Origin of the sequence: Oerskovia rustica, assembly GCF_014836555.1 — a bacterium.
GTDB classification, from domain to species: Bacteria; Actinomycetota; Actinomycetes; order Actinomycetales; family Cellulomonadaceae; genus Oerskovia; species Oerskovia rustica.
Window position 1 is genome coordinate 48,970 of record NZ_JACSQQ010000001.1, and the last position, 57,671, is coordinate 106,640.

Sequence of the window (57,671 nt, forward strand, 5' to 3'; positions counted from 1 at the left end):
GGGGCCACGGTGCCCCGAGCGACCGGGAGGCGGCAGCCCCCGCCCTTCCCGCCCGGCCACGCAGGGCCCGAGCGGGAGCGGGAGCCGGGACCTCAGGCCTTCGGCGTGACGTACGGGATGCGGCCGCGGTCGACCGCACGGTAGTCGAGCAGCGCAGAGCCGATGACCCCGACGAGGAGCACCACGGCGAAGACGACGCGGTCGTAGAACTCGTAGTTGCGCAGGACGGCCAGGACGATCCCGAGCAGGACGATCTTGACGAGCCAGCTGCCCAGCACGACGGCCGCCGTCGTCGTCGGGGTCGAGCGCGCGGTACGCGCCATCGCCACGATCGTCGTGCCGGAGAACACCAGCGCGATCGCGACGCCCATGAGCGCACCCCAGACACCTGCGGTGCCGGCCAGGAGCGCCCCCAGCCCCACGCCCAGGACCAGGAGCCCTCCGAGCAGCAGCAGGGTGTCGCGCAGCGCGGTCCGGAACACGGCGCTGACCGCGTCCCCCACGGCGTCCGCCGAGACCTGCGCGGTGCTCGCGCCCGTGGGCTCCACCCCGCTCTGGCCCTGGTCGCTCGTCGGCTCGTCGGGAGTCTGCGGTGCGGGGGTCGTCATCGGGAGTGTCCTTCGGGGTGGGCGCGGAACGGATCGGTCGGGGGTTCAGTGGTGGTCGGCGTCGACGCAGGCGCGACCGGCGAGGCCCCGCTCGCCGCCGCGACGCGTCGGGGCGGGGGCGCGGACGGGATGCCCTCGGGCGCGGTGACCGCGTCGTCGTCGAGGAACCGACCACGGGTGCGCAGCGGGCCGAGGGTGAGGATCGCCGCCACGACGACGGCAACGACCAGCCCGATCGCGACGTTCTCCGCGGGCCAGCGCACGAGCGCGACCGCGCCGAACGCGAAGACGGCGGTCCACACGTACATGATGATGACCGCACGCCGGTGCGAGTGGCCGAGCGCCAGGAGCCGGTGGTGCAGGTGGAGCCGGTCCGGGTGGAAGGGCGACTTGCCCGTCCCGACCCGGCGCACCACGGCGAGGACCATGTCGAGCAGCGGGAGCAGGATGACCGCGAGCGGCAGCAGGATGGGGATGAGCTCGCGCTGTCGGCTCGGGTCCGAGGCCATGCCGGTGTCGATGCTCCCGGTGACCACGATCACCGCGGACGCGAGCACGAGCCCGAGCACCATGGAGCCGGAGTCGCCCATGAAGATCCGGGCGGGATGGAAGTTGTGGGGCAGGAACCCGAGACAGATGCCGACGAGGGCCGCCATGACCAGGGTCGCGAGGTTGGAGTAGTCGGTGGGGCTCGCGGCGACGGTCAGGCTGTAGGTGTAGACGAAGTAGGCGCTGCCGCCGATCGCGATGAGTCCTGCGGCCAGGCCGTCGAGCCCGTCCACGAAGTTCACGGCGTTCATCGCGACCACGATGACGAGCACCGTGACGATGAGCGAGAGCCGGGACGAGCCGATGACGAGCCCGTTGATGGGGAACGTCACGAGCTGCACGCCCTGCCACGCGACGAACAGCGCCGCGAGGACCTGACCGGCGAGCTTGGTCATCCAGTCCAGGTCCCAGATGTCGTCGGCGACGCCGAGGAGACAGACGATGAGCGCCCCGCCGACGATCGCCCACGCCCGGTCGTCGATCGCGAAGACCCCGTCGAGGAAGGGCATCTGCGAGGCGAACGTCACCGCCACGACGAGCCCCGCGGTCATCGCGAGCCCGCCGAGGCGGGCCGTGGGGATGGTGTGCACGTCGCGGTCACGGACCGCGGTGATGGCCCCGGTCCTCGCGGCGACCCAGTACGCGAGCGGCGTGAGGAGGTAGGTGACCGCCGCTGCGATCAGCAGGACGAGCAGATAGACCCTCACCCGCCGTTCGCCTCCGGGCCGCTCGCCGGCACGGTCTCGTCGGAGGGCGCGTCCTCGTCCGTCGGCAGGTCGCCGGTCCCGGCGACCTCGTCGGCGGGCTCCTCGCCGACCCCCAGGACCGGCGCGACCTCGCGGAGGCGCTCGAGCGACACCGCGCCCTCTCGCACGACCCGCAGGTGCGGCCCCGTCGCGTCGACGATGGTCGAGGCCACTCCCCCGGGCGCGGCGCCGCCGTCGAGGTAGACCGCGACCGAGTCCCTGAGCTGCACCTGGGCGTCGGCGACCTCGAGCGCGGCGGGCAGGCCCGTGGAGTTGGCGCTCGAGACCGCGAGCGGTCCCGTGCGGCGCAGCAGGGCGAGTGCGGCCGGGTGGTCGGGCATGCGCAGCGCGACGGTCCCGTGCGTCTCGCCGAGGTCCCACGCGAGCGAGGGCTGCGCGGTCAGGATGATGGTGAAGCCGCCGGGCCAGAACGCCTCGACGAGGGCGCGCGCGTCGTCGGGCACGTCGGTCGCGAGCCCGTCGAGTGTCCGCAGGTCGGGGACGAGGACGGGCGGCGGCATCTGCCGCCCGCGTCCCTTCGCGGCCAGGAGGGCCGTGACGGCCTCGGCGTCGAACGCGTCGGCCCCGATCCCGTAGACCGTGTCGGTCGGCAGGACCACGAGGCCGCCTCGCGAGACGGCGTTCACCGCCTCGTCGATCGACGGTCCCCAGGTGTTCGGGTCGGTGACGGGGTGCACAGAGCTCACGCTTCTCAGTCTTCCATGTCCGAAGGGTCCCCTGGTGCGGGGTCAGGCTCGCTCGTCGGGCGCGCGCGCCGGGCCACGACCATACGCGGTCTGCCCGTGAGGTCGTCGGCCGTCCGGATGTCCTCGAAGCCGCCGACCGCGGCGACCATGTCGCGCGCCGACCGCGCCTGCACCTCGGCGTGCTCCATGACGTAGAGGCCGCCGGGGGCCAGGAGGCGGGCGGCGGCGCGGGTCACTCCGCGAGGCACCTCGAGGCCGTCCTCGCCGAGCCCGTAGAGCGCGACCTGGGGGTCGTGCAGCGCGACCTCGGGGTCGCGCGGGACCGCGTCGGGCGGCACGTACGGCGGGTTCGAGACGACGACGTCGCACGACCCGTCGAGCTCGGCGAGCGCGGTCCGCGCGTCCCCGCGCACCAGGTGCACGACGGCGCCGCTCGCCTCGCGCGTCCGGGTGACGTTGCGTTCTGCCCACGCGTGCGCGTCGCGGTCGAGCTCGACCGCGTGCACCCGGGCACCCGGGACCTCGGTCGCGACGGCCAGGGCGATCGCGCCAGACCCCGTGCACAGGTCCACGACGACCGGCCCCTCGGAGCCCCGGGCGACGCCGAGAGCCTCGTCGATCGCGACCTGCGCGACCTGCTCGGTCTCGGGACGCGGCACGAAGACGCCGGGTCCCACGACGAGGTCGAGGTGCCGGAAGGGGGCGGTCCCGACGAGGTGCTGGAGCGGCACGCGCTCGGCACGGGCGTCGAGCAGACGAGCGAGCTCGTCGAGCACGGCGCGCACGGTGCGGGCGGGCAGCAACGAGGACACGGGACGTCCCATGACCGCCGCCGAGACGACGCGCTCGCGCGGGACGCCCGCGGCGTGCGCGAGCAGCAGCTCGGCATCCACGCGGGGCGTGTCGATCCCGGCGCGACCCAGGCGGGCCGCCGCTTCGCGCACGAGGCGCGAGACGTCGTCGGGCAGGGCGTGGGTGGGGCCGTCACCGGACGACGACGGCGGGACCACGGGAGAGGTCACGACGCCGCGGCGGCGAGGCGGGCCGCCTCGTCGGCGTCGATGGCCGAACGGATCACGGGCTCCAGGTCGCCGTCGAGCACCTGGTCCAGGTTGTACGCCTTGTACCCGGTGCGGTGGTCCGCGATCCGGTTCTCCGGGTAGTTGTACGTCCGGATGCGCTCGGAGCGGTCGACCGTGCGCACCTGGGAGCGGCGCAGGTCGTTCGCAGCGGCGGCCTCCTCCTCCTGGCGTGCGGCCAGGAGCCGGGCACGCAGCACGCGCATGGCCTGCTCGCGGTTCTGGAGCTGGGACTTCTCGTTCTGCATCGAGACCGTGATGCCCGTGGGCAGGTGCGTGATGCGCACCGCGGAGTCTGTCGTGTTGACGGACTGGCCGCCCGGGCCCGAGGACCGGTACACGTCGATGCGGAGCTCGTTCTGGTCGATCTCGATCTCGCCGGCGTCCTCGACCTCGGGGAACACGAGCACGCCCGCGGCCGAGGTGTGGATGCGGCCCTGCGACTCGGTCACGGGTACGCGCTGGACGCGGTGCACGCCACCCTCGTACTTGAGGTTGGCCCACACCCCATCGGCAGGGTCCGAGGAGCCTGCTCGAGCCTTGACCGCGACCTGGACGTCCTTGTAGCCGCCGAGGTCGGAGTCCGTGGCCTCGATGACCTCGGTCTTCCAGCCCCGGCGCTCGGCGTAGCGCAGGTACATGCGCAGCAGGTCGCCCGCGAACAGGGCTGACTCCTCGCCGCCCTCGCCCGCCTTGATCTCGAGGATCACGTCGCGTCCGTCGTCGGGGTCGCGCGGCACGAGGACCCGGCGCAGCTTCTCGGTCGCGGCCGCGGCCGCCTCCTGGAGCGCGGGGAGCTCGGCGGCGAATTCTGCGGTGTCTTCCCCTGAGCCTTCGATCAGCTCGGCCGCGGCCTCGGCGTCGTCGGTCGCGTCCCGCCACGCGCGGTAGGCCGCGACGACCTGGCCCAGCTCGGCGTAGCGGCGCCCGAGCGTGCGCGCCCGACCGGCGTCCGCGTGGACCGCGGGGTCGGCGAGCAGCGTCTCGATCTCGGCGTGCTCGGCGAGCAGGTGTTCGACGGCGGCGAAGGACTCGGTCACGAGGGTGTCCTGACGAGAGGGGTGGGTGGCGGGGGCTGTGCGGCTGATGACGGCTGGTCGCGGCTCGGCGCAGTGCCGCACGATGCGGCGCGCTCTCGCCGGAAAAGACGACAGCGCCGGTGGAGCGGGCACGCCGCCTGCCCCTGGAGAGGTTGACGGACGCCCGGACCACCGGCGCTGGAGAGTCGCTACTTGTCGGCGGCCTTCTTGCCGTAACGAGCCTCGAAGCGGGCCACGCGGCCACCGGTGTCGAGGATCTTCTGCTTGCCCGTGTAGAACGGGTGGCAGGCCGAGCAGACGTCGGACGAGATGCGCCCGGACTTCTCGGTGCTGCGCGTGACGAACGTGGAACCGCAGGTGCAGGTCACCTCGGTCACGACGTACTCGGGGTGGATATCAGCCTTCACAGGACTCTCCTCAATGGGGTGCCCCCGGGTCGTCTGCGGACAGCAGCCGTGAACCGGGAACGGGGAAACCAACAGGACATTGTGCCAGACGGGTCCGGCACACGGAAAATCCGTGGGCCGCTCTCTCGGGGCGAGCGGCCCACGGGGGATCAGACGGCGCGTCCGACCTCTTCGTCGTTGTTGATGCCGCCAGGTGTGGTCTTCTGCACCTGGAGCAGGAACTCGACGTTGGACTTCGTCTCCTTGAGCTTGCCGAGCAGCAGCTCGATGGCCTGCTGCTGGTCGAGCGCACCCATCACGCGGCGCAGCTTGTAGACGATGCGGAGCTCGTCCTGCGGCATGAGGATCTCCTCGCGGCGCGTACCGGACGCGTTGACGTCCACGGCCGGGAAGATGCGCTTGTCCGCGAGCGAGCGGGAGAGCCGGAGCTCCATGTTCCCGGTGCCCTTGAACTCCTCGAAGATGACCTCGTCCATCTTGGAGCCGGTCTCGACGAGCGCCGAGGCGAGGATCGTGAGCGACCCGCCGTTCTCGATGTTGCGCGCCGCGCCGAAGAAGCGCTTGGGCGGGTAGAGCGCCGAGGCGTCGACACCACCGGACAGGATGCGCCCGGACGCCGGGGCCGCGAGGTTGTACGCACGCGACAGTCGCGTGAGCGAGTCGAGCAGCACGACGACGTCCTGGCCCAGCTCCACGAGACGCTTGGCGCGCTCGATCGCGAGCTCGGCGACGATCGTGTGGTCGGAGGCCGGACGGTCGAACGTCGAGGCGATGACCTCGCCCTTGACGGTGCGCTCCATGTCCGTGACCTCTTCAGGTCGCTCGTCCACGAGCACGACCATGAGGTGGACCTCAGGGTTGTTCGTCGTGATCGCGTTCGCGATCTGCTGCATGATGATCGTCTTGCCCGCCTTGGGCGGGGCGACGATCAGACCACGCTGGCCCTTGCCGATCGGGGCGACGATGTCGATCACGCGCGGCGTGAGACGACCGACCTCGCCCGTCTCCAGGCGCAGACGCTCCTGCGGGTAGAGCGGGGTCAGCTTGTTGAACTCGGCACGGTTGCGGGCGGCCTCGGGAGACATGCCGTTGACCGAGTCGAGCCGGACCAGCGCGTTGAACTTCTGGTTGCGCGGTCCGGTCTGCTGGAACGACTCCCCGTCGCGGGGCTGACGCACCGCGCCGACGATCGCGTCACCGCGACGCAGGCCCGACTTCTTGACCTGGCCGAGCGAGACGTAGACGTCGTTCGGACCGGGCAGGTAACCGCTGGTCCGCACGAACGCGTACTGGTCGAGCACGTCGAGGATGCCGGCCACGGGCAGCAGCACGTCGTCCTCGGACACCTCGATCTCGTCGAGGCCCACGACGTCGATGTTCCCGCCACGGGTGCGGCCGCGCTTGCGGTCCCGGTCGCGGTTGCGGTCGCGCCCACGACGGCGGCGTCCGCCGCGCTCGTCGTACTCGTCCGCCTGACGGTTGCCCTGACCCTGCTGGTCGCGCTGGCCGCCCTGCTGGTTGCCCTGGCCCTGCTGGCGCTGGCCGCCCTGGCGCTCCTGCTGGCCGTTCTGGCGCTCGCCCTGGCCCTGCTGGTCGCGCTGCTCGCGCTGGCGCTCCTGGCGTCCGGTGCCCGCTCCGGCGGCCTCGGGAGCCGACTCACGAGCGGTCTCGCCCTCGCCGCCGCGCGGGGCGCCGGCGCCCCGTCCGGCGCGACGCGAACCGCGCTCGGGAGCCGTGCCCGTCACCAGGCCCACGGCGGCGGCCGCACGAGCGGCACGCTCGTCCGGGGTCTCTCCCCCGGCAGCACGGTCGGCGTCGACGCGCGCGACGCGGCTGCCCTGCTCCAGGAGCGGGGCGACGATGTCGGCGGCCTGGTCGGCGCGCGCGGCACGCTGGCCCCGCTCGCGGCGGGGGCGCTCGGTGCGCTCGACGTTCTCGGTCGCCGTGCGCACGGGGACCTCGACGGCCGGCTGCACGACGACCTTCTCGGTCTGGGTGTCCTTCTCCGGCGCGCGACGCGCGGCGGCGGACGCCCCGGCGGTGCGCTCGGGAGCGCTCTTCTCGCCGGAGGTGGAACGGATGACGTCGACAAGATCGCTCTTGCGCATCTTGGACGTGCCCTTCACACCGAGCTGCGAGGCGAGTGCCTGCAGCTCGGGGAGGCGCAGCGTCGAGAGTGCGCCTGCACGGGCGGTGTCGGTGGTGTCTGTCACGAAGGACCCTTCCCCTCGTTTGCGCCCACTTGCTCTGTGCGAGGGGTGGGCCGCGGGTGATCGACGCTCGGCACGTGACGGCCGGAACGCAGTGGAACCACGCGTCAGTGGTACGACGACGTCAGCTGACGTGGGCTGGATTGCCTTCTCGCGGGGTATGAGGCGCAGTCAGTGGTTGCTCTGCCGATGCCCGGGGACTCGGCGGAGATTCGTCGAGGAATCACCGAGGCATCATCACGAACCTGCGAAGGCTCAATGGATTCTACCATCCGTAGCCCCCCGCAGGACCAGTCCCCCCAGGGGCTGCGCCAGGGGGCGACGTCCGGTCAGCGCACCTGTCGCGGGGACGGTTCCGGGAGGCCCGTCGAGCCCAGGACGCGCTCCGAACGCACGCCTCCCTGGTCGATGCCCGGACGGTACGCGCGCCACTGGTCCGAACCGTGCAGCAGGTCGCGCAGCACGGCGTCGGCCTGGTCACGTTCGTCGACGCTCCCCAGCAGCAGGACCGTGGGGCCCGCACCCGAGATCGTCGCTGCCAGACCGTCGGCACGCAGCGCGCGCACGAGCTCCCACGACGCGGACATGACCCCCGCGCGATACTCCTGGTGGAGCCGGTCCTCGGTCGCGTCGAACAGGTGCTGCGGCGAACGGGTCAGCGCCTCGACGAGCAGCGCTGCACGCCCCGCGTTGAGCGCGGCGTCGGCGTGCGGCACGGTCTCCGGCAGGACGCCGCGAGCACGGCTCGTCGCGAGCCGGACGGTGGGGACCAGCACGGTCGCCTCGATGTCCGGGTGGACCTCGAGGCGCACCGCGTGCGCCCCCTCGTCACCCTCGACCGTGCTCGTCCACGCGATCGTCGCGCCCCCGTAGATCGCGGGAGCGGCGTTGTCGGGGTGCCCCTCGAACTCGGTCGCGAGCTGCAGGACCGTCGCGTCGTCCAGGGCCGCGGGGTCCGCGACCAGGGCGCGCGCGGCGACGATCCCCGCCACCACCGCAGCGGCCGAGGATCCGAGACCCCGGCCGTGCGGGATCGCGTTGGTCGCCGTCAGGTGCAGCCCCGTCTGGGGCGCGCCGACCAGGTCGAGGGCCGCGCGCAGGGCGCGCACGACCAGGTGCCGCTCGTCGCCGGGGACCTCACCGGCCCCCTCCCCCTCGACGTCGACGACCACGTCGCCGTTGCCGAGCGCGCGCACCTCGAGCACGTCGTAGCGCGCGAGGGCCAGCCCCATGGCGTCGAAGCCCGGGCCGAGGTTCGCGCTCGTCGCGGGCACACGCACGCGCACATGGTCGGCTCCGAGCTGCATCTCGCGGGACCTCTCTTCGGGGAGCTACGGGGAGTTCGGGGACGGACGGCGAGCGCTCAGCCGAGCTGGAGCGCGTCGGCGATCGAGACGACGTCGGCGCTGACCCGGATCGGCGTCACGTCGGCTCCGTCGAGCGTCTTGAGAGCCCACTGCGGGTCCTTGAGCCCGTGGCCCGTGACCGTGACGACGATGCGCGCGCCCGCGGGCACGAGACCGCGCTCGGCCCGCGAGAGGATTCCCGCGACACCGGCCGCCGAGCCGGGCTCGACGAACACCCCGGCCTCGGCCGACAGGATGCGGTGCGCCGCGAGGATCTGCTCGTCGGTCACGGCCTCGATGACGCCGCCCGACTCGTCGCGCGCGGCCTCGGCCTGCGCCCAGGACGCGGGGTTGCCGATGCGGATCGCGGTCGCGATGGTCTCGGGGTGCGTGATGGGGTGGCCCGCGACGATCGGGGCGGCACCGGCAGCCTGGAAGCCCCACATGATCGGGGTCCGCGTCGAGACCGCGGGCAGGTGCGCGCCCGGGGCGTCGGGGTCGCCGAGGCCCGCGTACTCGCGGAAGCCCTTCCAGTACGCGGTGATGTTGCCCGCGTTGCCCACGGGCAGAGCGTGGATGTCCGGGGCGTCGCCCAGCGCGTCGACGATCTCGAACGCACCGGTCTTCTGACCCTCGATGCGGTCAGGGTTGACCGAGTTCACGAGCTCGACCGGGTACGCCTCGGCGAGCTTGCGGGCCGCGACCAGGCAGTCGTCGAAGTTGCCGTCGACCTGGAGCAGCTTGGCGCCGTGCGCGATCGCCTGGCTCAGCTTGCCCATCGCGATCTTGCCGTCCGGGACCAGGACGGCGCACACCATGCCGGCCTTGGTCGCGTACGCGGCGGCCGAGGCCGACGTGTTGCCCGTCGAGGCGCACACCACGGCCTTCGACCCGCGGCCCGCGGCCGAGGAGATCGCGGCGGTCATGCCGCGGTCCTTGAAGGACGCGGTCGGGTTCATGCCCTCGACCTTGAGGAAGACCTGCGCCCCGGTCCGGGCCGAGAGCGCGGGCGCCTCGACGAGCGGCGTGCCGCCCTCGCCGAGCGTCACGATGCGCTCGGTGACGTGGGCGGGCATGCGGTCGGCGTACTCGGCGATGATGCCTCGCCACTGGTGGGCCATCAGGCTCCCTCGACTCTCAGGACGGACGTGATCTCTCGGACGGGTTCGAGCACCGCGATCGCGTCGACCGTCGCGGCGAGCGCGGCCTCCGCTGCGGCGTGGGTCGTGATGACGAGGTGCGCGACGCCGGTCGACCCGCCGTCGGCGCCGTGCGTGTCGTCGGCCCCGGGCGCGGCGGCTTCCGAGGGCTGGCGCACGGCCTCGATCGAGACGCCCTTCGACGCCAGGACCTGGGCGACCTGGGCCAGGACGCCGGGGCGGTCGTCGACCGCGAGACGGACCTGGTAGCGCGTGACCGCGGTGCTGGCCGGCAGGATCGGCAGGGCCGCGTAGGTGGACTCCTCGGGGCCCTTGCCGCCGAGCACGCGGTGACGCGCGGCGGACACGACGTCGCCGAGCACGGCGGACGCCGTCGGCGCTCCGCCCGCACCGCGGCCGTAGAACATGAGCTCGCCCGCCGCGTCGGCCTCGACGAAGACCGCGTTGAAGGCCCCGCGCACACCGGCGAGCGGGTGCGCGACGGGCACGAGCGCCGGGTGCACGCGCACCGAGACGCCGTGCGAGCCGTCGTCGTCCGTCACGGACTCCGCGATGGCGAGCAGCTTGATGACGTGACCGGTCTGCGCGGCCCACGCGACGTCGTCGGCGGTGATCCTCGTGATGCCCTCGCGCGCGACGTCCTCGAGCGAGACGCGCGTGTGGAACGCGAGGCTCGCGAGGATCGCAGCCTTGGCCGCGGCGTCGAAGCCCTCGACGTCGGCGGTCGGGTCGGCCTCGGCGTAGCCGAGGTCCTGGGCCTGTCGCACGGCGTCGTCGAACGACATGCCCGTGCTCGCCATCTGGTCCAGCACGTAGTTCGTGGTGCCGTTGACGATGCCCAGGATGCGGCGCACGCTGTCGCCCGCGAGGGACTCGCGGACGGGGCGGACGATCGGGATCGCGCCCGCGACCGCGGCCTCGAAGTAGATGTCGACGCCCGCGGTGTCCGCGGCCTTGTAGAGCGTGGGGCCGTCCTCGGCGAGGAGCGCCTTGTTCGCGGTCACGACGGCGGCGCCCGCCTCGATCGCCCGCAGCAGCAGCGCGCGGGCCGGCTCGATGCCGCCCATGACCTCGATGACGATGTCGGCGCGCGCGACGAGCCCCTCGGCGTCCTCCGTCAGGAGCGAGCGGTCGACCGACTCGGCGAGCGGCCGCGGGGCCGACGCGTCACGCACCGCGATGCCCACGAGCTCGAGCGGTGCCCCGACGCGCGAGGCCAGGTCGGCGCTCTGCTGCGTCAGCAGCCGAGCCACCTCGGACCCGACGACGCCGCACCCGAGCAGCGCGACGCGCAGCGGACCTTGCTCCTGCTGGCTGGCTCCCACGAAGCTCCTCCTCCATCACCCGGCCCGCACGGTCAGCGGTGCCGTCGTTCTCCTGGCCCTGTCGGACGCGATCACGTCGCAGGGCCCCTCGGTCCCGGTGGGCACGGCACCCTGTGCCGCACGTCCCCACCGGTCGATCCCGAGCATGTCGATCCTCGCCCGGTTGCCCGGATCCTGGGCGCTCGTCTCAGGATACGGGTGCGCGGTCACCGGGCCGCGAGGCGCCGCGCCCGGGCCCGGCGGGCGTCAGCCCAGGTCGAGCGCGAGCAGGTCGTCCTCGGTCTCACGACGGATCAGGACCCTGGTCCCGCCGTCGGTCACGGCCACGACCGGGGGCCGGGGCACATGGTTGTAGTTCGAGGCCATCGAGCGCCCGTAGGCGCCCGTCGCCGCGACGGCCAGCAGGTCGCCGGCCCGCACGTCGCCCGGGAGCAGCACGTCGTGGACCACGATGTCGCCGCTCTCGCAGTGCTTGCCGACCACGCGTGCGAGCACGGGCGCGGCGTCCGAGAGCCGGTTCGCGAGCTCGGCGTGGTAGTTCGCGCCGTACAGCGCCGGGCGGATGTTGTCGCTCATGCCGCCGTCGATCGAGACGTACGTGCGCACGGTCGTGCTCTCGGCCTCGCCGTCCCCGGCCGCCCCGCCGACCCGCACGGGCTTGACCGTTCCGACCGTGTAGAGCGTCAGGCCAGCGGGCCCGACGATCGCCCGGCCCGGCTCGATCGAGAAGCGCGGCAGGGGCGTGCCGAGGTCCGCCGACGAGGCCGCGACCGACGCGGCGACGTCCTTCGCGATGCGGTCCGGGTCGAGCGCGACCTCGCCCGGCAGGTACGCGATGCCGTACCCACCGCCCAGGTCCACCTCCGGGACCAGGAAACCCGTGCGCTCCGCGAGCGCGGCCCGCAGCTCGAGGACCTTGCGCGCCGCGACCTCGAAGCCCGACGGGTCGAGGATCTGCGAACCGATGTGCGAGTGGATGCCCAGCAGCTCCAGCTCGGGGTGCGCGAGCACCGCGAGGAGCGCGGTCATGGCCGGGCTGTCCTCGGCCTGCGCGTCCGGCGCGGTCGCGAGGGACAGCCCGAACTTCTGGTCCTCGTGCGCGGTCGAGATGTACTCGTGGCCACCCGCGTGCACACCCGTGGTCACCCGGATCATGACCGGGGCCGGAACCCCGCCCCGCGCCCGGGACGCGGCGGCCACGCGCTCGACCTCGGCGAGCGAGTCGACGATGATCCGGCCCACGCCCGCCTCGAGGGCGCGCACGATCTCCGCGTCCGACTTGTTGTTCCCGTGCAGCCCGATGTGCTCACCCGGAACGTCCGCGCGCAGCGCGACCGCGAGCTCGCCGCCCGTCGCGGTGTCGACCCGCAGGCCCTCGGCACGGACCCAGCGGGCCACGGCGACCGACAGGAACGCCTTGCCCGCGTAGTACACGTCGACTCCCGCACCGACCTCGGCGAACGCGGCCTCGAACGCGCGACGGTACGACCGTGCCCGCTCGCGCAGGTCCGCCTCGTCGAGCACGTACGCCGGGGTGCCCTGGGCGGCCGCGAGCTCGCGCACGTCGACCCCCGCGACCGTCAGCGCGCCGTCGGGACCGCGGCGCACGCCGCTCGACCACGGCTCGCCCGGCACGAAGGTGCCGGTCGGCGAGAAGGCGGGCGGCGTCGTCGGGCCTGCCGACGCGCTCACATGCGCTCCGGCGCGGACACGCCCAGCAGGCCGAGGCCGTTGGCGAGCACCTGACGCGTCGCGTCGTTGAGCCACAGGCGCGTGCGGTGCACGTCCGTGACCTCCTCGTCGCCCAGCGGCGTCACGCGGCACTCGTGGTACCAGGAGTGGTAGTCGCCCGCGAGCGCCTCGAGGTAGCGCGCGACGCGGTGCGGCTCGCGCAGCTCCGCGGCCTGGCCCACGACGCGGGGGAACTCGGTGAGCGCACCGAGCAGGATCGACTCGGTCTCGTGCGTCAGGAGCGACGGGTCGAACGCCTCGCTCCCGTCCTCACGGAACCGCGAGACCCCGTGCGCCTCGGCGTTGCGCGCGACGTTGGCGGTGCGGGCGTGCGCGTACTGCACGTAGAAGACCGGGTTCTCGTTGGTCGCCCTGGACAGCAGGTCGAGGTCCAGGTCGATGCTCGAGTCGGTCGAGGAGCGCGCGAGCGAGTAGCGCGCGGCGTCCACGCCCACGGCGTCGACCAGGTCCTCGAGCGTCACGACGGTCCCGGCGCGCTTGGACATGCGGACCGGCTGGCCGTCCTTGACCAGGTTGACCATCTGCCCGATGAGGATCTGCAGGTTCTTGCCCGGCTCGTCGCCGAACGCCGCGCACACCGCCATCATGCGGCTCACGTACCCGTGGTGGTCCGCGCCGAGCATGATGATGACGTCGTCGAACCCGCGCTCGCGCTTGTCGAGGTAGTACGCGATGTCGCCCGCGATGTACGCGGCCTCGCCGTCCGACTTGATGATGACGCGGTCCTTGTCGTCACCGAAGTCGGTCGTGCGCAACCACGTCGCGCCGTCGGCCTCGAAGACGTGGCCGCCCTCGCGCAGGCGCTGGACCGCGCGCTCGACCGCACCCGACTCGTGCAGAGAGTCCTCGTGGAAGTACACGTCGAAGTCGACGCCGAAGTCGTGCAGCGCGCTGCGGATCTCGTCGAACATGCGCTCGACGCCGCGCGCCCGGAAGACCTCCTGGGCCTCGTCGTCGGGCAGCGTGCGCGGGTCCGGGTCGCCCGCGGCGATCGCGTCGGCGATGACGGCCTCGGCGATGTCCGAGATGTACTGGCCGCCGTACCCGTCCTCGGGAGCGTCCTGGCCCTTGGCGCGCGCGAGCAGCGAGCGAGCGAAGCGGTCGATCTGCGCACCGTGGTCGTTGAAGTAGTACTCGCGCTCGACCACGGCACCCGAGGCCTGCAGCACGCGGGCCAGCGAGTCGCCGACCGCGGCCCAGCGCACGCCGCCGATGTGGATGGGACCCGTGGGGTTCGCCGAGACGAACTCCAGGTTGATGCGCGTGCCGGCCTCGGAGTCGTTGTTCCCGTAGGCCGCACCCTGGACGAGGATCGTGCGCGCGAGCTCGCCCGCGGCCGCCGCGTCGAGCGTGATGTTCAGGAAGCCCGGCCCGGCGATGTCCACCGACTTGATGCCCGGGTGCGCGGCGAGGCGCTGCGCGAGGTCCTCGGCCAGGACGCGCGGGGCCACGCCGGCCTTCTTCGCGAGCTGCAGGGCGACGTTGGTGGCCCAGTCGCCGTGCTCGCGCTGGCGGGGTCGCTCGACGTGGACCGGCGCGGGGACCGCGTCGGCGGGCAGGGCGAGGGTGCCGTCGGCGACGGCGGAGGCCAGGGCAGCGCTGAGCGCTTCGGAGAGCTCGTTCGGGGTCACCCGACGATTCTAGCGAGGGACGCTAGCGCTTTGTGTCGTCGCCCGCGGGCGACGACGTGGGCCCACCCCGCCGTGCACGCGGAACCCACGTGTCCTCGATCATGACGGGACGGCACCCCGCGACCGCGGCGACGAGGATCACGGCGAGGGTGCCGAACAGGAAGACGAACGTGCTGTCCCACGTCCCGCTGCGGCCGTAGAGGATGCCCGCGGTCAGGGGCCCGGCCCCTGCGATGAGGTACCCGACGCCCTGCACGAACCCGGACAGCGCCACGGCCCCGGCCGAGGTGCGGCTGCGCAGGTTGATGAGCGCGAGCCCCAGCGGGAACGTCGAGGCCCCGAGCCCTGCGAGCACGACCCACACCCACGTCGCAGGACCTGCCTGACCACCCATGAGCCCGCCGTACCCGACCGCGAGCATCGCGACGAAGACCACCACGAGGGGGTACGGGTTGCGCATCCGGGCTGCGAGCAGCGGCGTGACGATCGACATCGGCATGCCGACGAACGCGTACAGCGCGAGCGCGCTCGCCGCCGTGGGCTCCGACATCCCCGCGTCGATCAGGACGTGCGGCAGCCACGCGAACATGACGTAGGTGTTGAGCGAGTTGAGACCGAACATCCCCGCGACGCCCCACGCGAGCGGGCTGCGCCAGGCGCGCCCCTCGTGACGGTGCCGCCCGTCGAGCCCCACCGTGTGCTCGGGCGAGTGCTCGAGCACCGACGCGAGCTCGGCGCGGGCACGGGCCGAGCGGGCGATGACCACGGTCCACGGCACGGCCGCGAGCAGGCCCACGAGCGCCCAGCCGCCCAGGGCCGGACGCCAGCCCAGCGACGAGGCGATACCCACCACGAGCAGCGGCGGGATCGCGGTGCTCAGCGAGAGCGTCACGGTGTACGCCGCGGTCACGGCCCCGATCCGGTCGGGGAAGTACCGCTTGACCAGGGGCGGGAGCAGCACGTTGCCCATGCCCATGCCCGCGAGCGCCACCGCGGTCCACAGCAGGAAGGACGGGGCCGTGCTCGACAGCGACCGCAGGATCTCCCCGACCGAGCTCACGACCAGCGCGGCGACGAGCGTCGGCTCGAGCCCGAACCTGCGCGACAGGACCGGGACGAGCGAGCCGAAGACCGCGAACGCGATGACCGGGACAGTGCCCAGCAGACCCGCGACCTGGTCGCTCAGGTCGATGTCGGCCCGGACCACCTCCAGGATCGGGGAGACCGAGGCGACCGCGATCCGCAGGTTGAAGGCCGCGAGGACGATCCCGGCAAGGACGACGAACCGCCCTCTCCACGGGCGGCGGGCGTTGTCGGGGGTGCTGTCGGGGGTCGAGCTCGAGTCCTGGCGATCCACTCCAGGAGGGTACGCATCCGTTTCCCGGGGCACCCGTCCCGGAGGCCGTTCCGGGCTGGTGAGTCCGGTCACCCCGCCACCACGAGGCCAGGCGTCCCGGACGACTCTCGGCAGGTGGGAGCACGAACCCGCCGGAGACTGGTAGTCTCGTGCACCGTGCCGGATGCTCGTCAGAGCGAACGCATGCTGCCCTCGTAGCTCAGTGGATAGAGCGTCTGCCTCCGGAGCAGAAGGTCGTAGGTTCGAGTCCTATCGAGGGCACCACGGACCAAGCCCCTGGACCTCTCGGTCCAGGGGCTTCGTCGTGCCCGGGACCCGTCACGGTGGTCCGGGACTCCCCCGCACCCGTGTAGCGTCCGCACTACTGGGCCACCGTGGTCTCGTTGACGGGACAAGCGTGACAACAGCATCGAACGACACCATCCTCGGCCTCCTCGGGAGGTCGCGGAAGCCCGACGAGCGCCGGCTCCCCCTCCACCCCGACCACCTCGAGCGCATCGCCCCCGAGCTCCGGTCGCGGATCGTCGTCGAGCACGGGTACGGCGAGCGCTTCGGGGTGAGCGACGAGCAGATCGCGCCCTGGGTCCGCTCCCTGGGCACCCGCGCCGAGGTCATCGCGGCAGCCGACGTGATCCTGCTGCCCAAGCCCCAGCTCGAGGACCTGCGCGACCTGCGCCCCGGCCAGACCCTGTGGGGCTGGCCGCACTGCGTCCAGGACCGCGACCTGACCCAGCTCGCGATCGACAAGCGGCTCACGCTCGTCGCGTTCGAGGCCATGCACCACTGGGCGGCGGACGGCGGGTTCGGCCTGCACGTCTTCCACAAGAACAACGAGATGGCCGGCTACTGCTCGGTGCTGCACGCGCTCGAGCTGTGCGGCTCGACGGGCGACTACGGCAGGCGCCTGACCGCCGTGGTCATCGGCTTCGGCGCCACCGCTCGCGGAGCCGTCACCGCCCTCAACGCGCACGGCGTGCACGACGTCCGCGTGCTCACCAACCGCCGGGTCGCCGCGGTCGCGGCACCGATCCACTCGGCGCAGATCGTGCAGTTCGACCACGACGACGCGCCGTACCTCAGCGAGGTCATCACCGACGAGGGCCGCCTCCCGCTCGCCCCGTTCCTCGCCGAGAGCGACATCGTCGTCAACTGCACCCTCCAGGACCCGAACGCGCCCCTGCTCTACCTGCGCACGTCGGACCTGGGAGCGTTCCGTCCGGGCAGCCTGATCGTCGACGTGTCGTGCGACGACGGCATGGCGTTCGACTGGGCGCGCTCGACCACGTTCGCCGACCCTCTGGTCACGGTCGGCAAGAGCATCAACTACTACGCGGTGGACCACAGCCCGTCGTACCTGTGGAACTCGGCGACGTGGGAGATCAGCTCGGCGGTCCTGCCCTTCCTCCCGGCGGTCATGGCAGGCCCGGCGGGCTGGGAGGCGAACGAGACGGTCCGCCGTGCGATCGAGGTGCGCGACGGGGTCGTCCTCAACCCCGCCGTCCTCGATTTCCAGCACCGCGAGGCCGCGTACCCGCACCACCCGGTCCCGGCCCTGCCGTGAGCGACCGCGTACGGTATGTCCTATGACGGACGGTGGTAACGGAGACTTCGAGTTCGAGCGTCGCTTCCTCGTGAAGGACGTCCCGGTCGACCTGCTCGACGCGCCCGCGCTCATCGTGCAGAGCTACTTCCTGGCGGAGGACGGCTACGCGCTGCGCCTGCGCGCCCAGGCGAGCGCGACGGCCGGCGAGCTCGGCGCCGCCACCTCTCCCCTGAGCGTCCTGGACCGGTACGCGTTCGACTTCTGCGCCCTGACGGTCAAGGGGCCGCAGGTGGGCGGCACCCGGTACGAGGCCGAGCGTGAGATCGACGTCAACGTCGGGGTCGAGATGATCCGCCGTGGTGGCGGCCGCATCGTCAAGACCCGCTACTCGGCGTGGCTCGGGGCGGACGGCTGGGTCATCGACGTGTTCGGGGGCGCGAACCACCCGCTCGTGATCGCGGAGTGCGAGCGGTCCGGCCCGGTCGTGGACCTCCAGATCCCGGCGTTCTGCGTCACCGAGATCACCGACGACCGTCGCTTCTCGAACGACTCGCTCTCGCACACCCCGTACTCGGCGTGGGCCGGGTCGTTCGCCGCGGAGCTCGCGGTCTCCGGGCCGCGGTTCCGCCAGGACTTCGGGCACAACGCCCACCTGCCCGGGGAGTAGCCCGGGCAGTTCAGGCCCCGTCGCCCACGAGGCGCGGCCCGTCCACGACGCCACGGTCTCCCCCGACGGGGGCGACCCCCAGGCTGCGCGCGTAGTAGACCCACGGGAACCACGACCCGATCCGTTCCCACCCGTCGGCCTCGAGCCCGAACCGGCTCGCTCCCAGGACGTAGACGCGCTTGTGCTCCCACTGCGTCGTGGTGCGCACGAGCCGGTGGAAGCCCGCCCCGAAGCCCGTCGAGCGCCAACCCTTGCGCCCGTAGGCCTCGAGCGCGGGCATCTCGGTCACGGCCGTGACGGGAGAGAGGATCCGGGTGTCGCCGACCTCCGCGCCCCCGACGAGGTCCTGGACCGTGCCCGGCGCCCCCGGCCCGACCGGACGACCGAAGCGCTGCTGCGCGGCCTGCCGCGAGATCCCGAGGGTCGTGCCGATCGCCTCCCAGCTGTGCCCTGCCGAACGCCCCGACGACACGGCCGTCGCGAGCAGCGACTCGGCCGAGGTGGCGGCCCGCGCGGTGAGCGCGACGAGCTCGAGGTGCGCGCCGGGGTCGGTCGCGATGCGGTCGCCGATGCCGGGGTCGGCAGCGGTCACGGCTTCCGCGAGCAGGTCGTCGAGCGTCCGGTCGTCGTCGCGCGGCTCGAGGCTTCCCCAGGCGGGTGCGTCGCTCACGGTTCGCGCCTCTCCTCGATGCCCGACGCCGGAGCACCGGTCGCGAGGGCGGCGGACAGGTCGGCGACGGGAGAACTTCGGGTAGCCATGCGTCAACCTTGGCTTGACAACCCGTGACTGTCAAGAACCTGTTGACACTTGCAGCGCGGCCGCACCCGGTCGGGAACACGCCGTCGGGCACGCCTCCCGCGCCGTCCCGGCCGACCCGACGGAGAATGCAGGGCATGGACGAGGCCGTCGTACTTCTGGTCATCACCGGCGCGCTGGCCGTCACGGCCGCCGCCCGGCACTGGGACCTGCCCGCTCCCCTCGTGCTCGTGACCGTGGGCCTCGGCGTCTCGCTGATCCCCGCCGTCCCCCACATCGAGCTCGAACCCGAGGTGCTCCTCGGCGTCATCCTGCCGCCGCTGCTCTTCTCGGCGGCCAACGGCAGCTCCTACCAGGACTTCCGGTCGTCCCTCCACGCGATCGTGCGCCTCGGGGTCGGGCTCGTGATCGTCACTGCGCTGGCCGTCGCGTGGGTCGCGACCCTCCTGCTGCCCGACCTGCCGTTCGCCGCCGCTCTCGTCCTGGGCGCCGTCGTCGCCCCGCCCGACGCGGTCTCGGCCGCCGCGGTCGGACGCCGACTCGGACTGCCACGACGCGTCATGACGCTCCTCGGCGGCGAGAGCCTGATCAACGACGCGACGTCGCTCACGCTCTACAAGGTCGCCCTCGCGGGCGTCGCCACGGGCGCGTGGGTGTGGACCGAGGGCATCGGCGTCTTCACGCTCGCCGTCGTCGTCGGCGTGGGCGTCGGCCTCGTCATGGGCATCGGGATGCACGCCGCACGGCTGCGGCTCGCCGACCCCCTCCTGACGAGCGTCGCCGGGATCATCCTCCCGTTCGCGGCCTACTGGATCGCGGAGGAGCTCAGCGGCTCGGGCGTGCTGGCCGTCGTCGCCGCGGGCCTCTACCTGGGGCACACCGCCCCGACCGCGGGCTACGAGACCCGCCTCGTCGAGGAACCCCTGTGGGACAGCCTCGACCTGCTGCTCGAGGCCATCACGTTCGCGATCATCGGTCTCCAGCTCAAGTTCGTCGTCGAGACCGTCGTGGACTCCGACGAAGGGCTGCGGACCGCGATCTGGGTGTCCCTCGCGGCCCTCGTCGTGACCATGGCCGTCCGTCCGCTGTACGTCTTCGCCACGGCGTGGCTCGACCGCGTCCACCTGCCGGGCTCGAAACGCTCGCGAGCCGACCAGCTCGACTGGCGCGAGTCCCTCGTGGTCTCCTCGGCCGGCATGCGAGGTGTCGTGACGCTCGCCGCCGCGGCCGCCATCCCCGCGACGCTCGGCGGGGCCGAGTTCCCCGGCCGCGCGACCATCCAGCTCGCGGCCTTCACGGTCGCGATCGGGACGCTCCTGCTGCAGGGCGTGACGCTGCCGTGGGTCATCCGGACGCTCGGGGGCGGGGGCGAGGACGAGGCCGCGAGCGACGCCGCCGAGGAGGCCCGGGTCCGTCGGCTCATGGCCGACGCCCAGGCCGAGACCATCGCCCACGCCACGCGGGAGTGGGCGCCCGTGATCGGCGAGGAGAAGGCCGAGGCGACACGGGCCGCCATGTCCGCCGCGATCGTCGGACGCGCACAGGCCGCGGCGCGCCTGCTCTCGCCCGAGTCGGCGGCCGAGGAACCCGTCGAGCAGGCTCCCGTCCGCGCGCGACCCACGGGCGGCCGGGCGTTTCCCGTGGCCAGGCCCGGCGACCGGTCGGAGGACCTGCGCCGGCTCAACGCCCTGCGCGCCGACATGAACAGGGCCCAGCGCCAGGTGCTGGTCGACGAGCGCGACGCCGGACGCCTCAACGAGGCCGTGATGCGCAGGATCCTGCGCGAGCTGGACATCGAGGCCGAGGCGCTGGCCGAGTCCTGGGTCAACCGGATCTGACGGGCTCCGTCAGGTGGGGCCGCCGAGCTCCACGACACCCTCGGTGAACTCGAAGTGCCACGGCTCGTAGGCGCCGCCGCCGCCCCGCTTGGCCCACGACGGGTTGGCCCAGCCGTACACGCCGCCGTTCTTGTTGATCCACGAGTAGACCTCGCGGTTGCCCGTCTCGCTCGAGCACAGGTCGATCGCCAGGCCCCACCCGTGGAACGACGTCCCCGGCTTGGCCGCGAACGCCCCGCGCGAACCCTTGAGGGAGACCTGCGACGCGATCGTGCGGTAGCTCGAGACCAGGCACATGTCCCGCCCGAACGTCGACCGGAAGGCCTCGTTCATGGCCGACAGCGCGACCGCCGCATCCGGACGCAACGACTCCCCCGGCTGCCACAGGTCGCACAGCTCGTGGCCCGTGAGCCTGCCGTTGGCGCTCGTCGGCTTGACGGTCGGGTCGCAGTCCGGCAGCGGGGCACGCTCGACCGATCGGCTCGCGGCCTGCGCCCGGCCGTCGATCTTCGGGGCCGCGGCCACGTACTCGGACGTGGGCTCGGCCGAGGCCGGGTTGTTGACGAGGTCCAGGGCGCTGGGTCCGGTCGGTCTGCCGTCCGGGCCGAAGGGTGCAGCCGGGCCGTCCTGGGCTCCGGCCGACAGCGGCATCGCGATGGTCGCGACGGCGAGCGTCCCGAGGACCGCCATGCGGGGGGCCCAGCGCTGGTGGGAAGGGATCTCCGCCCGACGGCGCCCCTTGTGCCCGCTCTCCGCCTCGCGGCGAGCGCGACGGGAGTCGGAGGACTGGGACGTCGACACCGACTCCACCGGACCTCCGCTCGAAGAACCGTCCGGACACCTCACAGTGGACGGAGCGGCACAGACGACAAGAAACGCGCTGCACCTCGCAGAAAGGACGACCCTCCGGTACAGGAGGAACCGTGCGAGACGAGCATCGGACACGATATCCGGGGGCGCCGGGGAAGCCAAGTCCCCTGTTCAACGGGCCGGCCGTGGGCCGCCCCGCGCCGGACAGTGCCGCCCCCGACGGCCGGCCCCGGGAGCGGAGGCGGCGCACCCGGACCCCGGGCGCGCCACCCCTTCCCGCCCAGCCTCAGCGCACCCGCCGCTGCATCGCGTCCCGCACCTCGCCCACGAGCTCCTCCAGGATGTCCTCGAGGAAGACGACGCCCAGCGCACCGGGAGCGCCGACCGGTGCGACGTCGTCGGGCAGCGCGGTGGACGAGGCGTCGGGGATGCCGCCCTCACGCTCCAGCACCCCGGGGTCGACACGCGCCAGGTGCGCGCCGGAGCGCTGCATTGCCCGCAGCGCGTCCTCGATCTCGTCGCCCGGCTCGGCCGTCGCGAGCGCGCGCACACGCCACGAGGGCACCGGCCGGAACCGGTCCTCGCCGCTCGCGTACAGCACGTCCTTGAGGTGCAGGTAGCCGACGAGCTCGCCGTGCACGTCGGCGACCGGGAAGCGGCTGAAGCCCGTCTTGGCGACCAGACGCTCGATCTCGTCGGGCGTGCACCCCTCGACCACGGTCACGAGGCGGTCGACCGGCACCATGACCTCGGCCGCCGTGCGCTCCGAGAACTCGATGGCCCCCGACAGCAGGCCCTGCTCGTCCTGGAGGATGCCCTCGGCCTGCGAGTGCTCGACGATCGACTGCACCTGCTCGGCCGTGAAGACCGACGCGACCTCGTCCTTGGGCTCCACCCCGGTCCAGCGCACCACGTGGTTCGCGAGCCAGTTGAGCGAGACGATGATCGGCTTGAGGATGCGCCCCAGCACGACGAGCGGCGGACCGAACCACATGACGGCCTTCTCGGGACCGGACACCGCGAGGTTCTTCGGGACCATCTCGCCGAGGACCACGTGCAGGTAGACCACGATCGCCAGCGCGATCACGAAGGCGATCGGGTGCGTGAGCGACGGGCTCACGCCCAGGGCGTGCAGGGGCACCTCGATGAGGTGCGCGACGGCCGGCTCCGCGACGACACCCAGCCCCACCGAGCACACCGTGACGCCGAGCTGGGCGCACGCGAGCATGAGCGAGACGTGCTCCATGGCCCACAGGACCGTCTGCGCCCGGCGGTTGCCCTGCGCCGCGAGCGGCTCGATCGCGCTGCGCCGGGCCGAGATGATCGCGAACTCCGCACCCACGAAGAACGCGTTCGCGGCCAGGAGGAACAGGCCCAGCAGAAGGGCTGCGGTCGAGCTCATCGGGCACCTCCTTGCGAGCCGTCACCCGGGTGCCGGTCGGCGCTCGACCTGCCCGGCGACCCGGCTCGGCGGCCGTCCGTGTCGCCATGCTCCTGCGGGGCGAGCACACGGACCCGGAGCCGCTCGACGCGGCGCCCTTCCATGGCCTCGACACGCAGCACGACGTCGCCGGCCCGGACCTCGTCCCCGACCTCCGGCACCCGGCCCAGGTCGGCCATGACGAGCCCCCCGAGGGTCTCGTAGGCGCCGTCCTCGGGCACCACCAGCCCCGTCGACTCCACGAGCTCGTCCGGGCGGACGACCCCTGGCACGATCCACGAGCCGTCGGCCCCACGGGCCGTGCCGGCCCGGCGCGGGTCGTGCTCGTCGGCGACGTCGCCCACGAGCTCCTCGACCACGTCCTCCAGGGTCACGACCCCCGAGGTTCCGCCGTACTCGTCCACGACCACGGCCATCTGCAGACCGAAGCCGCGCAGCTCGACGAGCAGCGGCCCCAGCGCGACCGTCTCCGGGACGCGCGGGGCGTCGACCATGAGCGCGGCGGCCGGCACCTCGCCACGACGCTCGTGGGGCACCCCCACGGCGCGGCGCAGGTGCACGAGACCGAGCACGTCGTCGCGATCCTCGCCGATCACGGGGAAGCGCGAGTGTCCCGACGTGCGGGCGAGCGCCACGACGTCCTCGGCCGTGTCGTCACGGCGCAGCACCACCATGCGCATGCGGTCCGTCATGACGTCGACCGCGCTGAGCTCGTCGAGCTCGATCGAGTTGGTCAGGAGCGTCGCGACCGAGGTGTCCAGGGTGCCCTCCTGGGCCGACCGCTTGACGAGCGCCGCGAGCTCGGACGCCGAGCGCGCGCCCGACAGCTCCTCGCGCGGCTCGACGCCCATGCGGCGCAGGATCGCGTTCGCCGAGCCGTTGAGCACCGAGATGACCGGTCGGAAGAGCTTGGTGAACTGCCGCTGGACCGGGACGACCTGGCGGGCGGTGGCGTACGGGGTCGAGAGCGCGAAGTTCTTGGGGATGAGCTCACCGAAGAGCATCGAGAACAGGTTCACGACGACGAGCGCCAGGATCACCGCGAGGACCGTGGCCGCGCTCGCCCCGAGGGCCGTGCTGCCGAGCGCGTCGCCGATGAGGCTCTGGAGGGCCGGCTGGGCCGTGTACCCGAGCAGGATGGTCGTGATCGTGATGCCGACCTGCGCCGACGAGAGCTCTGTCGACAGGTGCTTGAGTCCGGCCCGGACGCTGCGGTCGCGGCGGCTGCTGCGCGCCTCGGCCCCGGGGGCGTCGGCCCTGGGCGTCCCACCCGGTGCGCCGTCGCGGCCCCCCTGCTCGACGCCGTGGGCCTCGTCGCTGCCCGGCTTGGCCAGGACGGCGGGGTCGAGGGTGACGAGCGAGAACTCGCTCGCCACGAAGACTGCTGTGCCTGCGGTCAGGAGCACCCCCAGCGCGACCATCAACCAGTCGCCTACCACGGGGTGCTCCACGGATATCGGGGTGTGCTCTTCATCGTGCCAACGATGTTATCGGCCGAGGGCCCGCCGTCCATCCGTGGCGCGGGCCGTCCCGGCCTCCCGTCCGTCGGCGACGGCCTCACACGACCCACGCCGGACACGCACCGGAACACCACAGACATCGACGGAACTTTCGTCCGTCCTGCGGCCATCGACGCCCCGGTTGTGCCACGCTGGTGCCATGACAGCCAGCGCATTCCCCACCGGTACCGGCGCGACGAGCGCTGGTGGACCCGCAGGCACACCCGCGCAGTCCGCGAACATCCTCGTCGTCGAGGACGAGCCGGCCATCGCCACGGCCATCGCCCAGCGCCTGAGCGCCGAGGGCTGGCGTGTCGAGGTCGCACGCGACGGGCTCTCGGGCGTCGAGGCGGCAACCCGCCTGCGACCCGACGTGATCGTGCTCGACGTCATGCTGCCGGGCATCGACGGGCTCGAGGTCACGCGCCGCATCCAGGCCGAGCAGCCCGTGCCGATCCTCATGCTGACCGCGCGCGACGACGAGACCGACATGCTCATCGGGCTCGGCGTCGGCGCCGACGACTACATGACCAAGCCCTTCTCGATGCGCGAGCTGGTCGCCCGGGTCAAGGCGCTACTCCGGCGCGTCGACCGCGCGGCCCAGGCGGCGACGTCGACCCCCACGGACCCGCCCATGGTCGTGGGCGACGTCGTGATCGACCGCGCCCAGCGACGCGTACACCGCGCGGGCGAAGAGGTCCACCTGACCCCGACCGAGTTCGAGCTGCTCGTCATGCTGGCCAGCTCGCCCAAGACCGTGCTCACGCGCGAACGCCTCCTCGCCGAGGTCTGGGACTGGGCCGACGCGAGCGGGACCCGCACGGTCGACTCCCACATCAAGGCGCTGCGCCGAAAGCTCGGGCCCGACCTGATCCGCACGGTCCACGGGGTCGGATACGCGTTCGAGCCCCCGGTCGCGTGACCTCCGGCCCCCGGACCATCCGCCCCCACCTCCCGGACGTCCGGCCCCTCGACTCGTTCCGGTCGCTCAAGATCAAGCTCGGCGTGCTGGTCTTCGCGACCGTCACGCTCGCGGTCCTCATCACCTGGCTCGGTCAGCAGAACAAGCTCGGCCCCACCCGCACGTTCCCGCTGGCGATCGTGCTCTCGCTCCTGCTCACGCAGATCCTCGCGCGCGGCATGACCTCGCCCCTGCGCGAGATGACGGCTGCCGCGCAGTCCATGGCCGACGGGGACTACACCCGGCGGGTGCGCGCGACGAGCCGTGACGAGGTGGGCCAGCTCGCGGTCGCCTTCAACATCATGGCCGAGGACCTGGCGTCGTCCGACCAGATGCGACGAGAGCTCATCGCGAACGTGTCGCACGAGCTCCGTACACCGATCGCGGCGCTCCAGGCCCAGCTCGAGAACGTCGTCGACGGCGTGAGCGAGGCGAACCCGGCGACCATGGAGATGGCCCTCGCCCAGACCGAGCGCCTGACCCGCCTCGTGACGTACCTCCTGGACCTGTCCCGGATCGAGGCGGGCGCCGCGGCCCTCAACTTCCAGGACATCCCGCTCGGCGACTTCCTGGAGGAGAACGCCGACGCCGTCTCGATGGTCGAGGCCGGCAAGCAGCTCCAGTACGTGGTCGACGTGACCCCGGAGGACCTCACGCTGCCGGCGGACCCCGAGCGTCTGCGGCAGATCGTCACGAACCTGCTCCAGAACGCGATCCGGCACTCGCCCCAGAACGGCGAGATCCGGCTCGAGGCCTACCCCGTCGACGACGACGTCGTGATCGAGGTCATCGACGAGGGACCCGGCATCGCGAAGAAGGACCGCGAACGGATCTTCGAGCGCTTCGCCCGGGGCAACGCCCCGTCGCAGGGCCACTCGTCGACGGGCGGGACGGGGATCGGGCTCGCGATCGTGCGCTGGGCGGTCGACCTGCACGGCGGGCGGATCGAGGTCGCGGACTCCCTCCAGGGCGCCACGATGCGCCTGACCTTCCCGGCTCGTCCCCAGCCGCACACGACCGGCCTCCCGGACGACCTGCCGGAGATCCTGGGTCACCCCGGCGCGCCTCGTCCGAGCGACCAGGAGCGACGCCCGTCCGACCCGACGGAGTGAGACCTTCGTCACACTCGGTGGCGGGCATACCCGGCGATGGTCTAAACGACCTGACCTTTGGTCAGCGAACAGGTCGCTGTTGCCCCCCTGTTTGCCTCTGGCAGACGTCCCGTGAAGAACCGGCCGACACCCTGCACATTTCCGCCGGACGAGGCTCGGGCGAGCGGACCGGAGGGCCTAGGCTTGACGGGTCCGGTTCCGGACTAGGTACCCGATATCCAGTGACGATCAGTGGTGAAAGTGGGCGATCCTCGCGTGTCCCCGAAGGCTGAGTCAGAGTCGATCAGCGCAGCAAGTTCTGTGTTCGGCGCCAACGAATGGCTCGTCGACGAGCTCTACGAGCAATACCTCAAGGACAAGAACGCGGTGGACCCCGCGTGGTGGGAGTTCTTCGCGGACTACCGTCCCGGGGACAAGGCGAGCGAGGTGAACGGGAGCAGCGCCACCGCCGCTCCCTCCGCCCCTGCCGCAGGGACTGCGACGCCCGCCGTCGCGACCCCGGCCCCCGCGGTCCAGATCCCGGCGAACGCACCGGCAACGCCGCCGGCCCACGCCACGAGCGCCGTACCGGCGACCGACGGCTCTGCCGCCGGTGAGTCCGCGCAGCGCCCCAAGTCCCCCGTGGTCCCCGCCGACCCGACCGTCAACGCCGCGATCGCGGCCGTGAAGGCCAACCGTCCGGTCGCGACCGCGCAGCCGGCGACGGCCCCGTACGCCGCGGTCGCCGCCGCGAAGTCGAAGTCCGACACGCCCGACGCCGCGGACGACGTGCAGAAGCTGCGCGGCCCCGCCGCGCGCGTCGTCGTGAACATGGAGGCGAGCCTCGAGGTCCCCACGGCGACCTCCGTGCGCGCCGTGCCGGCCAAGCTCATGGTCGACAACCGCATCGTGATCAACAACCACCTCGCCCGCGGGCGCGGCGGCAAGATCTCGTTCACGCACCTCATCGGGTACGCGCTCGTCGAGGCCCTCGGCGAGATGCCGGCCATGAACGCGAGCTACACGCAGCTCGACGGCAAGCCCGCGGTGAACAACCCGGCGCACGTCAACTTCGGGCTCGCGATCGACCTCGCCAAGCCGGACGGCACCCGCCAGCTCCTCGTGCCGAGCGTCAAGAAGGCCGAGCAGATGGACTTCGCCCAGTTCTGGGCGGCCTACGAGGACCTGGTCCGCCGGGCCCGCGGCAACAAGCTCACGGTCGACGACTTCGCCGGCACGACGATCTCGCTCACCAACCCGGGCGGCATCGGCACCGTGCACTCGGTCCCGCGCCTCATGCAGGGCCAGGGCACGATCATCGGCGTCGGCGCCATGGACTACCCCGCGGAGTTCGCGGGTGCCTCGGTCGAGCAGCTCGCGCGCCTCGGCGTCTCGAAGGTCCTGACGATCACGTCGACCTACGACCACCGCATCATCCAGGGCGCCCAGTCCGGCGAGTTCCTGCGCATCCTCGGGACCAAGCTGATCGGTGAGGACGGGTTCTACGACCGCGTCTTCGCCGCGCTGCGCATCCCCTACGAGCCGGTCCGCTGGACCCGCGACAACACGACGGACGCCGAGATCGAGGCGGCCAAGCCCGCCAAGATCGCCGAGCTCATCCACTCGTTCCGCTCGCGCGGCCACCTGATGGCCGACACGGACCCGCTCGCCTACCGCCAGCGCAAGCACCCCGACCTGGACGTCCAGACCCACGACCTCACGCTGTGGGACCTGGACCGCACCTTCCCCACGGGCGGGTTCGGCGGCAAGACCAAGTCGACGCTGCGCGACATCCTCGGCCTGCTGCGCGACTCGTACTGCCGCTCGATCGGCATCGAGTACATGCACCTCGCGGACCGCGCCCAGCGTCGCTGGCTCCAGGAGCGCCTCGAGTCCGGGTACGCCCGCACCCCGCGCGAGGACCAGCTGCGCATCCTGCGCCGCCTGAACTCCGCAGAGGCGTTCGAGACCTTCCTGCAGACCAAGTTCGTCGGCCAGAAGCGCTTCTCGCTCGAGGGTGGCGAGTCCGTCATCCCGCTGCTCGACGCCGTCCTGTCCAAGGCGGCCGACGGCGGCCTCGACGAGGTCTGCATCGGCATGGCCCACCGCGGCCGCCTCAACGTCCTCGCGAACATCGCCGGCAAGAGCTACGCGCAGATCTTCGCCGAGTTCGAGGGCAACCAGGACCCCAAGAGCGTCCAGGGCTCGGGAGACGTCAAGTACCACCTCGGCACCGAGGGCACGTTCTCGGCCGAGTCGGGTGCGCAGACGCGCGTCTACCTCGCGGCCAACCCCTCGCACCTCGAGGCGGTCGACCCGGTGCTCGAGGGCATCGTGCGCGCCAAGCAGGACCGCATCGACCTGGGCGGCGACGGGTTCTCCGTCCTGCCGATCCTCATCCACGGCGACGCGGCCTTCGCGGGCCAGGGCGTGGTGCCCGAGGTCCTGAACCTCGCGCAGCTGCGCGGGTACCGCACGGGCGGCACGATCCACGTCATCATCAACAACCAGGTCGGCTTCACCACGGGCCCGTCCTCGTCGCGCTCGACGCTCTACTCGACCGACGTCGCCAAGGGCTACCAGGTCCCGATCTTCCACGTGAACGGTGACGACCCCGAGGCGTGCGTGCGCGTCGCCGAGCTCGCCTTCGCGTTCCGCGAGCAGTTCGACCGTGACGTCATCATCGACATGATCTGCTACCGCCGCCGCGGCCACAACGAGGGCGACGACCCCTCGATGACGCAGCCGCTCATGTACAACCTGATCGAGGCCAAGCGCTCGGTGCGCAAGCTCTACACCGAGAACCTCGTCGCACGCGGCGACATCACGCTCGAGGAGGCCGAGCACGTCCTGCAGGACTACCAGGCCCAGCTCGAGCGCGTCTTCACCGAGACCAAGGAAGGCGGCTTCACGCCGTCGCCCGCCACCGAGCCCGTCGCGGGCCTGGAGCGCCCCGAGTCCCAGCGCGAGGACGCCGGCACGATGGTCGGGTGGAAGACCGCGATCGACCAGTCGATCATCGAGCGCGTGGGTCAGGTGCACGTCTCGCCGCCCGAGGGCTTCACGGTCCACCCCAAGCTGGCGCAGCTCCTCGAGAAGCGCAACCAGATGTCCGCCAACGGCGGCATCGACTGGGGCTACGGCGAGCTGATCGCGTTCGGGTCGCTGCTCGTGGAGGGCACGCCCGTGCGCCTCGCCGGCCAGGACTCGCGCCGCGGCACGTTCGTCCAGCGCCACGCGGTCCTGCACGACCGCGAGACCGGCGCCGAGTGGACCCCGCTGCTGTACCTCTCCGCGGACCAGGCGAAGTTCTGGGTCTACGACTCCTCGCTGAGCGAGTACGCGGCCCTCGGGTTCGAGTACGGCTACTCGGTCGAGCGTCCTGACGCCCTGGTGCTGTGGGAGGCGCAGTTCGGCGACTTCGTCAACGGCGCGCAGACCGTCATCGACGAGTTCATCTCGTCCGCCGAGCAGAAGTGGGGCCAGAACTCCTCGGTCGTCATGCTCCTGCCGCACGGCTACGAGGGCCAGGGGCCGGACCACTCGTCGGCCCGCATCGAGCGGTTCCTCCAGCTCTGCGCGGAGAACAACCTCACGGTCGCGCAGCCGTCCACGCCGGCGTCGTACTTCCACCTGCTGCGTCAGCAGGCGTACGCCCGCCCGCGCCGCCCGCTCGTGGTGTTCACGCCCAAGCAGCTGCTGCGTCTCAAGGCGGCCGCGTCCGGGGTCGAGGACTTCACGACCGGGACCTTCCAGCCGGTGCTCGGGGACACGACGGCGAACCCGTCGTCGGTCGACCGCGTCCTGCTCTGCACGGGGCGCGTCTACTACGACCTGGTCGCCGAGCGCGCCAAGCGTGGGGACGACCGGACGGCGATCGTCCGCCTCGAGCAGCTCTACCCGCTCGACGTGGAAGGCATCCGTCGGGAGGTCGCGAAGTACGCGGGCGCCGAGGTCGTCTGGGTCCAGGACGAGCCGGAGAACCAGGGCGCGTGGTCGTTCGTCCACGTGAACCTGCCCGAGGACCTGCCTCGTGTCCGGGTCGTCTCGCGCCCGGCGTCGGCCTCGACCGCTGCCGGCACGGCCAAGAAGCACCAGGCCCAGCAGGCCGTCCTCCTCGAGCAGGCGTTCGCCCGCTGAGCAGGACTCGCGCGCTGACCCCCTGAGGGCCATGACGAAGGCCGCCTCCCCCGTCCGGGGAGGAGGCCTTCGTCATGCGTCGTACAGGCCGGCTGGGTCGCCTACCAGCGGCCGTGGACCTGCTCGCGCAGGTACCGGTCGTAGATCTCACGGACCCCCGACGCGAACAGCGGTCCGAGCACCTCCGCCGAACCGGCCTCGGCGTTGGCGCGGGCCTGCTCGACGTTGCGGGCACCGGGGATCACGGTCGAGACACCGGGCTGCTGCCAGATCCAGGCGATCGCGGCCTGGGCCGGGGACACGTCGGGTCCGAGCACGTCGTGCACGAGCGCGGTGAACTCCCCCGCAGCCGTGAGACCGGTGGCGAAGTCGACCCCGGAGAAGGTCTCGCCGACGTCGAACGCGGAACCGTCGCGGTTGAAGCTCCGGTGGTCGTTCTCGGCGAAGGTCGTCTCGCGCGTGTACTTCCCGGACAGCAGGCCCGAGGCCAGGGGGACGCGAGCGATGATCCCGACGCCCGCGTCGGAGGCCGCGGGCAGCACCTCGTCGAGGGGCTTGAGCCGGAACGCGTTGAGGATGATCTGGACGGTCGCGACGCCGGGGCGCGCGATGGCCGCGAGCGCCTCGTCGACGGTCTCGACGCTCACGCCGTAGGCCGCGACCGACCCCTCGGCCACGAGCGTGTCGAGCGCGTCGTACACCTGGTCGTCGTCGACGACCGAGGACGGCGGGCAGTGGAGCTGGACGAGGTCGAGGCGCTCGGTGCGCAGGTTGCGGCGCGACCGGTCCGTCCACTCGCGGAAGTTCGCGAGCGTGTAGCTCGCGGGCTCCTGCGGGGCTCGTCGGCCCATCTTGGTCGCGACCGTGATGCCCGCGCCAGGGTTGTCCGCGAGGTAGGACCCGATGATCTCCTCGCTGCGACCGTCGCCGTAGACGTCGGCGGTGTCGAAGAAGGTCACGCCGGACTCGGCGGAGGCGTCGAGCACGGCGCGGGCGTCGGCCTCGCTGACCTCACCCCAGTCCGCCCCGAGCTGCCAGGTGCCGAGCCCGACGACCGAGACCAGTCGTCCGGTGCGTCCGAGCACTCGTCGTTCCATGTGTTCCTCCTCGTCCTGCGGGTGGTGCTCCCGTCCCCGGCAGTGCCGGGGACGGTGCGTCGCTGGGCCGTGCGCCCGGGAGGGCGGCACGACCGGGTTCTACTGTCCCTGTTCGTGGGGAGTTCCGCACCCAGTAGCGTGTGCACGTGAACATCCATGCACCGTCAGGCGTCCAGATCCGCATCGAGCACGGGGACCACCGTGCCACGCTCACGGCGGTCGGTGCGACCGTCCGTGAGTACTCCGTCGGGGGGCGCGACGTCTTCACGCCCTTCGCCGAGGACGAGATCGCTCCCGCGTCGCACGGCGCGGTGCTGCTCCCCTGGCCCAACCGGCTGCGCGACGGGCGGTACACGTTCGACGGTGTGGATCACCAGCTCCCGATCACCGAGGTGCCGAGGAGCACGGCCATCCACGGTCTGGTGTGCTGGGAACGCTGGGACGTCGTCGAGCAGTCGACCTCGGCCGTGACCTTCGAGCTGCACCTCGTCCCGACGCCCGGCTACCCGTTCGACCTCGTCGCGCGCGTCACGTACGCACTGAGCGACGCAGGGCTGCGCGTCACGGCCCGCACGACGAACGTGGGCACGTCCGACGCCCCCTACGGCGTCGGGTTCCACCCGTGGCTGTCGCCGGGCACCGCGACGGTCGACGAGTGCACGCTGCGCCTCGACGCGCGCACCCGTGTCACGACGGACGAGCGGCTGCTGCCCACGGGCACCGAGTCCGCTGCGGGCGACCTCGACCTGCGCGAGCCCCGCCTGCTCGCGGGCATCGACCTCGACGACGCGTACGTCGACGTCCTGCGGGACGAGGACGGGCTGTCCTGGATGCGTCTGGCAGCTCCCGACGGCCGCACGGCCGCGGTCTGGATGGACTCCTCGATGGACACGTGGCAGGTGTGCACGGGCGACCACGTCTCGGCGGCCGGCTACCGGCGCACGGGGGTCGCGGCCGAGCCCATGAGCTGCGTCGCTGACGCGTTCCGGACGGGCGAGCGCCTCGTGCGCCTCGCTCCGGGTGCCTCGCACGACGCCGTGTGGGGTGCGACGCTCCTCTGACGGGGCGTGGCGCCGGTCACGTCCTGTCCGGCCCGGCGTCGGGGCGCCTCTCTCCCCCTGGGCCTCCCCGCGCGAGGGGAGGTCGACGATTCCCGGTCCGGGTGGCGCCCGACCGGCCGGACATCCCGCACGGGAGCCTTGTCGTGACGGACAATGGTGCGCGAGCGAACGAGGAGCACATCACCGTGGGAGAACCTGAAGTACGGATCTGCGTGGTCGGCGACGAGCTGAGCGCGGGTGTCGGCGACGCCAAGGGCCTCGGTTGGGCCGGGCGCGTGGTCGCGCGCACCCGTTTCCCGGGGACGGCGATGGTCTTCCCTCTCGCGATCCCGGGCGAGACGACGACGGCGATGAGCCAGCGCTGGGACGCCGAGACGAGCAGGCGCTTCGACCACGACCCCGAGGCCGACAACCGGCTCGTCCTCGCCCTGGGTCGTCACGACCTCGACGCGGGCCTGTCGGTGGCGCGGTCGCGGCTCAACCTGGCGAACGTCCTGGACGTGGCCGAGCACCGTCGTCTGCCCACGTTCGTCGTCGGGCCGCCGCCCGGCCGACCCGAGGACAACGACCGGGTCGCCGAGCTCTCCGCGGCTTTCGCGGACGTGGCCAACCGGCGCCGCGTGCCGTACGTGGACACGTTCACGCCCCTGGTCACGCACGAGCAGTGGCTCGCGGACCTCGCGACGAGCGGCGGCGGGTACCCGGGGCAGGCGGGCTACGGGCTCATGGCGTGGCTCGTCCTGCACACGGGCTGGCACGCGTGGCTCGGCCTGCCCGACGACGTCGCGTAGCCAAGGTGCCCGGCCCGCCGACGGTGACGCTCGTGCGCGCCGAGGGTGACCGGCTCACCCGCCGACGGTGACCACACCCGGGCTGCGAGTGCGACGACAGCGGCCTGCGGCCACCCCGTCCAGGGGTGACCGCAGGCCGCTGTCGTCGTCTCGGGGCGCAGACCGCCCTGGGTCTCAGCCTCGCGAGATCGTGAGGTTGCCCGAGACCGTGCTGACCGACACGTACGCGCCGCTCGTGCCCTCCGAGTGGTCCACGGACGTGGTGCGGGACTGCGCGCTGGGGACGGGGGCGCCGTCGAGCACGACCTTGCCCGTGACCGCGCGCGCCTTGAGGTTGACCCCCGCACCCTCGCTCAGGCGCAGGGTGACGTCGCCCGAGACGGTCTTGGCGGTCACGAGGGGGGTCGTCTCGCGGGCCTCCACGACCACGTCTCCCGTGACCGTGCTGATCGTGACCCGTCCGAGCGCGCCCTCGGCCTCGACGCGGCCCGAGGCCGTGCTGACCTTGACGTCACCCTCGTGCGTCGCGACCGCGACGCGTCCCGCGACGGTCTTGACCGAGAGGGGGCCCACGGTGTCGGTCACGGTGACCGACCCGTCGGCCGTGGTCACGGACACGGGCGCGCGGGTGCCGCTGACGGTCGCCGCGGCGCGGGCGGTCGCGATCTTGACGGGCAGGTGGGCCGGGAGCACGACCCGGACGGTGGCGGTGTCCTTGTCCTTGAGGCCGCGCAGCCGGTCCACGGCCCCCTCGACGCCGTCGAAGTCGTAGGCGATCTTCAGCTCGCCCGCGTGCGTCGTGACCCGCAGGGGCCGGGGGCTCACGTCGGTCACGTCGACGGTCGCGCCGGACTCCCGGCTCGGGTCGCTCACGACCTCGACTGCCCCGTTCGTGAGGCCCACGACGAGCGACGCCACGTCGGCGACCTCGATCTGCTGCGGTGCTGCGATGACCCAGGACTCGGTTCCCATGTCGTTCTCCTTCGTCGTCTGCGTGTCGTGCCGGTCGTCGTGCTGGTTCGGGTCGTGCGGGTCGTGCGGGTCCGCCGCCTCGGGGCCGCCGGTCACGGCAGCGTCCCCCGGACCGCCCGCCGGGCGGAGTCCAGGACCGTGCGCAGCGTCTCGAGCGTCAGCTCGGTGACCGCGCTGCTCGCGTCGGCGCGCCGGAGGTCGGCGCGCCCGTCGTCGCGGAACCGTTGCACCCTGGCCTCGGCCTCGACGCGGCGGGCGTAGGACTCGCCACGGCGAGGGTCGGGGGTGGCGGCCGGCCGCGGACGGACGCGTGCCTCCTGGGCCGCGGCCGCGAGCTCGGCGCGCAGGCCCTGCATCGAGCCCTGGATGTCGGCCCGCAGGGCGTGCGCCCGGGTGCGCACGGTCTGGGCGATCCCGTCCTCGAGCGCCGCGACGTCGGCCCGGCGCGCCGCGACCTCGGCCCGGCCGGCGGGCGTGAGCTCGTACGTCGACTTGCGGGCGCTGTCGCTGCGCCGCACGAGCCCCTCCCCCTCGAGCCGGGCGAGGCGCGGGTAGATGGTGCCGGCGCTGGGGCGGTAGGTGCCGCCGAAGCGGTCGCTGAGCTCGGTCATGAGCTCGTAGCCGTGCTTGGGCCCGGACTCGAGCAGCGCGAGGAGGTAGAGCCGGAGCTCCCCGTGGGCGAAGACGGAGGCCATCAGCGGTCCGCCGGTCCGTCCGCGGGTCCGCCGCCGGGCGTGCCTGTCCACGTCGCGCGGCTGTCCGCGGTGCCCCAGGGGGCGCCGTACCCCGGGTACGCGTCGGTCGCGGCGTCGTCGAACGACCAGGCCGGGGCGCTGTCCGCGACACCGCCGGGTGCGTCCCACGCGACGGCGTCGGCGGGCTCCCCCCGCAGCACCGTGACGTTGCCCGAGACGGAGTTGACCTGGAGCTTCTTGCCCGGGGTCCCGGACGGACCCGCCTGGCGGTAGGAGCCACCGGGCGTGCCGCGGTGCTCGACGCCGTCGACCACGAGGCGACCGCTCACGCAGCGCAGGGTGTAGTCGAGGGCGTCGGGCTCGGGCACGCGCACCAGGACGTCGGCCGAGACGGCGTTGACGTTCATCACGTCGGGCGTCGCGCCCGAGTCGAGCGTGACGTTCCCGGAGACGGTGTTGAGCTTGACGTCGGTCAGCGCGCCCGAGGCCGTGAGGTCGCCCGACACGGAGTCCATGACGAGGGTGCCCACGTGGTCGCGGACCGTGACCTCGCCCGAGACCGTGTCGACGCGGACCGCGCCGGTCGTCTGCGTCGTCATGACCGAGCCACCCACGGTGGCGACGGAGACCTTCGCCTGGGTCCCGGCGACGAGGCCGTCGCCGCGCACGGTCGCGAGCTTGACCCGGACGTGCGCGGGCACGCCGACGTAGACGTCGGCGCGGTCCTTGCCACGGTAGTTGCGGAACGAGTCGAGGAAGCCCTGCCAGCCGCCCGTGGGCGAGTACCCGACCGTGAGCCGGTCGCCGTCGAGGCGGACCTCGAGCGGACGGCCCTCGATCGAGTGGACCTCGACGCGGACGCCGGGCTCGTCGTGCACCACGACGTCGATGCGTCCGTTGAGCAGGTTCGCGTCGAGGCGGGCCACGGGCCCGACGTCGATCGTCTGCGGACCGGTCACGGTCCAGTTCTCGGTCGCCATGTCTCTCCTCGCGTTCCTGCGGTGTCCCGCCCGGTCCCGTGAACGCGATGTATCGCGTTTCTGGTCACACGATATATCGCGTCTTGGACCAGGACAAGCCCCAGATGTGGGAACATGGAGCAGACAGAATCCGGCGTGAGGAGCAATCATGAGCAAGCGCGGACGCAAGCGTCGCAGCCGCAAGGGCAGCGCAGCGAACCACGGCAAGCGCCCCAACGCCTGATCACGAGCCCGCCAGGGCCGCGATCACGCGCCCTGCGGGCGAGTGCGACGAAAGGGCCCGTCCTCACCTCGGTGAGGACGGGCCCTTTCGACGTTCTCGGCGGCGGCACCCTCGCGGGGGTGCGGCCCGGCCGCGCCGCCTCGCCGAGAAGGCGGCCGACACGGAAGCGCAGAGGTGCCCGACGGCGTCACGCCCCCGGGCGGCGCGTCAGATGCCCTCGATGACCGTCGTCGTACGCAGTACGGTGAACTGCGCCTGGATGCGCAGCCGGAGCTCCACGGGAGCCTGCTCGTGGCACGAGCGGCGCACGAGCTGCTTGACCAGCTCCTCGGCGCTCAGCTCGGCCAGGCACGGCGAGCAGTGCGCGACGTGCGCGCGCATGCGCACCTCGTCGTCGGAGGTCATCTCCGAGTCGAGGTACTCGTACAGGTGCTTGAGCGCGTGCTCGCACTCGGTCTCGCCCTCGGTCGAGTGGGGGATCGGCACGATGACCTCGTCCTGCGCCTCCGTGCCCACGTTCTGCTGACTCACGACTCACCTCCGGGGGTCTTGGCCCCCACCAGTCCTCGGTCCTTTGCGTAGTCGCTCAGGAGATCACGCAGCTGGTGCCGACCGCGGTGGAGCCGCGACATCACGGTCCCGATCGGCGTGCCCATGATCTCGGCGATCTCCTTGTACGGGAAGCCCTCGACGTCCGCGTAGTACACGGCCATCCGGCGGTCCTCCGGCAGCTCCTGGAGAGCCTTCTTCACGTCGGAGTCCGGGAGCCGGTCCAACGCCTCGGCCTCGGCCGAGCGCAACCCCTGCGACGTGTGCGACGCCGCGCGGTGGATCTGCCAGTCCTCGACGTCCTCCGCCGCGGACTGCAGCGGCTCGCGCTGCTTCTTGCGGTAGTTGTTGATGAACGTGTTGGTGAGGATCCGGTAGAGCCACGCCTTGAGGTTGGTGTCCGGGCGGTACTGGTGGAACGCGGCGAACGCCTTGGTGAACGTCTCCTGGACCAGGTCCTCCGCGTCGGTCGGGTTGCGCGTCAGGCGCAGCGCCGCCGAGTAGAGCTGGTCGAGGTACACCAGCGCGTCGCGCTCGAAGCGCGCCGAACGGGCCGCGTCGTCCTCCGTGGAGGGAGCCCGGTTGGTGTCCTCGGCGTCATCGGCGCCCGAGAGGTCGCCTGCGCTGCTGCTGATCTGGTCCGTCATCGACAACGAGCCTAGTCCTCCTGCCGGTCGGGTGTCCGCCGAGAGCGCAGAAGGTGCGACCGCGCCGAACGGCACGACCTCGAGGCTCGGTGCGGCGGGGGCGCTCACGGCCGCTTCCGCTTCCAGTACACATGTCACGCTCAGCACAACCGTCGGGTGCGCCGTGTCATTCCCGCAGGGGCCGGATCCCGCGGTTCGCACGCCTCCCGGGGCGGGCAGAGGCAAGCCTGTGCTCGGTGAGGACAGGCAACCATCGGGTGTGCTCGGGCCCGATCCTCGCTAGCGTGACCGCATGACGACCACGACTCCCGACTCCCGGTTCCGCACCCTCCTGCGTGAGCAGGTCGGACACGAGCTCGACGCCCACCAGCAGTACATCGCGATCGCCGTGTGGTTCGACTCGCACGACCTGCCCCAGCTCGCCGCGCACTTCTACCGCCAGTCGGTCGAGGAGCGCAACCACGCCATGATGATCGTGCAGTACCACCTCGACCGTGACCTGGAGATCTCGATCCCCGGCACGGGCGCGGTGCGCAACGACTTCGACTCGGTGCTCGAGCCCCTCCAGCTCGCGCTCGACCAGGAGAAGCAGGTCACCGACCAGATCGAGGCCATCTTCCGCGCGGCCCGCGAGGAGGGCGACGCCCTGGGCGAGCAGTTCCTCCTGTGGTTCCTCAAGGAGCAGGTCGAGGAGGTCGCGTCGGCCACGACGCTGTTGACCGTCGCCCGCCGCGCCGGCGAGAACCTGTTCGACCTCGAGAACTACGTGGCCCGCGAGACCATCGGAGACGGCGGAGAGTCCGCGGACGCCCCCGAGGCTGCCGGCGGCGCGCTCTGACCTGACGAGCCCACGGGCGGAGCCGGGCAGGTCCCGGCTCCGCCCTCGCCGTGCCTGCGCCCGTGCCGGCCTCCGGACCTTCCCGCCCGACGGCGCCGCTCACCCGGGCGCGCGCGTCGCCCGCTCCTGGATCACCCCGCTCCCCCGGCGCGCGTCGCCCCGAGGGTGCACGCCCGGTGGCATGCTGAGCAGCGATGGGACAGGCTGGGTCGACCGGGGGCGGCACCGGCGTCCCGGTGTCCGCCGCTCTCACCGGTACCCGTTCGACGAAGGAGACCCACCGATGCTGCTGCGTCACGTCGCGAGGCCCATGCTGGCCTCCTGGTTCATCTACGACGGCGTGCAGGCCGCCCTCAAGCCCGCGGAGCACGTGCGCGCAGCCCGACGGGGCGTGAGCCTCGTCGGTCAGCAGCTCGGCGTCGAGGAGCCGCTCAGCGAGAAGCAGGTCTCGGCGCTGGTCCGGGCTCACGGCGCGGCGACCGCGGTCGCCGGTCTCTTCCTCGCGGTCGGCAAGGCGCCCCGGACCGCCGCCCTCACGCTCGCGGCCCTGAGCGTCCCCCTCGCGGTCGTCAACCAGCCCTTCACCCCGAGCGACGTGCCTCGCGACGTGCGCGCCCGCAAGTTCGTGGGCAACCTCGGCGCGATCGGTGCGGCACTCATCGCCGGGGCCGACTACGAGGGGCGCCCCGGTGTCCGCTGGCGCGTCGACCGTGCACGCAAGGACCTCGACCTGGCCAAGAACGCCAAGCACCAGGTCGACGCGGCCAAGCACAAGGTCGAGTCCGCGACCGACAAGGCCACGCACGCCGTGACGGCGAGCGCCCGCACCGCGACCCGCACAGCACGTCGCGCCGCGAGCTCGGCGGCCGGGACCGTCAAGGGCGCCGTCTCGCACTGAGGACCACAGGCACCGCCGGCCCGGGAGGCCCGCCCCGGCTTCCTCGCACGACCGCCTCCGGCCCACCGACGGTTCGCTCGCCGCGGCCCGACCACGGCAGGTGAGCGACGCCGTCGGGCCGTGGACGGGCCCGGCCGAGGACCGGACCGAAGCCCTCCCCCGAAGCCCCGTGCCATAACCTGGGGCATGTGACCAGCGACCTTCCTGCCGCCCGCCCCGACGAGACCACCCCCGCGCTGCCGGCGTGGCCCGCGCCCAGCCAGACCGGCGCGACCGCCGGCGCCCCGCTCGACGCGACCGTCGCGGTCCCAGGCTCCAAGTCGCTCACCAACCGCCTCCTCGTGCTCGCGGCCCTCGCCGACGGGCCGGGCGTGCTGCGCGGCGCGCTGCGCAGCCGCGACACCGACCTCATGGCCGCTGCGCTGCGCGACCTGGGCGTGGGCATCACCGAGGGTGAGGACCCGAGCGAGCTGCACGTGACGCCCGGCGCGCTGCGCGGCCCCGCCGAGATCGACTGCGGTCTCGCGGGCACCGTCATGCGCTTCGTCCCCGCGGTCGCAGCCCTCGCCGACGGCACCGTGCGGTTCGACGGCGACGAGGGCGCACGCGTGCGCCCCATGGGCCCCGTGCTCGACGCGCTGCGCGACCTGGGCGTGCCCGTCGAGGGCAAGGACACCCTGCCGTTCACGATCACGGGACGCGGCGCGGTGCGCGGCGGGCACGTCGACGTCGACGCGTCGGGGTCGAGCCAGTTCGTCTCGGGCCTGCTGCTCGCCGCCGCGCGCTTCGAGCAGGGCGTCACGCTGCGCCACACGGGCCCGACGCTGCCGAGCGTGCCCCACATCGACATGACGGTCGAGGTCCTGCGCGAGGTCGGCGTCCAGGTCGACGACTCGCGCCCCACGATCTGGACCGTCTCCCCCGGGCCGATCGCCGCGCGCGACGTGTACGTCGAGCCCGACCTCTCGAACGCCGGGCCGTTCCTCGCCGCGGCCCTCGTGGTGGGCGGCACGGTGCGCGTCCCGGGCTGGCCCGCCGTGACGACCCAGCCGGGCGCCATGATGGCCGAGCTCCTCACCGCGATGGGCGGCCGCGCCGAGCTGACCGACGGCGTCATGGCCGTGACCGGGACGGGCGAGGTCCGCGGGATCGACGTCGACCTCCACGAGGCCGGCGAGCTCGCCCCGACCATCGCGGCCCTCGCCGCGATCGCCGACTCCCCCAGCCGCCTGCGCGGCATCGCGCACCTGCGCGGCCACGAGACCGACCGCCTGGCCGCGCTCGCGACCGAGATCACGCGCCTCGGCGGGCAGGCCGAGCAGACGCACGACGGCCTCGTCATCACCCCGCGCCCGCTGCACGGCGCCACGTTCCGCACGTACCACGACCACCGCATGGCGACCTCGGGCGCCCTGATCGGGCTGCGCGTTCCCGGCGTCCTCGTGGAGGACGTCGAGACGACCGCCAAGACCCTGCCCGGGTTCACCACCATGTGGGACCGCATGCTGAGCGCCGCGGGATCGGCGAGCTGATGGCGCGGCGCGTCCGCGACGAGTCCGACTTCCGCGACCGGGCGAGCAACAAGAACTCGCGCCCGCGGACCAAGCAGCGTCCCCAGCACGAGGACGCCGAGACCGGGCTCGTCACGGGCGTCGACCGCGGGCGCTACACGCTCCTGCTCGACGAGGACCGGCCGACCGAGCGCACCATCCTCGCGATGAAGGCGCGCGAGCTGACCCGCAACCGCGTGGTGTGCGGCGACCGCGTCGACATCGTGGGCGACACCACGGGCGAGGACGGGACGCTCGCGCGCATCGTCCGCATCCAGGAACGCACCTCGACCCTGCGGCGCACGGCCGACGACACCGACCCGTACGAGCGCATCATCGTCGCCAACGCCGACCAGCTCGTGATCGTCACGGCCCTCGCCCAGCCCGAGCCCCGCACCCGCATGATCGACCGCTGCGTCGTGGCCGCGTACGACGCGGGCATGGACGTCCTGCTGTGCCTCACCAAGGCGGACCTCGCCGACGCGACGCCGCTGCGCGAGCTCTACGAGCCCATCGGGGTCAAGGTCGTCGTGACGCGGCGGGTGCACGACGAGGACTCTCCTGCCGGGACCGGGACCGGCGACGGTGCCGGGGCCGGGCACGGCGGTCACGGCGGGCACGGCGCCCACGGTGACGAGCCCGGCCACAACGCCTCCGACGCGGCCGAGGACGCGTGGCGCATCGAGCCGCTCGAGGCCGTGCGGGCCGAGCTCGAGGGCCGCACGTCGGTCCTCGTGGGCCACTCGGGCGTCGGCAAGTCGACGCTCGTCAACGCCCTGGTGCCGGACGCGTACCGGGCGACGGGCGTCGTCAACGACGTCACGGGCCGTGGTCGGCACACGTCGACGTCGGCCGTCGCGCTGCGCCTGCCCGACGCCGACGGCAACCCCGCGGGGTGGGTCATCGACACGCCCGGCGTGCGGTCGTTCGGGCTCGCGCACGTCGACGTCGAGAACCTCCTCAAGGCGTTCGACGACCTCGACGTGGTCGCCGAGGACTGCCCGCGAGGCTGCACGCACCTCGACGGCGCGCCCGACTGCGCGCTCGACGACTGGCTCGAAGCCTCCCCCGAGGACGAGAAGGCGGCGCGTACCGCGCGTGTCGAGTCGTTCCGACGTCTGCTGGCGGCGCGCACCGGTACGGTGTGAGCCATGCCGACCTACGACGACGACCTGCGCCTGGCTCACGTGATCGCCGACCAGGTCGACTCCCACACCATGTCCCGCTTCAAGGCGCTCGACCTGTCCGTGGAGTCCAAGCCGGACAACACCCCGGTCAGCGACGCCGACCGCGCCGCGGAGGAGATCATCCGCAGCCACCTCTCGCGGGCCCGCGGGCGCGACGCGATCGTCGGTGAGGAGTTCGGCGAGACCGGTCACGGCGCCCGCCGCTGGATCATCGACCCGATCGACGGGACCAAGAACTTCGTGCGCGGGGTCCCGGTGTGGGCCACGCTCATCGCGCTGGCCGACGGCGACGAGATCGTCGTCGGGCTCGTGTCCGCTCCTGCCCTGGGCCGCCGCTGGTGGGCCGCCAAGGGCACGGGCGCGTGGAGCGGGCGCTCGCTCGCGGCCGCGAGCAGGCTGCGCGTCTCGCAGGTCGGCAAGCTGGACGACGCCTCGCTGTCCTACTCGTCGCTGTCGGGGTGGGAGGAGCGCGGCAAGCTCGACGCGTTCCTCGACCTGACCCGCGAGACCTGGCGGACGCGGGCCTACGGCGACTTCTGGTCCTACATGCTCGTGGCCGAGGGGGCCGTGGACGCCGCCGCCGAGCCCGAGCTCGAGCTCTACGACATGGCGGCCCTGGTCCCCATCGTCACCGAGGCCGGCGGGACGTTCACGTCCCTCGACGGCTCGCCCGGGCCGTGGGGCGGCAACGCCGTCGCCACGAACGGCCTGCTCCACGACGAGATCCTGGGCCGCCTCTCCTGACCGACCCGGCCGGGTGGCTGCCCGGCTGCCCGGCGGACGAGAACGGACCTGAGGTCGTCATCCGGTGGATGGCGGCCTCAGGTCCGTTCTCGGCACCTGCTACCGCAAGGTCACTTGGCGCGGGGGACGCTCTTGAGCTCCGACCAGTCGTACCAGAGCAGGTCGCGCTCGCTCACGCGGTCGAGCGCGGCGTCGAGGTCCTCGTCGCGGTCCTCGTCGGCGGCCGCGAAGACCTCGGCGATGTCCGTCGCGGCCTCGGGCTCGTCGACGTGGACGCACACGATGCGCACCTCGGGGATGGACGCCGTGACGTCGACCGCGCTGGGCGCGAGGTCGTCGGCCGACTCGTCGTCGCCGGGCTGGGTCAGCGCGACCATCTCGTCGGGCACCTCGACCGTGACGACGAGACGCTGACGCGGGGCGCCGACGCGACCGGCGATGAGCGCGAGGGAGTCGTCGGCGGCCTCGAGGGCCGCGGCGAACTCCAGCCCCTCCTCGTCCTCGTCGGGCAGCTCGCGGGAGAGGGCGGACGTGACGGCGTGGGCGGCTCGCGGAGCGAGGGACCAGACGGCCTCGTCGCCGGTCACGGTGACGGCGTCGAGCTCGTCGACGGTGGCGGGAACGTAGATGCGCATGGGATCAGTGTGCCGGTTCCGGGACGCGTTCGCGTGGTCCACCCGGCGTGGACGCGCTCACGGGGGCCCGACCGCCCCTCGCACCCGCTCGGCGAGGTCGGCGACCGCCCGCCGGACCGGGGTCTGCGGTGCGTGCTCGGCGAGGGTCCTGCCCGCGAGCAGCACCGCGTCGAGAGTCTGCCGGTCGTCCGGGAGGACGTGCAGGTCCGTGACACCGCCGTACCGGCCGAGTGCGTCCCGGACCGCGGCCTCGGGTCGAGGCCCGGCCGCCGAGGACCGGACCCGGTTCGCGACCACGATCCGCAGCGCCCCGCTCGTCGCACCGCTGTCCGCAAGATCTCCCAGGCCCCGGACGAGCCGTTGGATCCCGACGGCGTCGGACCCGCCGACGACCAGCACGACGTCAGCGGCGGCGAGCGCGCTGAGCGTCGCCCCGTTGCGCTGCGGGGCGTGGGTGTCGTACGACAGCAGCTCGTCCTGCTCGAGCCCGAACCCGCAGTCGATCACGGTCCAGTCGGCGAGCGCCCGCGACAGCCCCCAGACGACGTCGAGCGACGTCGCCGGGAGCTCGGGCCAGCGCGCGGCACGCGTGATCCCGGTCAGGACGCGCAGTCGCGGTGCCACGACCGGGGCCAGGCGCGCCAGACCCGCGAGGTCGAGAGCTCCCTGCCCCGCGCTGCGGGCGGCCGCCGCGAGGCCCGGTGACTCGTCGAGCAGGCCGAGGTGCTGGGCCACCGAGCCGGCGTAGGTGTCGGCGTCGACGAGGAGCACCTCGGCGAGATACCCGCCCTCCGCGCCCGACGGCGTGTCCTGGCCCCGGCGGCGACGTCGCCCACCTCGCCGCGACCGGTGGGCGTCCGGCCCGGCCAGCTCGGCCGCGAGGTGCACCGCCAGCGTCGTCCGCCCGGGAGCGCCGGCCGGTCCCCAGACCGCGACGACCCGCCCGGTCCGCGGGGCCTGGTCGCGCGCGCCGTCACCCGGCTCGGCGGGGAGGCCGCCCGACGGCGGTCCTCCCTGCCCACGACCCCGTCCGTGGGCCTCGTCGCGGACCGTCGCGACGAGCACCTCGCTCGGGGTGTCCTCGTCGAGGACCACGTCGACACCGATGGCACGCAGCCGGTCGCCGAGCCACTCCTGCCGCCCCGCGAGCACGACGACCCGCACACCGCACCCGTGCAGGTGCGCGATCGACTCACGGTTGATCCCGGGCAGGTCGGCCGAGATGATCGCGGCCGTGCCTGCGCCGGCCCCGGCCGCGGCGAGAAGCTCGGTGAGGTCGGCACACCGGCGCGCCACGGCGACTCCGGACCCGGGGGTCGTCAGCGCTGTCACGACCGCGGTCTCGCCGCTGCCCCTCACCGCGCACAGGACCGACGCGACGGGCAGCGTCGCGTCGGCGGTCATGCGCTGCCGCCTGCGACGGGCACGACAGCGATCTCGCCCTCGGCCGCGAGAGCCGCGAGGACCCCGGCCAGCTCGTCCGTGGGAACCAGCACGTGGAGCGTGGTCGGCCCTCCGGTCACGAGCGTCCCCCCGGACTCCGCGACCTGCGCGACCACGACCTGCGAGGCGAGCGTGTAGGGCCCGCCCCCGTCCTTCTCGTCCGCCTTGCGCTCGGCCGCCGTCGCCCCGTCGTCGGAGGCCGGGACGAACCAGACGTCCACGAGGGCACCGTCGGTGACCCTGTCGGACAGCGCCCCCGCGACCGGGATCGCCACGGCACGGACCGCGAGCTCCTCCGACCCGCCCACCGCGGAGCGGGCCACGAGCTCCCCGTCACCCACCACGCGGAGCGCCACCAGGTCGTCCGGCAGCGGTCGCCCCGCGAGGAAGTACTTCCCGTCCCCGGACCCGAGGCGCACCTCGACGGCCCGGAGGTTCCTCGCGTCGACGGGCTCGCCCGGTGTGAGCGGGCCCGCCGCGGCGTAGACGGCGACGGTCCGACCGGCCGACGACACGGCCCACGAACCGAGGGCGACCGAGGCTGCGACGAGCACTAGCCCGAGGAGCAGCCGAGGGTCCCGCCAACCGGGCCGTCGAAGTCGGGCGACCGTGGGCGTCGGCAGCGGGTCGAGGGAGCTCGTCATGAGTGTCCGTTTCGTCGTCGGGAGATTTCGTGCGGGCAGGGGCGGGGCGACGCCCCCGAGTGGCGAGCATCAGGGAGCCAGGGGGCCATCATGCCGACCGACGCCCCCCGCGCGAGCCGAAGGGGCGGTCGCCTGTGGACAACCCGTACCGGTGTCGGCTCCGTGAAAGACTGTTCCCATGTCACAGCGCTTCCTCACCCTCGCGGACGTCACGGAGGAGCTCAACATCTCTGCGGCTCAGGCCTACGCGCTGGTCCGCAGCGGTGACCTCCCGGCGATCCAGGTCGGCGGACGAGGTCAGTGGCGGGTCGAGGCCAGCGAGCTCGAGGGCTACATCCAGCGCATGTACGCACAGACCCGCACCCGTATCGACGCGGGCGACTTCGAGTCCTGAGCTCCCGAGCGGTCGCCGTCGGCGTGACGCGATCGCCGCGCCACGCACCCCCTGCTCCCCCTGCACCTGCACCCGCCCCCTGGTCCGTCGCCTACGACTCGCTCACGCAGAGCAGCGCCGCGAACGGGACGGCTCGGCTGCTCCTCGCGCCGCCCCCGGTGTCCGTGACGTCCAGGTGGTCCTTGCCGACCCGTCCGACCCGTCCGTCGACCTCACCGGCGAGCGTCCGCACACGGACGACGGCGCGGTCGCGCATGAGCGCCCTCAGCAGGGCCGGCAGCCCGCGGCCGGCTCCTGTGCCGGAGGGCGCGGGGACGCCGTGCGCGCTGAGCCCGTCGAAGACCGTGACCGCGAGCAGAGGCACGACGTGCCGTCGATTCCCGTCCGCGAGCATGAACCAGTCGGCGGCGGCTGCCCGGACCTGACCGGTCAGGTGTGAACCGTCGGCGAGCCTGACCGTGACCGGCCGACCCTCGATGCTTCCCCGCAGGCGGTCTGCGAGCGAGATCGTGGCCTGCTCCGCACGGGTGAGGTCCGCGAGCACGTGGGCGTCAGCCTGGACGTCGGCGGCGTCGAGCTGTGCCTCGAGGTCGGCGAACAACAGGTCCCAGCGCACGCCCACACCGTAGCGGTCGGCCCGGGGGTTTCGTCCAGAGGCGTCCGAACTGCGAACTCCCTCTGGACAACCGAAGAACGGTCTAGTTTGATGTAGCACGATCAAACTGCATCAAACGCGATGATCGATCCGAGCACGGACCCGACGTCGTCGTCCATCTTCAGGGGGAAGCATGGCGCAGCACTCCGGACCCGACCACGCGAACGCGCGGCGAGACGCTCGACACGGCCCGCGGCTGGCCGCACTCGTCGCCCTCGCCGCCGCGACCAGCTCTGCCGCAGCCCTGCTCACCCTGCGGGTCCTGACGCTCGCGGACGACCTCCCCACCCCTCGCTTCGAGACCTATCTGGAGCTCCCGCTCGTCGGGGCGGGAGGCCTGCTCGCCGCCTGGGTCGCGATCAACTCCTTGCTCGCCGTGGCGTGCGTCCTCGTGCGCGCCGCGGGACACCGATGGTCGGCCGGCGAACGGATCGTCCGTCAGCTCGCGCCGGCCCTCGTCCGCCGGCTCGCCAGCACGAGCGTCGCCGTGTCGGTCGGGGCAGGACTCGTCCTGGGCGCCGGCAGCGCCCAGGCGGCCGAGGTCGACCCCGCCGCCCCCGTCCCGGCACCCGCGGTCGTCGATCTCGGCTGGCAGAGCACGTCTCCCGAGCAGGCCGTCGCCCGGGAAGCGGCGCTCCCCGCAGCCGGACCGACGGAGGTTCTTGCCGACTCCGTCGCGGACAGCCCGGAGAGCGCGCCCCCGGTACCCGACGACCGCGAGCATCCCGCCGCCGAGACAGGTACCGACACAGGCACCCCGACGGTCGACCCCGGCAGCCCGATCTCCTCCGACCTGGGCACGGGGCAGACGGACGACGCCGTGCCGTCGACCGTCGCGCCAGGCGACCGGGACGCTGGGAGCCCCGCGCCACCCCCGACCGACGTGGTCTCGAGCACCGGCGCGGCGAGGCCCGGCCACGTCCCGCTCAGCGGGCTCCTGGGCGGCGCGCAGCGCGTCGTCCCGGCACCGCGGGCCGACAGCCCGCCCGCCGTGGCGTCGTCTGGCCCGACTCGGTCAGAGGGCTCCAGGACCGCCGTTCCCCTGCCCGACGTCGGGAACGACGCCTCGACCGTCTCGGTCGTCGTCCTGCGCGGCGACTCCCTCTGGTCCCTCGCCGAGCGAGCACTCGGCGAGGGGGCGACCGACGCGGAGGTCGCCGCGGAGTGGCAGCGCTGGTACGCGGCGAACACCGCGGTCATCGGCGAGGACCCCGACCTCATCAGACCAGGTCAGGTCCTACGGGCACCCCGAACTCCCTGACCCTGCAACCTCTGCACAGCACCGCCGACCTAGCACACCGTCCCACCGGTCGTCCTTCGACGCACCGGCCCTTGCCGACCCCAGGAGACGTCATGCCGATCACCGCCGTCCGCCACCATGCCCGCCCGATTCGTTCCGGTGCGGCCCCTCGCCTCGCCGCCCCGCCGGCCGCGCTCCCCCGAGCCGTCCCGCGGGGGCCCCGGGTCCTGACCTTCGGGGGTGCACCGCAGTTCCCCGTCGCCGAGGACCTTGCCGACAACGGTCGGCCCGTCACGTCGACGACGGAGCTCGTGCTGCCGGACCCGACGTCGATCTGCTGCTCGGTCGTCCGGGCCGCCGTCGAGGTGCTGCGCGGTGAACGCCCCGTCGCGCAGCTCCAGCGGTGGCTCGCCCCGGACGTCTTCGACGCACTGGGCCGACGCGCGCTGCTGATGCAGGGCTCCGCCGAGCCGGACGTGGCGGCACGGCCCGTCGTCATCCGCAGGGCGCGGCTCGTGCGCCTCGGCGAGACCACGGCCGAGGCCACGGTGGTCCTGGAGGACATGGACAGAGTGCGAGCGGCGGCCCTCCGACTCGAGGCCCGACGCGGCGTGTGGCGCGTCGTGGTCCTCGAGATCGGCTGACCGCCGCTCGCGGGTGTCCTCTCGGAGAGGGCTACTCCTCTTCGTTCAGACCGTGGCAGAGCTTGTACTTCTTGCCCGAGCCGCAGGGGCACTTGGCGTTGCGGGGCGTGCCGGGGAACGTGCGCCCGTCACCCTCGACCGCGGTCGCCTCGCCGTGCAGGGCGCGGCGGGCGCGGCGCGAGCCGTCTCCTGAGACCACGGCCTGACCCGAGCCGTCGTCGGACGGCGCCGAGTACTGCAGCGGCACCTGCTCGCTCGGGCCGTCGAGGCCCTTCGCGATGAGCGTCGGCTCGGCCTTCGGGGCAGGTGCGACCGGCGCGTCCACGAGCTCGTCCTCGACAGGCTCGTCCTGAACAGCGTCGGCCTGCGCCTGCGCCGCCGCCTGGGCCTGCGCAGCCTCAGCAGCAGCCTTGGCGTCCGCCGCAGCCTTCGCCGCGGCCCCGGCCGCCGCGGCGGCCCCCGCGGCCCCGGCGGTACCGCCGAAGGCCTGACCGGCCACCGACTGCGCGGCAGCCGCGGCCGAGACCGGGTTGACCGGCGACGCGCCGGGCTCGGCGACCTTGACCTCGAGGTTGAACAGGAAGCCGACCGACTCCTCCTTGATGGCTTCGGTCATGGCCTGGAAGAGCTGGAAGCCCTCGCGCTGGTACTCCACGAGCGGGTCGCGCTGCGCCATGGCGCGCAGCCCGATGCCCTCCTTGAGGTAGTCCATCTCGTAGAGGTGCTCGCGCCACTTGCGGTCCAGCACCGAGAGCACCACGCGGCGTTCGAGCTGACGCATGTTCGAGCTGCCCAGCGACGCCTCGCGGTCCTGGTAGGCCACGCGGGCGTCGGACAGGATCTCCTCGAGGATCAGCTCACGCGTCAGACGCGTGGCTCCCCCGGCCTGCTCGAGCACCTCGTCGACCTCGATCGAGACCGGGTACACCGCGCGCAGCGCCGTCCACAGGGCCTCGAGGTCCCAGTGCTCCGGGTTGCCCTCGGACGTGGCGCCGTCGACGTAGGCCGTGACGACGTCCGTGATGAAGTGCTGGACCTGCTCCTGCATGTCCTCGCCCTGGAGCACGCGGCGACGCTCGTCGTAGATGACGGTGCGCTGGCGCGAGAGGACGTCGTCGTACTTGAGGACGTTCTTGCGGATCTCGAAGTTGCGCGCCTCGACCTGGCCCTGCGCGCTCGCGATGCCGCGCGTGACGATCTTCGACTCGAGGGGCACGTCGTCGGGGAAGCCCGCGCGGTTCATCATCGACTCGGCGAGACCCGAGTTGAACAAGCGCATCAGGTCGTCCTGCATCGACAGGTAGAAGCGGGACTCGCCCGGGTCTCCCTGACGGCCGGAACGACCACGGAGCTGGTTGTCGATACGACGCGACTCGTGGCGCTCGGTGCCCAGGACGTAGAGCCCGCCGAGCTCGGTGACCTCGTCGTGCTCAGCGGCCACGGCGGCCTTGGCGCGCTCGACGGCCTCGGGCCACGCGGCCTCGTACTCGTCGGGGTTCTCCGCGGCGTCGAGCCCGCGCGCGGCGAGGTCGGCGACCGCCATGAACTCGGCGTTGCCACCGAGCATGATGTCGGTACCACGGCCGGCCATGTTGGTCGCGACCGTGACCGAGCCCTTGCGACCCGCCTGCGCGACGATCGCGGCCTCGCGCTCGTGCTGCTTGGCGTTGAGGACCTCGTGCGGGACGCCCTGCTTCTTGAGCTTCGAGGACAGGAGCTCGGACTTCTCGACGCTCGTGGTGCCGACCAGGACCGGCTGCCCCTCGGCGTGGCGCTCGACGATGTCCGCGACGACGGCGTCGAACTTGCCCTCCTCGTTCTTGTACACGAGGTCGGGCTGGTCCACGCGCTGCATCTTGCGGTTCGTGGGGATGGGCACGACGCCCAGCTTGTACGTGCCCTGGAACTCGGCGGCCTCGGTGTCGGCCGTACCGGTCATCCCGGAGATCTTGTCGTACAGGCGGAAGTAGTTCTGGAGCGTGATCGTGGCGAGCGTCTGGTTCTCCGCCTTGATCTGCACGCCCTCCTTGGCCTCGATGGCCTGGTGCATGCCCTCGTTGTAGCGACGGCCCGCGAGGATACGGCCCGTGTGCTCGTCGACGATCATGACCTCGCCGTTGAGCACGACGTAGTCCTTGTCGCGCTTGAAGAGCTCCTTGGCCTTGATCGCGTTGTTGAGGAACCCGATGAGCGGCGTGTTGAGCGACTCGTACAGGTTCTCGATGCCGAGGTAGTCCTCGACCTTCGCGATGCCGGGCTCGAGCACACCGATGGTGCGCTTCTTCTCGTCGACCTCGTAGTCCGCCTCCGGGCTCAGGCGGCGGACGACCTTGGCGAACTCGCCGTACCAGCGGTTCGCGTCGCCCGACGCGGGGCCCGAGATGATGAGCGGGGTACGCGCCTCGTCGATGAGGATCGAGTCGACCTCGTCGACGATCGCGAAGTTGTGGCCGCGCTGCACCAGGTCGTCGGTGCTCCACGCCATGTTGTCGCGCAGGTAGTCGAAGCCGAACTCGTTGTTCGTCCCGTACGTGATGTCCGCGGCGTACTGCTCGCGACGCACGGCGGGCGTCTGGCCCGAGATGATGCAGCCGGTCGTGAGGCCGAGGGCGCGGAAGACGCGGCCCATCAGGTCGCTCTGGTACTTGGCCAGGTAGTCGTTGACCGTGACGACGTGCACGCCCTTGCCCGTGAGCGCGTTGAGGTACGCGGGGAAGGTGCCGACGAGGGTCTTGCCCTCACCGGTCTTCATCTCGGCGATGTTCCCCAGGTGCAGGGCCGCACCGCCCATGAGCTGCACGTCGTAGGCGCGCTGCCCGAGGGTGCGGCGGGCGGCCTCACGGACCGCGGCGAACGCCTCGGGGAGGATCTCGTCGAGCGTCGCGCCGTTCTCGAGCCGTTCCTTGAAGCGGTCGGTCTCCTCGCGCAGCTCCTCGTCGGTCAGGTCCTCGAAGCTGGGCTCCAGCTTGTTGACCTGCTCTGCCAGGCCGGACAACTTCTTCAGGATCCGGCCCTCGCCGAAGCGCAGGACCTTCTCGAGGATCGCAGGCACGCAGTACTCCCGTATCGATCGAGCCCCCGGGCCGGACGGTCCGGGGCGAATGCGAGGCGACCACCTGGCGGCAGTCGGCTGGATCACACCACAGACCATCGTAGGCGAGTCCGGCACATGGGTGGGCTTCTGTCCGGTACCTGTGGTTTCGCTCTCCGGCGAAACGCACGGTCCGGGGCGCGAGAGCTACCCGGCAGCCCCGGCGTCCACCCGCCCGACCTCTGCCGCGAGCGCGGGCGCCAGGTCCCCCGCCGGCCCGACGACGACGTCCGCCAGCCCCAACCAGGTCGCCATGAGGCGGAGCTCGGCCGCGAGCGCCGGCGCGGTGCCCGCGTCGGCGTGCTCCTCGCGGTGCGCCGACAGGACCCTGAGCAGCCCGGCGCGACGGTCCGCCTTGAGGTCGACCTTCGCGGTGATGCGGTCGCCCTGGAGGAACGGCAGCACGTAGTAGCCGTGGACCCGCTTGGCCGCGGGCACGTAGATCTCGATGCGGTAGTACGTGCCGAAGAGTCGTTCGAGGCGGGTGCGCTCGAACACGAGGGGGTCGAAAGGGCTGAGCAGCGCGCGTCCCTGGGCGCGACGCGGGAGGGCGGCGTCGCGGTGCAGGTACGTGGTCTCGTCCCAGCCCCGGACCTCGACGGGGCGGAGTACGCCGTCCTCGACGAGGTCGGCCAGCGCGCGGCGCGGGGCCGGGCCCTTGAGCCGGAAGTAGTCCTGGAAGCAGCGCAGCGTCCCGACGCCGTGCGCCCGCGCCCCGATCTCCAGCAGGCGGCGGACGGCGTCCTCGTCGCTCACGGGCGGCGCGGCGAGCACCGCGGGCGGCAGGACCCGCTCGGTCAGGTCGTAGCAGCGCTCGAACGCGGCGTTGCGGCGCGCCGCAGTGATCTCGCCCGTGAAGAAGAGGAGCTCGAGGGCCCGCTTGGCCAGCGACCAGTTCCAGCCCCACTCCACCGTGCCGCGCGCCTCGCCCATGCCCTGGGCCTCGAGGATCTCGTGGACCTCGCTCGCCGTGACCGGCCCGCGCTCGGTCACGATCTGCCGGACGTGCTCCACGACGGCCGAGTGGGAGGCCTCGACCCCGCTGATCGACCCCCACGCCTCGGTGCGGTACGCGCGCTGGCGCCACTCCAGGAGCCGGTAGGTCTCGGGCGGGACGTAGGACGCGACGTGCGCCCAGTACTCGACGAGCCGGCGCGGTGCGCGTCCCGCGGCCCGGTCGAGCAGCGACACGTCGTACGGGCCGAGCCGCGAGTACAGCGGGACGAGGTGGGCCCGGGCCAGGACGTTGACCGAGTCGATCTGCAGGAGCCCGAGCCGGTCCACGGTGCGCTGCACCTGGCGCAGCGTGACCTCCCGGGGCGCGGCGGCGTCGGGCCGTGGAGCGTGCAGGCCCTGCGCGGCGAGGGCGACCCTGCGGGCCTGGGCGAGCGACATCGACTCGGTCTTCACCCGGTCCATCCTGCCGCGCGCCACCGACACCCGCCCGGACGCACCGACGGGGTGGCGCCGCCTGGTCGGCGACGTCACCCCGTCGGGTCAGCTGGTGGCGGCGGTCAGCCCGCCTCGGGTGCGGCCTTGGTGCCGCCTGCGCAGGACGTGTCGAGCGCGATGACCCCGTAGCTCCATCCACGGCGCCGGTAGGCGACCGAGGGGCGGGCCGTCTCCACGTCGACGAAGAGGTAGAAGTCGTGGCCCACCATCTCCATCTCGTAGAGGGCGTCGTCGATCGTCATGGGCTCTGCGGAGTGGAGCTTCTGACGGATGACGACGGGCGAGTCGCCGAGCTGGGTCTCGACCGCGTCCCCCGGTGCTGCCGGGTGCTCCGGCGCGGGCTCGGGGTGCTTGTCCTCCGGGATGAACGGCCGGACGTCGACGGGCGGTGCGGGGTTGTTGTTGCGGTGGTTCTTGCGACGGTCGCTGACGCGTCGCAGCCTCTCCTGGAGCTTGTTCATGGCCAGGTCGAGTGCCCCGAACCGGTCGTCTGCTGCCGCCTCGGCGCGGACGACGGGTCCCTTGGCGCGGACGGTCAGCTCGACCCTCTCGCGCACCTCGGACAGTCGGGGGTTGTTCTCGTGGGTGACCTCGACGTCGATCCGCTGGGCGGTCGGTGCGAGCTGCTCGAACTTCGCGAGCTTTTCTTCCACGTGTCGGCGGAAGCGGTCAGCCACTTCCGTGTGCCTGCCGACGACAACGATCTCCATGTGAGCCTCCGCAAAGGGTCTCGGACGCTCTCGGTGCTTCCAGAGCGTCCCGTGTGGTCCTGGGTCTGGCTCCCCCGAGGGGGATCCGGAGTACCTATCACCTCCCTGCCCGAGGACCTTGCCTCGGGTCGATCGCTCTGTGGCCGCACGGGTCCCCTACCAACCGTTCCCCGTGACGACTGGTCCCCAGGTTAACCCTCCCGGTAGGTAAAGGCAGCATCTTCGGGAGATGAACTTCAGGTGGCGCGTCACCTCGCCGCGGAGGGGGTGTCGCGCCGAGCACGACCGCGCCCAGGACCCGGGCGCCGGCGTCCTCCAGCGCCCGTTCGCACGCCGCGAGCGTGGCCCCGGTGGTGAGCACGTCGTCCACCAGGAGGCAGACGGCTCCTGGTCGCGGGAGGCCCCGGCGCGCCGCGCGGCGGGCGACGCGCACGCCCCGGAGGCGTGCGCCCCGGCTCCTCGACCCGAGGCCCACCTGGTCCCGCCCGTGCCGTCCCCGCTGCGCCAGGACGGGCGCCGCGGCCGCGTCGACCCCGGCGTCCGCGAGGCCGCGGGCGAGGGCCCTGGCGAGCCCCTGGACGGGCTCGGAACCGCGTGCGCGGCGCGCCGCGGCGGACGACGGCGCGGGCACGACCAGGACGCGCGCCGGTGCACCGGACCGCGCACCCTCCCCCGGCCCGACGGCGCCGCGCACCCAGGGTGCGACGGCACGCCCGGCGCGGTACGCGGCCCCCTCGACGACCGTCGAGAGGTCGTGACGCCCCTTGTCCTTCCACGACACCACGATGCCCCGGAGCGGGCCGGCGTACGGTGCGAGAACCCACACGGGCAGCGGCGGGGTCCCGTCCATCCGGTCGAGCCGCGGAGCGTCGGCCTCGCGACGGGTCGGGGCGCGGTCCAGGACCTGAGCGCACGCCGAGCAGAGCGGGACGTCCCGCGCACCGCAGCCGGGGCACTCGACCGGGACGAGCAGGCGCGAGAGCGTGCGTACCCACCCGCTCAGGGCGACGAGGAGGCCGGGGAGGCGAGCGGGCTCGGGCTGCTGGGGACGGTGGCGCACGCACGCGATCGTGCAGGACTGCCGGTCGGCTCCGTCGCCGTCGGGAACGCGCCTGTGGACGGCTGCGCCGAGCGCGAGCCTGTGCACGGCCCGCTCACGGCCCCCTGCCGCACGGCGCCTCGGCCTCAGCCCGGGAACGCCGGCAGCGCGACGTTCTCTATCCGCTTCTCCCAGACGGCGCCCGACCGGCTTCGCCCGAACAGCGTCCCGTCCTGGGTGAGGACCTGGACCGTCCGGTCGCCGTCGCCCGCGCTGATCGCCGTCGCCCCCGCCACCGGTGAGAGCCTCGTGGTCTCGCCACCGACCAGGACGAGGTGGACCGTCGGGGCGGCCTCCGTGTCGTCGGTGCCCAGGACCGCGAGCGTCGTCTCGTCGGCCCAGACGACCTGCGAGGCCGAGGTGATGGGAGCACCGACCCGGAAGGGTTCCGAGAGCCCCGTCGGGACGTCCTTCTCGTCGCGCACGATCCCGGCGACCTCCACCCGGGTGCCCGTACCGTCCGAGCTGATCACCGCGATCCGGGCGCCGTCGTGCGCGACGCGGATCGACTGCACGGTGCGCCCCGCCAACCACGGCGCGGCGACCGTGACAGGTTCGCCCGCCTCCGCGAGGTCCGCACGGACGACCTGCAGCGCGCCCGACTGCGCCATGGGACCCGACCACACCCCGCCGAACCGGTCGACGCTCGGCGCGAGCAGGTCCTCGCCCGTCAGGAGCGGGACCTGCGGCAGGTTCTTGGTCGCGAGCCGGACGAGCCCGTCCGAGCCGTCGCGGACCACGAGCGGGCGCGCGTTGCTGCCCTGCGCCAGCGCGGTGGCGGTGGTCCCGGCGAGCGAGACCGCCGGGGACAAGGAGGTCGCCTGGTCCGCGCCGCCGTCGAGCGCCTTGATCTCGCCCTCCGCCGCGACGACCTCGCTCCCCTCCGTCACCGCCTTGATCGGCACCGTCCCGCCCGTGGGGGTGCTCAGCAGGTCCTCCCCGCGGTAGAGGTTGACGGTGAGCGGCAAAGCGTCGAAGAGCGTCGCCTCGAGCTGGGCCTTGAGGAGCGCGCGGTCCTCGGGCGGCGCGAGCGAGATCGTGTCCGTCAGCCGGACCTCGGTGATGCCGCCCTCGCTCGGCACCGCGTCGATGCTCAGACGCGTTCCCTCGGGGACCACGGGCGCCGTCGCGCCCCTCAGCCACTCGACCGGTCCGATCAGGATCTCGGTCACGGCGCTCGTCTGCCACCCCCTGTTGGGGAACCAGCGGTCGTCGGGGACGAGCACCTCACGGTCGGCCGACGGGAAGTACAGGCGGGTCTGCCGGAAGGCCGCCTGGAAGCTGCTCTCGGAGAGCAGCAGCCCGTCCTCGGCCGTCTCGATCCGCCACTGTCCGTCACCCTGGCGAACCAGCCCGAACGACACCGGGACGGCGCCCTCCCCGCGGGGGACGTCCTCGGTGTAGACGCCACGCTTGTCCAGGGCCCCGACGACCGTCGCGCTGCCCGTGACCGTCACCTGCCCCGTCTTCACGGCCTCCTCGTCCATCGTCAGGTCGAGGTCGCCGTCGAAGACCAGGACCTGGGAGTCCCAGCTCCAGGCGTCGGCGTCCGTGAGGAACTCCTGGGCGACGTCGAAGTCACCGGCCGGTCCGGCCGCCTGCGCGGTCAGGAAGCCCGACACGATCCGCACCGGGTCGTCACCCGCGACCGGTCCCCGCGCGCGCAGCCCCGGGGCGTTGAAACCCTGCACCACGTCGCTGCCACGGATCACCGGGCCCGAGGTCGGGATCGACGCGCAGCCGGACAGCGCGAGGGCCGCCACCACGAGCCCTGCTCCGAGGGCGCTCGTCGGCCTGCCGGGTCGTCGCTCGGTCATCGTGCCTGCTCCTCGTCGACGGACGTACCCGGTCGTTCGGTGACGACGCCCTGGCGGACGAACGTGAGGTTCTCGTCAGGGAGGACGGGAAGGGCCGAGGGGCTCGTGGTGCCCTCCGTCGGGTCCTCGACCCGCTCGATCTGCCCCGTCGGCGGGCGCAGACCGCGTCCGTGCGTCGGCTCCTCGGGCACCAGCGGGAGCGGCGACGCCTCGAGCCGGATCCCGGCGCGCAGCGGGAGCGTGAGACGGAAGGCGGCCCCCTGGCCAGGGCGCCCCCAGACCTCGAGCCACCCACCGTGCAGGTGCGCGTCCTCGAGCGAGATGGCGAGGCCGAGCCCCGTCCCCCCGGTCGTGCGGGCGCGCGCCGGGTCGGCCCGCCAGAAGCGGTCGAACACGTGCAGCGCCTCGTCCTGCGTCATCCCGACGCCGTGGTCGCGGACCACCACCGCGACCGCGTACCGGTCGTGGGCCACCGTGATCTCGACGGGCTTCTCCTCGGCGTGCTCGATCGCGTTGACCACGAGGTTGCGCACGATCCGTTCGACCCGACGAGGGTCGACGTCCGCGGTCACGGCCTCGTCGGGGAGGTGCACCGACATCCACACGCCCTTGCGCTCCGCGAGCGGCGCGGCGAGCTCGACGGCCGCGTTGACCACGTCCCGCACGTCGCGGCGCTCGGCGTCGAGCTGCGCGGCCCCCGCGTCGAACCGGCTGATCTCCAGCAGGTCGGCCAGGAGGTCCTCGAACCGGTCGAGCTGGGTCTGGAGGAGCTCGGCCGACCGCTTGGACGCGGGGTCGAAGTCGTCGCGCGAGGCGTGCAGGACCTCGCCCGCCATCCGGATCGTCGTGAGCGGCGTGCGCAGCTCGTGCGACACGTCCGACACGAAGCGCCGCTGCAGCAAGGACAGCTCCTCCATGCGGCCGATCTGGAGCTGCAGGCTCTCCGCCATC

Annotated in this window: 50 protein-coding genes and 1 tRNA gene (1 of these 51 running past the window's edge); 18 read left to right on the plus strand and 33 right to left on the minus strand. The window is 72.8% G+C overall.

The features are described from left to right. Positions 1–92: 92 nt before the first annotated feature. The 13 genes from H9652_RS00200 to H9652_RS00260 all read right to left on the minus strand — a co-directional run bounded on the left by H9652_RS00200 (position 93) and on the right by H9652_RS00260 (position 15,917). Complete coding sequence (locus H9652_RS00200) at positions 93–608, minus strand: hypothetical protein (RefSeq protein ID WP_225227494.1); 516 nt, start codon at positions 606–608, stop codon at positions 93–95. Then, positions 605–1,864: an MraY family glycosyltransferase gene (locus H9652_RS00205; RefSeq protein ID WP_191794114.1), complete on the minus strand. Its 1,260-nt coding sequence runs from the start codon at positions 1,862–1,864 to the stop codon at positions 605–607. The genes H9652_RS00200 and H9652_RS00205 overlap by 4 nt, the downstream gene beginning before the upstream one ends. Then, on the minus strand, positions 1,861–2,610 hold the full coding sequence (locus H9652_RS00210; RefSeq protein WP_404821976.1) for an L-threonylcarbamoyladenylate synthase: 750 nt from the start codon (positions 2,608–2,610) through the stop codon (positions 1,861–1,863). The genes H9652_RS00205 and H9652_RS00210 overlap by 4 nt, the downstream gene beginning before the upstream one ends. Before the next feature lie 5 nt (positions 2,611–2,615). Then, positions 2,616–3,578 carry a peptide chain release factor N(5)-glutamine methyltransferase gene (gene prmC / locus H9652_RS00215; RefSeq protein WP_191794261.1) on the minus strand — a complete coding sequence of 321 codons (963 nt, stop codon included), beginning with the start codon at positions 3,576–3,578 and terminating at the stop codon, positions 2,616–2,618. Positions 3,579–3,628: 50 nt separating this feature from the next. Then, on the minus strand, positions 3,629–4,729 hold the full coding sequence (gene prfA, locus H9652_RS00220) for a peptide chain release factor 1 (RefSeq protein ID WP_191794115.1): 1,101 nt from the start codon (positions 4,727–4,729) through the stop codon (positions 3,629–3,631). 188 nt (positions 4,730–4,917) lie between these two features. After that, positions 4,918–5,136: a 50S ribosomal protein L31 gene (rpmE, locus tag H9652_RS00225; RefSeq protein WP_030149966.1), complete on the minus strand. Its 219-nt coding sequence runs from the start codon at positions 5,134–5,136 to the stop codon at positions 4,918–4,920. Between the two features lie 149 nt (positions 5,137–5,285). Next, positions 5,286–7,349, minus strand: coding sequence for a transcription termination factor Rho (gene rho, locus H9652_RS00230; protein ID WP_191794116.1), 2,064 nt, complete (start codon positions 7,347–7,349; stop codon positions 5,286–5,288). 326 nt (positions 7,350–7,675) lie between these two features. After that, positions 7,676–8,653, minus strand: coding sequence for a homoserine kinase (gene thrB / locus H9652_RS00235; protein ID WP_191794117.1), 978 nt, complete (start codon positions 8,651–8,653; stop codon positions 7,676–7,678). A gap of 56 nt (positions 8,654–8,709) precedes the next feature. Next, entirely contained in the window at positions 8,710–9,813 is a 1,104-nt protein-coding gene (gene thrC / locus H9652_RS00240; RefSeq protein WP_191794118.1) for a threonine synthase, read from the minus strand. Continuing rightward, complete coding sequence (locus tag H9652_RS00245) at positions 9,813–11,177, minus strand: homoserine dehydrogenase (RefSeq protein WP_191794119.1); 1,365 nt, start codon at positions 11,175–11,177, stop codon at positions 9,813–9,815. The genes thrC and H9652_RS00245 overlap by 1 nt, the downstream gene beginning before the upstream one ends. Before the next feature lie 246 nt (positions 11,178–11,423). Next, positions 11,424–12,869, minus strand: coding sequence for a diaminopimelate decarboxylase (lysA, locus tag H9652_RS00250; RefSeq protein ID WP_404821977.1), 1,446 nt, complete (start codon positions 12,867–12,869; stop codon positions 11,424–11,426). After that, a complete protein-coding gene (gene argS, locus H9652_RS00255) occupies positions 12,866–14,560 on the minus strand; it encodes an arginine--tRNA ligase (RefSeq protein ID WP_191794120.1) in 1,695 nt (564 codons plus the stop codon). The genes lysA and argS overlap by 4 nt, the downstream gene beginning before the upstream one ends. A gap of 22 nt (positions 14,561–14,582) precedes the next feature. Further along, the gene (locus H9652_RS00260; protein ID WP_191794121.1) at positions 14,583–15,917 is read right to left on the minus strand and encodes an MFS transporter; all 1,335 of its coding nucleotides are present in this window, start codon (positions 15,915–15,917) and stop codon (positions 14,583–14,585) included. A 188-nt stretch (positions 15,918–16,105) separates the two neighbouring features. Here H9652_RS00260 and H9652_RS00265 point away from each other — a divergent pair. The 3 genes from H9652_RS00265 (at position 16,106) to H9652_RS00275 (ending at position 18,127) form a co-directional block, all read left to right on the plus strand. After that, positions 16,106–16,181 (plus strand) — tRNA-Arg (locus H9652_RS00265). Positions 16,182–16,314: 133 nt separating this feature from the next. Beyond that, positions 16,315–17,478, plus strand: coding sequence for a N(5)-(carboxyethyl)ornithine synthase (locus tag H9652_RS00270; protein WP_191794122.1), 1,164 nt, complete (start codon positions 16,315–16,317; stop codon positions 17,476–17,478). A 22-nt stretch (positions 17,479–17,500) separates the two neighbouring features. Then, positions 17,501–18,127 carry a CYTH domain-containing protein gene (locus tag H9652_RS00275; RefSeq protein ID WP_191794123.1) on the plus strand — a complete coding sequence of 209 codons (627 nt, stop codon included), beginning with the start codon at positions 17,501–17,503 and terminating at the stop codon, positions 18,125–18,127. A gap of 10 nt (positions 18,128–18,137) precedes the next feature. Here H9652_RS00275 and H9652_RS00280 read toward each other — a convergent pair whose 3' ends face one another. Next, positions 18,138–18,797: a hypothetical protein gene (locus tag H9652_RS00280; protein WP_318243911.1), complete on the minus strand. Its 660-nt coding sequence runs from the start codon at positions 18,795–18,797 to the stop codon at positions 18,138–18,140. Positions 18,798–19,021: 224 nt separating this feature from the next. Here H9652_RS00280 and H9652_RS00285 point away from each other — a divergent pair, with 224 nt between their 5' ends. After that, complete coding sequence (locus H9652_RS00285) at positions 19,022–20,722, plus strand: cation:proton antiporter (protein WP_191794124.1); 1,701 nt, start codon at positions 19,022–19,024, stop codon at positions 20,720–20,722. 9 nt (positions 20,723–20,731) lie between these two features. Here H9652_RS00285 and H9652_RS00290 read toward each other — a convergent pair whose 3' ends face one another. The 3 genes from H9652_RS00290 to H9652_RS00300 form a co-directional block, all read right to left on the minus strand. Next, complete coding sequence (locus tag H9652_RS00290) at positions 20,732–21,523, minus strand: M15 family metallopeptidase (RefSeq protein ID WP_191794125.1); 792 nt, start codon at positions 21,521–21,523, stop codon at positions 20,732–20,734. Between the two features lie 295 nt (positions 21,524–21,818). Continuing rightward, positions 21,819–22,934 carry a hemolysin family protein gene (locus H9652_RS00295; protein ID WP_191794126.1) on the minus strand — a complete coding sequence of 372 codons (1,116 nt, stop codon included), beginning with the start codon at positions 22,932–22,934 and terminating at the stop codon, positions 21,819–21,821. Beyond that, entirely contained in the window at positions 22,931–24,412 is a 1,482-nt protein-coding gene (locus H9652_RS00300; RefSeq protein WP_318243912.1) for a hemolysin family protein, read from the minus strand. The genes H9652_RS00295 and H9652_RS00300 overlap by 4 nt, the downstream gene beginning before the upstream one ends. A gap of 220 nt (positions 24,413–24,632) precedes the next feature. Between H9652_RS00300 and H9652_RS00305 the strand changes: the two genes are divergently transcribed. The 3 genes from H9652_RS00305 (at position 24,633) to H9652_RS00315 (ending at position 30,664) form a co-directional block, all read left to right on the plus strand. Further along, positions 24,633–25,394, plus strand: a complete 762-nt coding sequence (locus H9652_RS00305; RefSeq protein WP_225227495.1) for a response regulator transcription factor — start codon at positions 24,633–24,635, stop codon at positions 25,392–25,394. Continuing rightward, positions 25,391–26,545 (plus strand): sensor histidine kinase, encoded by a 1,155-nt coding sequence (locus tag H9652_RS00310; protein ID WP_191794127.1) that lies wholly within the window; start codon positions 25,391–25,393, stop codon positions 26,543–26,545. Before H9652_RS00305 ends, H9652_RS00310 begins: the two co-directional genes overlap by 4 nt. A 255-nt stretch (positions 26,546–26,800) precedes the next feature. Beyond that, complete coding sequence (locus H9652_RS00315; RefSeq protein ID WP_191794128.1) at positions 26,801–30,664, plus strand: multifunctional oxoglutarate decarboxylase/oxoglutarate dehydrogenase thiamine pyrophosphate-binding subunit/dihydrolipoyllysine-residue succinyltransferase subunit; 3,864 nt, start codon at positions 26,801–26,803, stop codon at positions 30,662–30,664. A gap of 101 nt (positions 30,665–30,765) precedes the next feature. Here the strand turns inward: H9652_RS00315 and H9652_RS00320 are convergent, their stop codons facing one another. Next, on the minus strand, positions 30,766–31,761 hold the full coding sequence (locus H9652_RS00320; RefSeq protein WP_191794129.1) for an aldo/keto reductase: 996 nt from the start codon (positions 31,759–31,761) through the stop codon (positions 30,766–30,768). A gap of 146 nt (positions 31,762–31,907) precedes the next feature. Between H9652_RS00320 and H9652_RS00325 the strand changes: the two genes are divergently transcribed. Beyond that, positions 31,908–32,822, plus strand: a complete 915-nt coding sequence (locus tag H9652_RS00325; RefSeq protein WP_191794130.1) for an aldose 1-epimerase family protein — start codon at positions 31,908–31,910, stop codon at positions 32,820–32,822. A gap of 185 nt (positions 32,823–33,007) precedes the next feature. Further along, on the plus strand, positions 33,008–33,613 hold the full coding sequence (locus H9652_RS00330) for a GDSL-type esterase/lipase family protein (protein ID WP_191794131.1): 606 nt from the start codon (positions 33,008–33,010) through the stop codon (positions 33,611–33,613). A 174-nt stretch (positions 33,614–33,787) separates the two neighbouring features. Here H9652_RS00330 and H9652_RS00335 read toward each other — a convergent pair whose 3' ends face one another. Genes H9652_RS00335 through H9652_RS00345 form a run of 3 tightly spaced genes read right to left on the minus strand, consistent with a single transcriptional unit; the run spans position 33,788 to position 36,260 of the window. Beyond that, the gene (locus tag H9652_RS00335) at positions 33,788–34,681 is read right to left on the minus strand and encodes a DUF4097 family beta strand repeat-containing protein (protein ID WP_191794132.1); all 894 of its coding nucleotides are present in this window, start codon (positions 34,679–34,681) and stop codon (positions 33,788–33,790) included. After that, a complete protein-coding gene (locus H9652_RS00340; RefSeq protein WP_191794133.1) occupies positions 34,678–35,280 on the minus strand; it encodes a PadR family transcriptional regulator in 603 nt (200 codons plus the stop codon). The genes H9652_RS00335 and H9652_RS00340 overlap by 4 nt, the downstream gene beginning before the upstream one ends. Next, positions 35,280–36,260 carry a DUF4097 family beta strand repeat-containing protein gene (locus H9652_RS00345; protein WP_191794134.1) on the minus strand — a complete coding sequence of 327 codons (981 nt, stop codon included), beginning with the start codon at positions 36,258–36,260 and terminating at the stop codon, positions 35,280–35,282. The genes H9652_RS00340 and H9652_RS00345 overlap by 1 nt, the downstream gene beginning before the upstream one ends. 148 nt (positions 36,261–36,408) lie before the next feature. On the opposite strand from H9652_RS00345, the gene H9652_RS20420 reads away from it, so the two are divergent. Further along, positions 36,409–36,483 carry a 50S ribosomal protein bL37 gene (locus H9652_RS20420; RefSeq protein WP_156968370.1) on the plus strand — a complete coding sequence of 25 codons (75 nt, stop codon included), beginning with the start codon at positions 36,409–36,411 and terminating at the stop codon, positions 36,481–36,483. Between the two features lie 207 nt (positions 36,484–36,690). On the opposite strand, the gene rsrA is transcribed toward H9652_RS20420, so the two are convergent. After that, a complete protein-coding gene (gene rsrA / locus H9652_RS00350) occupies positions 36,691–37,014 on the minus strand; it encodes a mycothiol system anti-sigma-R factor (RefSeq protein ID WP_138823479.1) in 324 nt (107 codons plus the stop codon). Continuing rightward, the gene (locus H9652_RS00355; protein WP_305778416.1) at positions 37,011–37,787 is read right to left on the minus strand and encodes a sigma-70 family RNA polymerase sigma factor; all 777 of its coding nucleotides are present in this window, start codon (positions 37,785–37,787) and stop codon (positions 37,011–37,013) included. Before H9652_RS00355 ends, rsrA begins: the two co-directional genes overlap by 4 nt. Before the next feature lie 184 nt (positions 37,788–37,971). Here H9652_RS00355 and H9652_RS00360 point away from each other — a divergent pair, with 184 nt between their 5' ends. The 5 genes from H9652_RS00360 (at position 37,972) to hisN (ending at position 42,896) form a co-directional block, all read left to right on the plus strand. After that, positions 37,972–38,517 carry a ferritin gene (locus H9652_RS00360; protein ID WP_030149991.1) on the plus strand — a complete coding sequence of 182 codons (546 nt, stop codon included), beginning with the start codon at positions 37,972–37,974 and terminating at the stop codon, positions 38,515–38,517. Positions 38,518–38,800: 283 nt separating this feature from the next. Continuing rightward, positions 38,801–39,415: a DoxX family membrane protein gene (locus H9652_RS00365; RefSeq protein ID WP_191794135.1), complete on the plus strand. Its 615-nt coding sequence runs from the start codon at positions 38,801–38,803 to the stop codon at positions 39,413–39,415. Positions 39,416–39,603: 188 nt separating this feature from the next. Beyond that, positions 39,604–40,947 carry a 3-phosphoshikimate 1-carboxyvinyltransferase gene (gene aroA / locus H9652_RS00370; protein WP_404821978.1) on the plus strand — a complete coding sequence of 448 codons (1,344 nt, stop codon included), beginning with the start codon at positions 39,604–39,606 and terminating at the stop codon, positions 40,945–40,947. After that, positions 40,947–42,113: a ribosome small subunit-dependent GTPase A gene (gene rsgA, locus H9652_RS00375; protein ID WP_191794136.1), complete on the plus strand. Its 1,167-nt coding sequence runs from the start codon at positions 40,947–40,949 to the stop codon at positions 42,111–42,113. Before aroA ends, rsgA begins: the two co-directional genes overlap by 1 nt. 3 nt (positions 42,114–42,116) lie before the next feature. Further along, positions 42,117–42,896: a histidinol-phosphatase gene (gene hisN, locus H9652_RS00380; RefSeq protein WP_191790823.1), complete on the plus strand. Its 780-nt coding sequence runs from the start codon at positions 42,117–42,119 to the stop codon at positions 42,894–42,896. Between the two features lie 110 nt (positions 42,897–43,006). On the opposite strand, the gene H9652_RS00385 is transcribed toward hisN, so the two are convergent. From H9652_RS00385 to H9652_RS00395, 3 genes are read right to left on the minus strand one after another with little or no spacing between them, the layout of a single operon-like run. After that, positions 43,007–43,531: a DUF6912 family protein gene (locus tag H9652_RS00385; RefSeq protein WP_191790824.1), complete on the minus strand. Its 525-nt coding sequence runs from the start codon at positions 43,529–43,531 to the stop codon at positions 43,007–43,009. Between the two features lie 57 nt (positions 43,532–43,588). After that, positions 43,589–44,935: an AAA family ATPase gene (locus H9652_RS00390; RefSeq protein WP_191794137.1), complete on the minus strand. Its 1,347-nt coding sequence runs from the start codon at positions 44,933–44,935 to the stop codon at positions 43,589–43,591. Then, entirely contained in the window at positions 44,932–45,618 is a 687-nt protein-coding gene (locus tag H9652_RS00395; protein WP_191794138.1) for a hypothetical protein, read from the minus strand. The genes H9652_RS00390 and H9652_RS00395 overlap by 4 nt, the downstream gene beginning before the upstream one ends. Before the next feature lie 178 nt (positions 45,619–45,796). On the opposite strand from H9652_RS00395, the gene H9652_RS00400 reads away from it, so the two are divergent. After that, on the plus strand, positions 45,797–46,012 hold the full coding sequence (locus H9652_RS00400; protein ID WP_138823467.1) for a helix-turn-helix domain-containing protein: 216 nt from the start codon (positions 45,797–45,799) through the stop codon (positions 46,010–46,012). Positions 46,013–46,103: 91 nt separating this feature from the next. Here the strand turns inward: H9652_RS00400 and H9652_RS00405 are convergent, their stop codons facing one another. Then, positions 46,104–46,628: a hypothetical protein gene (locus H9652_RS00405; protein WP_191794139.1), complete on the minus strand. Its 525-nt coding sequence runs from the start codon at positions 46,626–46,628 to the stop codon at positions 46,104–46,106. A gap of 172 nt (positions 46,629–46,800) precedes the next feature. Between H9652_RS00405 and H9652_RS00410 the strand changes: the two genes are divergently transcribed. Together H9652_RS00410 and H9652_RS00415 are read left to right on the plus strand one after the other, a co-directional pair. Then, complete coding sequence (locus H9652_RS00410) at positions 46,801–47,928, plus strand: LysM peptidoglycan-binding domain-containing protein (RefSeq protein ID WP_191794140.1); 1,128 nt, start codon at positions 46,801–46,803, stop codon at positions 47,926–47,928. A gap of 92 nt (positions 47,929–48,020) precedes the next feature. Further along, positions 48,021–48,551, plus strand: a complete 531-nt coding sequence (locus H9652_RS00415) for an Rv3235 family protein (RefSeq protein WP_191794141.1) — start codon at positions 48,021–48,023, stop codon at positions 48,549–48,551. Positions 48,552–48,582: 31 nt separating this feature from the next. Here the strand turns inward: H9652_RS00415 and secA are convergent, their stop codons facing one another. The 6 genes from secA to mtrB form a co-directional block, all read right to left on the minus strand. Further along, positions 48,583–51,603, minus strand: a complete 3,021-nt coding sequence (gene secA / locus H9652_RS00420; protein ID WP_191794142.1) for a preprotein translocase subunit SecA — start codon at positions 51,601–51,603, stop codon at positions 48,583–48,585. Between the two features lie 186 nt (positions 51,604–51,789). Continuing rightward, positions 51,790–53,061, minus strand: a complete 1,272-nt coding sequence (locus tag H9652_RS00425; RefSeq protein ID WP_191794143.1) for a winged helix-turn-helix domain-containing protein — start codon at positions 53,059–53,061, stop codon at positions 51,790–51,792. Positions 53,062–53,156: 95 nt separating this feature from the next. Further along, positions 53,157–53,804, minus strand: coding sequence for a ribosome hibernation-promoting factor, HPF/YfiA family (gene hpf, locus H9652_RS00430; protein ID WP_191794144.1), 648 nt, complete (start codon positions 53,802–53,804; stop codon positions 53,157–53,159). 97 nt (positions 53,805–53,901) lie between these two features. After that, on the minus strand, positions 53,902–54,864 hold the full coding sequence (locus H9652_RS00435; RefSeq protein WP_191794145.1) for a ComF family protein: 963 nt from the start codon (positions 54,862–54,864) through the stop codon (positions 53,902–53,904). A gap of 125 nt (positions 54,865–54,989) precedes the next feature. Next, positions 54,990–56,720: an LpqB family beta-propeller domain-containing protein gene (locus H9652_RS00440; protein WP_191794146.1), complete on the minus strand. Its 1,731-nt coding sequence runs from the start codon at positions 56,718–56,720 to the stop codon at positions 54,990–54,992. Further along, positions 56,717–57,671, minus strand: the 3' portion of a protein-coding gene (mtrB, locus tag H9652_RS00445) for an MtrAB system histidine kinase MtrB (protein WP_191794265.1). The gene runs 740 nt beyond the window's last position; 955 of the gene's 1,695 nt are visible here — the last part of the coding sequence; the start codon falls outside the window, past its right edge; its stop codon occupies positions 56,717–56,719. Before mtrB ends, H9652_RS00440 begins: the two co-directional genes overlap by 4 nt.

Bases quoted from the DNA above. Each gene is read 5' to 3' on its own strand.
- H9652_RS00385 (WP_191790824.1), bottom strand. From the start codon at position 43,531: ATGCGCATCTACGTTCCCGCCACCGTCGACGAGCTCGACGCCGTCACC.
- H9652_RS00440 (WP_191794146.1), bottom strand. From the start codon at position 56,720: ATGACCGAGCGACGACCCGGCAGGCCGACGAGCGCCCTCGGAGCAGGG.
- hisN (WP_191790823.1), top strand. From the start codon at position 42,117: ATGCCGACCTACGACGACGACCTGCGCCTGGCTCACGTGATCGCCGAC.
- H9652_RS00360 (WP_030149991.1), top strand. From the start codon at position 37,972: ATGACGACCACGACTCCCGACTCCCGGTTCCGCACCCTCCTGCGTGAG.
- H9652_RS00305 (WP_225227495.1), top strand. From the start codon at position 24,633: ATGACAGCCAGCGCATTCCCCACCGGTACCGGCGCGACGAGCGCTGGT.
- thrC (WP_191794118.1), bottom strand. From the start codon at position 9,813: ATGGCCCACCAGTGGCGAGGCATCATCGCCGAGTACGCCGACCGCATG.
- H9652_RS00425 (WP_191794143.1), bottom strand. From the start codon at position 53,061: ATGGACCGGGTGAAGACCGAGTCGATGTCGCTCGCCCAGGCCCGCAGG.
- H9652_RS00340 (WP_191794133.1), bottom strand. From the start codon at position 35,280: ATGGCCTCCGTCTTCGCCCACGGGGAGCTCCGGCTCTACCTCCTCGCG.
- H9652_RS00395 (WP_191794138.1), bottom strand. From the start codon at position 45,618: ATGACGAGCTCCCTCGACCCGCTGCCGACGCCCACGGTCGCCCGACTT.
- H9652_RS00400 (WP_138823467.1), top strand. From the start codon at position 45,797: ATGTCACAGCGCTTCCTCACCCTCGCGGACGTCACGGAGGAGCTCAAC.
- H9652_RS00285 (WP_191794124.1), top strand. From the start codon at position 19,022: ATGGACGAGGCCGTCGTACTTCTGGTCATCACCGGCGCGCTGGCCGTC.
- rsgA (WP_191794136.1), top strand. From the start codon at position 40,947: ATGGCGCGGCGCGTCCGCGACGAGTCCGACTTCCGCGACCGGGCGAGC.
- H9652_RS00200 (WP_225227494.1), bottom strand. From the start codon at position 608: ATGACGACCCCCGCACCGCAGACTCCCGACGAGCCGACGAGCGACCAG.
- hpf (WP_191794144.1), bottom strand. From the start codon at position 53,804: ATGGAGATCGTTGTCGTCGGCAGGCACACGGAAGTGGCTGACCGCTTC.
- H9652_RS00345 (WP_191794134.1), bottom strand. From the start codon at position 36,260: ATGGCGACCGAGAACTGGACCGTGACCGGTCCGCAGACGATCGACGTC.
- H9652_RS00365 (WP_191794135.1), top strand. From the start codon at position 38,801: ATGCTGCTGCGTCACGTCGCGAGGCCCATGCTGGCCTCCTGGTTCATC.
- thrB (WP_191794117.1), bottom strand. From the start codon at position 8,653: ATGCAGCTCGGAGCCGACCATGTGCGCGTGCGTGTGCCCGCGACGAGC.
- H9652_RS00390 (WP_191794137.1), bottom strand. From the start codon at position 44,935: ATGACCGCCGACGCGACGCTGCCCGTCGCGTCGGTCCTGTGCGCGGTG.
- H9652_RS00295 (WP_191794126.1), bottom strand. From the start codon at position 22,934: ATGAGCTCGACCGCAGCCCTTCTGCTGGGCCTGTTCCTCCTGGCCGCG.
- H9652_RS00415 (WP_191794141.1), top strand. From the start codon at position 48,021: ATGCCGATCACCGCCGTCCGCCACCATGCCCGCCCGATTCGTTCCGGT.
- H9652_RS00410 (WP_191794140.1), top strand. From the start codon at position 46,801: ATGGCGCAGCACTCCGGACCCGACCACGCGAACGCGCGGCGAGACGCT.
- H9652_RS00275 (WP_191794123.1), top strand. From the start codon at position 17,501: ATGACGGACGGTGGTAACGGAGACTTCGAGTTCGAGCGTCGCTTCCTC.
- H9652_RS00320 (WP_191794129.1), bottom strand. From the start codon at position 31,761: ATGGAACGACGAGTGCTCGGACGCACCGGACGACTGGTCTCGGTCGTC.